The sequence below is a fragment of the Streptomyces sp. NPDC034084 genome (assembly GCF_055575535.1).
In genome coordinates, this window is record NZ_JBVISK010000006.1 from 418,918 (window position 1) to 471,485 (window position 52,568).

Consider the following 52,568-nt stretch of genomic DNA (forward strand, 5'->3'; position numbering starts at 1 on the left):
CGCTTCTGTGGCGAGCGAGGGGACTGGGGGGCCTCTTTCCTTTTTGGGGGGGGGGGAGAGGAGGGGGGGGGTTGGGGGCGGCGGCGTCCCCCCCCCCCGCCCCGGGGGGAGAGGGATCAGACGGTCGCGGAGTACTGGCTGTCCTTCATGAGGAAGGTCGCCAGCGGCTTGCCGTCGCCCTTCGACATGGCGGTGAAGGTGACGCCCAGCTGGGCCGCCGCCTTGCGGGCCAGCTTGATGTCGTCGGTGGCGGTGACCTGGCCGCGCGGGATGATGAAGCGGTACTTCACCGTGGTCGTGCCACCGGCCTTGACGTCGGTGAACTCCAGGCCGAGGGCGCGCACGTCCGCGAACGGACGCTCGGCGATCTCGTAGCGGTAGGTGTCGACCGCCGGGGTCGGCTCCGCCTTCACCGCGTCACCGCCCATGAAGAACGGCAGCGTGTCCTCGTTGAACTGGAGCAGCGAGAACTTCAGGGACAGGTCACGGCTCGAGTAGATGTAGTGGACCGGGGAGACCGACTGCCACGAGTCGATGGCCTCCAGCTTGTCCTTCTTCGAGAACGTGACGCCGTCGCCGGAGGTGAAGCCGAGGTCCTTCCAGCCCGCGCCGGACCAGTCGGTGGCGGAGTCCGTGCCGAAGGTGGCGGGGAGGGAGGTGCCGGCGTCGGCGACGTAGAGCTTGCCGATGCCTGCGACGCGGATCTCGGCGGAGTTGTTTCCTGCCATGGTGGGTTTCTCCTTGTTGAGAGGGGTGCGAGAGGGCGCCGCCCCCGGAGCGTTGTCCGGGTACGGCAAAGGCCCCGCCGGACGGCGAGGCCTGGTCTGTGGGGACGTCGGGACGACGTCGGGTGGAGCGCCTAGAAGACGTCCAGCGAGAGCTGGATGACGCTGAGGTAGCGGTTGGCGCCCCGGTAGAGGTAGTCGGGCATCCAGCGCGGCCCGTCCTGCTCCTCGACGTCGCTGACGAAGGTGGCGCCGAGCTGCTTGCCGAGGGTGGCCAGCAGGGCCCTCCGGGCGGCGTTGGCGAGGACGTGGGCCGCGTTCTTGGTCGGCCCGTACACCTCGAACTCGATCAGCGGCTTGTCGACGTGCAGGTCGCCGATCCAGGCGCCGCCGCGGCGGTTCACCAGGACGGCGTTCTGCGTGCCGTCGAAACCGGCCGGCGCCTGGACGGCGACCGTGACGCCGGCCAGCGCCGGGTCGGCCTTGAGGACGTCGACGACCAGCTTCTCGACGTCCGGGAACGCACTCGGGGGAGTGGTCATGACGGTTCTCCTCGGGAGGAAGGGGGAGGCGGGACGGGCGGTGCGGGGGCCGTCCGGGGCGCTCGACGCGGCGGAGGGGCGGGGGCGCGAGCGCTCCCGGACGGCGGACGGCGGAGACTGCGGCCCGTCTCGCGGGCACAGCTCCGCCGCTGCACCAACTGTGACAGGGAGCGTGCGCGCACGCAACTAATTCGGGATCCGATCTGCCGCGCACGGCCCGGCGGGGCCCCCGGATAGGTTGACGACCCCGCCCGACCGAGGAGCCGCCCCGTGCCCGCCCGCCCCCGCCTGCTCTACGTCACCGACCTCGCCTACCCGGCCCGGGGCCGGCGCTACGGCGACGAGGACGTCCACCTCGCCGCCCGGCTCCGCGCCTCCTTCGACCTGGCGCTCTGTCACCCGCTCGACGCCGCCGCCCTCATGGACGGCTTCGACGCCGTCGTCGTCCGCAACAGCGGCCCGGTCCTCGGCTACCAGGAGGAGTACGAGGCCTTCCGCGAGCGCGCCCGCGCCCTCGGGGCCCGCGTCTACAACCCCCTGCACGGCCGCGGCGACATGGCCGGCAAGGGCTACCTCCTCGACCTCACCGCCGCCGGGTACCCCGTCATCCCCACCGTCGACCGGGCCGAGGACCTGCACCGCCTGCCCGCGGCCGAGCGGTACGCGGTCAAGCCCAGGGCCGGCGCCGACTCCATCGGCCTGCGGTTCCTCCCGTACGAGGACCTCCCCGGCCTCACCTACGGCGAGGTCCTCGTCCAGCCGCGCGTCGACTTCCGCTACGAGGTCTCCTTCTACTTCGTCGACGACCTCTTCCAGTACGCCCTGTACGCCCCCGACCCCGAGCGCCGCTGGGACCTGGAGCCGTACGAACCCACCGCCGACGACCTCGCCTTCGCGCGCCGCCTCATCGACTGGAACACCCTCGACCACGGCATCCAGCGCGTCGACGCCTGCCGCGCCCCCGACGGCGGGCTGCTCCTCGTCGAGCTGGAGGACCTCAATCCGTACCTCTCCCTCGTCCGCGTCCCCGAGGAGACCCGGGAGCGCTTCGCCGCCGCCCTGACCGACTCCCTCCACCGCTTCCTGGAGGCGTGAACCCAGCGGCACGACGAAGCGCCCCGAGTCCGGAGAACGGACTCGGGGCGCTTCGGTGACGGGCGGTCAGGCGGTCAGGCGGACGGTCAGGCGGTCAGGCGGTACGCGGGCGGCGGCGGGCCACTCGTTCCGCCGCGAAGACGTCCTCCAGGCGGAAGAGCTGCGCCCGGCCCGCCCGGCCCGCGGCCCGCAGATGGCCCAGCTGGACCCACTTGCGGATCGTGGCGGGCGCCACCCCCGCCTCCTCGGCGGCCAGCGGGCCGGGGACCAGCGTGGGCAGGGCGGGCGAGCTCAGCATGAGGTCTCCTTCGGGTCGTCCATCGCGGCCTCGATCTCGTCGGTACGGGTCCCCGACGCCGCCGAGAGCTCCTCCCACCGGTCCTCCGGCCACAGGTGCCGGTATGCCGGGTCGTCCTGGCAGCCGCAGACCTCGTCCGTGCAGACGCAGGCCGGGTTCACGCACAGCACCGCGCGCCGGTCGGGGAAGGCCCGCAGCGAGACCGAGTCGCACCAGGGGCAGCGCCCCGAGACCCGCACGATCGTCTCCGCGTCGCCGAGCGTCCTGGCGCAGCGCCGGGCCATCCTGCGGATCTCGTCCCGTACGTGCCGGGCCAGATCCGGGTGGGCCGCGACCTGGTCGAGCAGCCCCACGAGACGCCGGAGCCGGTCGATCACCCCGGCGCGCGGCGGGCGGGGCAGCGCGAGCCGGGCGCACACCGCCTCCTCCAGCTCCACCACCCCGTCGGTGATGTCGCGGATGGCGTCGGAGACGTGCAGCCGGATCGGGGCGGCCCCGTGGCCCGGCACGACGAGCCCGTGCCGCTGCTGGAGCAGCAGCGCCTCGCGGCGCTCCTCGCGGATCAGCTCGTCGCGGCCGGCGGGGGAGGGGGCGGGCGCGGTCCCGGCGGGCCCCCGGCGGCCGGGCGCGAGCTCCTCGGCGAGCTCGGGGAACTGCCGTACGAGGGAGGCGGTCCAGAGGGCGATGTCCCGGAGCACGGGCGCGGTGTCGGTGGGGTCAGCCACGGCGGCCGCCTCCCGCCGCCGCGAGCGCCTTCGCCACGCGCAGGGCGTCCGCCGGGCGGCCGTTGCGCCAGAGGCGGCCCGCGCAGACGCCGTCGAAGTAGCTCTCGGCCGGGGCCACCGCCGTCTCGCACTCGCTCCGCACGGGGCAGGAGGCGCAGGCCCGGAGAGCCGGGGCCGCCTCCTTGGCGCGGCGGGCGAAGACGACGGACGGGGAGAGGCCGGCGCACGCGGCGGAGGCCTGCCAGGGGGTCGGGTCGGGATGGAACAAGAGGTTCTCCACGGTCCGGGGCCCACCGGGGCCGTCCATGGGGCCGGTGGGGCGCCTGGGGCTCAGGGGGCCGACGAGTGCGGCGGCGAGCCAGACTTACACGTTGCGTGCGAGCGCGCAACAAAAATCCGGGAGGGTGGGCCGATCCCTTCACCGATTCGACACGATTGCGCGCCCGAAAGCACGTAATTCTGTGCGCGCAAGCACGCTAAGGTATGGGATCCGGAGGGTGGGGAGCGAGCGAGGAGCTGTACACATGAGCATTCAGGGGCTCGACGAATTCGCAGGCTGGGTCGAAGGCCTGATGAGACAGCGCGGTTACGACATCGACAGCCCGCGTGGAGGCGGCAAGTCCCGGATCGCGGACGAGGCCGGCGTCCACCGCGCCGCCGTCACGCGCCTGCTGCAGAGGCAGAGCATGCCCGACCTGGAGACCATGCGCCGGATCGCCCCGCTGCTCGGCGTCTCCGTCCGCGACATGCTCATCAGGTCCGGGCGCGTGACCCCCGAGGAGCTCCCCATGGCGGCGGACCTTCTGCCGCCGAGCGACTGGCAGCCCTCGATGGAGGACTTCGCCCGCTGGCTGGGAGTGCCCGACGAGCGGATGGGCGTCTTCGTCAAGGTCGTGAACCAGTTCCTGGAGCCCGACACCGACGAGGCGGGCACCGGCGAGACCGCCGAGCCCCGCCGCACCGCCCGGGACTGACCGGGGCCGGCCGCCGCCCACCCCGGGACCGCCCGGGGCCGACCGGGACCGGCCGCCGCCCACCCCGGCCCGACCGGGGCCGGCCGGGGGTCGGCGGGGACCCACCGCCGCCCGTCCCGGCCCCGGCCGGGACCGACCGCGCCCGACCGCCGTCCGCCCCGCTCCCGGCCCGCTCCGGCGGGGGCCGGGGGCGGCTGGGCATTTGTTTTGACCGGAGTCCATGCGGTAGGTACGCTCATGCCTTGTGCCTGGGGTGTGCCTGGGCTCCCGTGCGTGTCCTCAACCGCACGGCGAGTCATTTACCGGCCACCGTGATCCGCGCTTTTTCCGCCCCTGGCGGAGGTCCGCGCGATTCGACACACCCGACCGCGTGGGTCGGTGAATGTTCCAGGTTAGTTTTACCGACGGCACACAGAAACCGGAGAAGTAGTGCCTACGATCCAGCAGCTGGTCCGTAAGGGCCGGCAGGACAAGGTCGAGAAGAACAAGACGCCCGCACTCGAGGGTTCCCCTCAGCGTCGCGGCGTCTGCACGCGTGTGTTCACGACCACCCCGAAGAAGCCGAACTCGGCCCTCCGTAAGGTCGCGCGTGTGCGTCTGACCTCGGGCATCGAGGTCACGGCCTACATCCCGGGTGAGGGTCACAACCTGCAGGAGCACTCGATCGTGCTCGTGCGCGGTGGCCGTGTGAAGGACCTGCCGGGTGTTCGTTACAAGATCATCCGCGGTTCCCTCGACACGCAGGGCGTCAAGAACCGTAAGCAGGCTCGCAGCCGCTACGGCGCCAAGAAGGAGAAGTAAGAATGCCTCGTAAGGGCCCCGCCCCGAAGCGCCCGGTCATCATCGACCCGGTCTACAGCTCTCCTCTTGTCACCTCGCTGATCAACAAGATCCTGCTGGACGGCAAGCGTTCCACCGCCGAGCGCATCGTGTACGGCGCCATGGAGGGTCTTCGTGAGAAGACCGGCCAGGACCCGGTCATCACGCTGAAGCGCGCTCTCGAGAACGTCAAGCCGGCCCTCGAGGTCAAGTCCCGCCGTGTCGGTGGCGCCACCTACCAGGTGCCGATCGAGGTCAAGCCGGGCCGCGCGTCCACGCTCGCCCTCCGCTGGCTCGTCGGTTACTCCCGCGCCCGTCGCGAGAAGACCATGACCGAGCGCCTCATGAACGAGCTCCTCGACGCCTCCAACGGCCTCGGTGCTGCCGTCAAGAAGCGCGAAGACACGCACAAGATGGCCGAGTCCAACAAGGCCTTCGCGCACTACCGCTGGTAGTCGCAACCCACATCGAGACCGAGAGAAGACTGAAGCCTTATGGCTACCACTTCGCTTGACCTGGCCAAGGTGCGCAACATCGGCATCATGGCCCACATCGACGCGGGCAAGACGACCACCACCGAGCGGATCCTGTTCTACACCGGCGTTTCCTACAAGATCGGTGAAGTCCACGACGGCGCTGCCACGATGGACTGGATGGAGCAGGAGCAGGAGCGCGGCATCACGATCACGTCCGCCGCGACGACCTGCCACTGGCCGCTCGAGAATGTCGATCACACGATCAACATCATCGACACGCCGGGCCACGTCGACTTCACCGTCGAGGTGGAGCGTTCGCTGCGCGTGCTCGACGGTGCTGTCACCGTGTTCGACGGTGTGGCCGGTGTCGAGCCCCAGTCCGAGACTGTCTGGCGACAGGCGGACCGCTACGGCGTGCCGCGTATCTGCTTCGTCAACAAGCTCGACCGTACGGGCGCCGAGTTCCTCCGCTGCGTCGACATGATCGTGGACCGCCTCGGCGCCGTCCCGATCGTCATGCAGCTCCCGATCGGCGCCGAGATGGACTTCCAGGGCGTCATCGACCTGGTCCGCATGAAGGCGCTTGTCTGGTCCGCCGAGGCCAGCAAGGGCGAGATGTACGACGTCGTCGACATCCCGGCGGACAAGCTCGAGCAGGCCGAGGAGTACCGCGCCAAGCTCGTCGAGACCGTCGCGGAGAACGACGAGGAGCTCATGGAGCTCTTCCTCGAGGGCGTCGAGCCCACCGAGGAGCAGCTCTACGCTGCCGTCCGCCGCATCACGATCTCCTCCGGCAAGGGTGGCGGCGAGAAGACGGTCACCCCCGTCTTCTGCGGCACCGCGTTCAAGAACAAGGGCGTTCAGCCCCTGCTCGACGCGGTCGTGCGCTACCTCCCCTCGCCCCTGGACGTCGAGGCCATCGAGGGCCACGACGTCAAGGACCCCGAGGTCGTCGTCAAGCGCAAGCCGTCCGACGAGGAGCCGCTGTCGGCTCTCGCGTTCAAGATCGCGAGCGACCCGCACCTCGGTAAGCTCACCTTCGTCCGGATCTACTCCGGTCGCCTGGAGGCCGGCACCGCGGTGCTGAACTCCGTCAAGGGCAAGAAGGAGCGCATCGGCAAGATCTACCGCATGCACGCGAACAAGCGTGAGGAGATCGACTCGGTGGGCGCCGGCGACATCGTCGCCGTCATGGGCCTCAAGCAGACCACCACCGGTGAGACGCTGTGCGACGAGAAGAACCCGGTCATCCTGGAGTCCATGGACTTCCCGGCGCCGGTCATTCAGGTCGCCATCGAGCCCAAGTCCAAGGGTGACCAGGAGAAGCTGGGTGTCGCCATCCAGCGTCTCGCGGAGGAGGACCCCTCCTTCCAGGTCCACTCGGACGAGGAGACCGGCCAGACCATCATCGGTGGTATGGGCGAGCTTCACCTCGACATCCTCGTCGACCGTATGCGTCGTGAGTTCAAGGTCGAGGCGAACGTCGGCAAGCCGCAGGTCGCGTACCGTGAGACGATCCGCAAGGCCGTCGAGCGCGTGGACTTCACCCACAAGAAGCAGACCGGTGGTACCGGTCAGTTCGCCAAGGTGCAGATCGCGATCGAGCCCATCGAGGGTGGCGACGCCTCCTACGAGTTCGTGAACAAGGTCACCGGTGGCCGCATCCCGAAGGAGTACATCCCTTCGGTCGACGCCGGTGCGCAGGAGGCCATGCAGTTCGGCATCCTGGCGGGCTACGAGATGACTGGCGTCCGCGTCATCCTTCTCGACGGTGCCTACCACGAGGTCGACTCCTCCGAGCTCGCGTTCAAGATCGCCGGCTCGCAGGCCTTCAAGGAGGCCGCGCGCAAGGCTTCTCCCGTCATTCTCGAGCCCATGATGGCCGTTGAGGTCGTCACGCCCGAGGACTACATGGGTGAGGTCATCGGCGACATCAACTCCCGCCGTGGCCAGATTCAGGCCATGGAGGAGCGCAGCGGCGCTCGCGTCGTGAAGGGCCTCGTGCCCCTCTCGGAGATGTTCGGCTACGTCGGAGACCTCCGCAGCAAGACTTCGGGTCGCGCAAGCTACTCGATGCAGTTCGACTCCTACGCCGAGGTTCCGCGGAACGTCGCCGAGGAGATCATCGCGAAGGCCAAGGGCGAGTAACTCTCCCGAGTTCACGCTTTAGGCTTGACACCAGTCACCGGGGCTCAGCCCCCCGCAACCCGAGGGATCGGGGCCCCGGTTACTGGCATCCCAGCAAAGATCACCTGGCGCCGATGAGCAAGGCGTACAGAACCACTCTCCAGGAGGACCCCCGTGGCGAAGGCGAAGTTCGAGCGGACTAAGCCGCACGTCAACATCGGCACCATCGGTCACATCGACCACGGTAAGACGACCCTCACGGCCGCCATTACCAAGGTGCTGCACGACGCGTACCCGGACCTGAACGAGGCCTCGGCCTTCGACCAGATCGACAAGGCTCCCGAGGAGCGCCAGCGCGGTATCACCATCTCGATCGCGCACGTCGAGTACCAGACGGAGTCGCGTCACTACGCGCACGTCGACTGCCCCGGTCACGCCGACTACATCAAGAACATGATCACGGGTGCGGCGCAGATGGACGGCGCCATCCTCGTGGTCGCCGCCACCGACGGCCCGATGCCGCAGACCAAGGAGCACGTGCTCCTGGCCCGCCAGGTCGGCGTTCCGTACATCGTCGTCGCCCTGAACAAGGCCGACATGGTGGACGACGAGGAGATCCTGGAGCTCGTCGAGCTCGAGGTTCGTGAGCTCCTCTCCGAGTACGAGTTCCCGGGCGACGACCTGCCGGTCGTCCGTGTCTCGGCGCTCAAGGCCCTCGAGGGCGACAAGGAGTGGGCGGACAAGCTCCTCGGCCTGATGAAGGCTGTCGACGAGTCCATCCCGCAGCCCGAGCGTGACGTCGACAAGCCGTTCCTGATGCCGATCGAGGACGTCTTTACGATCACCGGTCGTGGCACCGTCGTCACCGGTCGTATCGAGCGTGGTGTCCTCAAGGTCAACGAGACCGTCGACATCATCGGCATCAAGACCGAGAAGACCACCACCACGGTCACCGGCATCGAGATGTTCCGCAAGCTGCTCGACGAGGGCCAGGCCGGTGAGAACGTCGGTCTGCTCCTCCGTGGCATCAAGCGCGAGGATGTCGAGCGCGGCCAGGTCATCATCAAGCCGGGCTCGGTCACGCCGCACACGAAGTTCGAGGCCCAGGCCTACATCCTGTCGAAGGACGAGGGTGGCCGTCACACCCCGTTCTTCAACAACTACCGCCCGCAGTTCTACTTCCGTACCACGGACGTGACCGGCGTCGTGACCCTCCCCGAGGGCACCGAGATGGTCATGCCGGGCGACAACACCTCCATGTCCGTCGAGCTGATCCAGCCCGTCGCCATGGAGGAGGGCCTCAAGTTCGCCATCCGTGAGGGTGGCCGGACCGTCGGCGCCGGCCAGGTCGTCAAGATCACTGCCTGATCTTGAACTGACCTGGTAGCTCGTACGAGCTGCTGAGCAGTAAGGGAAGGCCCCGCACCGAAAGGTGCGGGGCCTTCTCGCGTACCCGGCCTTCCTACGGTCGCCAGCTCCACGGGTGGCCGTCCGGGCCCAGGGCCACCACGGTGGCCCCCCGTGCTTCCAGGTGGAGCGCCGCCGCCACCGCCGGCCGCTGCCGGGTACGGAGCCGACCGCCGGCCCTGAGCGCCACCCGGCCCTCCTCGTCCCTGCCGAGCAGCACGGTCCCGAGTGCCGCCGACCGCGCGGCGACCACGTCCCCGTACCCGTCGAGACCGGCGTCGCCGTCCGGGCCGGTCAGCCGCGCGGACGCCGGCGCCCGGTGGTACAGCGCGCCGCCCGCGCTCGCCACCGTGGACCCGGAGAGCGGCAGTCGAGCCCGCTGGGGGACCCCGTCCACCCAGTGCCGTACGGACTCCCGCCCCGCCGCGTACACATGCACCCGGCCGGCCGCGTCCACCGAGACCGCCAGACCGTCCTGGACCTCCGCGCCGCCGGGGAGCGGCCGCCACGGGGACCAGGAGCCGTCCACCGCGCGGACCCGCGTCGAGACGCCCTTGTCCGCGTTCCGTACGAAGAGGTGGACCCGGCCGTCGGGGGCCGCGGCCGCCACCGGCGCACCGATCCGCCGCCCCCGGTCGTCCCCGCGCTCCGGGCTCCCCAGGCCCCGCCAGGCCAGGAAGCCGCCGCCGGGGAAGCGCTGCTCCAGGAGCACCACCTCGCGCCGGTTCGCCCCGCCGTGCCCGTCGAGCGCGGCGAACCGCACCCCGAGGAGCAGCACCCGGCCGTCACCGAGCACCGCCGAGCCGAGCGCCGGCGCGAGCGGGCCGCCTCCCAGGTCCACCGGCTCGCCCCAGACGCCGGGCGCGGACTCCCGCCAGCGGACCGCTCGCAGTCCGAGCACCCCGTACGCGGCGAGCCGGCCGTCCGGCTCCCCGGCGAGCACCGGGCCCGCGCCCGGCCAGCGGTGGTGCGTGGAGCGCACCCAGCCCTTGCGATTGGTCAGCGGCCGGTCGCCACCGACGCCGTAGTCGCCGCAGCCCGAGGGGTTCCCGCACGCCCAGGAGGGGCTCCCGCCGTACGGGACGAGCCGGGCCGCCTTCTCCTCCAGGACCGTGGGCGGGAGGTTCTTGGGCCAGTGGCGGTTGTAGTAGCCGCGGAAGGCGGTGGTCGTGAAGGCGGGTATCGGTTCGCCGTCCCGGACCGCGTCCGCGACCCAGCGGCACAGGGCGGCCCAGGTGAAGGAGGCGACCGCCGTGTGGTCCCCGTGGTCCGAGTAGCCCGGCTGCTCGGAGTCCCGCCGGCGGGCGGCCTCGTCGCCGAGCTGGATGTCGGGGTCCGGGTCCAGGGTGTGCACGACCGTGGGCCGGTGGCGGCGGAGCAGCCCGGTGAGGACGGCGACCAGCTGGTCGTAGTCGTAGGTGTCGGCGCGGGTGACGGGGGAGCCGGCCGGCAGATGGGTCCGCAGCTCCAGGGCCCGGTCGTCCCAGAGCGCGGGCACGGCCATGTAGCGGCGGTGGGTGTGCATCGGCAGGTTGAGGAAGACCAGTTCGATCCGGCGGCCGCCGTGCGCGAGGGTGTTCACCTCCGCCCGCCTGCCGCCGGGGAGGGCGAGCGCCTCCCGCCGCCACGGCGTGAACGCCGGAAGGCCGAGCGCCACCGCGTACGACTGGCGCAGGCCCTGGTGGCGGGCGGAGGAGTAGGCCGCGCGGTCCGGGGGAGTCTCGGGCATCCCCGCGATCCGGTTCCGTCCGGTGTGCTCGCCCGCCGTCACGTACACGGAGACCAGCGGGACGCCCGCGTCGAGCAGCCGCTGCGTGTCCGGGTTCATGAAGTACAGGTCGTCGTCCGGGTGCGCGCAGAACTGCATGAGCAGCGCCCGCCGGGCCCGCCCGGAGGCGATCGGCCTGCCCGGCGCCGGATCGGCGGTCGGCGCGGTCCTGCGCGGCTCCGGTACGGAACACCCGGCGGCGGCCGAGACGACCGCGAGGGCGGCGGCGAGAACCGTCCGACGGCGGGGTGGAGTGTGCACGACAGGCCCTTCGCTCAATCGGTCCCCTGGAAGACGGATGTGCGAGCGAACGGGTTGTGCCGCGGCGGCCCGCGGGAAAAGATCATCGGAAAAAATCTCCGACATCGTGCGCACGGATGTCGAGAGGACGGTCCCGGCTCCGACCGAGGGGTGACAGCACGCCACCGGGGCGGGCGGGACGGGGAGGACACCCGAGATGAAGTACGTCGCGATGATCTACGGCAACCAGGCCAAGTGGGACTCCTTCCCGGCCGAGGCGTGGCCCGAGGCGATCGCCCGCCAGGAGGCCTTCAACCGGAGGTACCGGGAGAGCGGCGAGCTGATCGGCGCGTACGGCCTGGCGGACGCGGCCGCCGCCCAGCTCGTACGGCGCGAGGGCGGGGCGCCCGCGGTCACCGACGGCCCGTACCTGGAGACCAAGGAGTACCTCGCCAGCTTCTACCTGCTCGATTGCGACAGCCTGGAGAGGGCCCAGGAGATCGCCGCGGACATGCCCTTCGCGGACGTCGACCCCGTCGAGCTCTGGCCGGTCCTGCACGAGTCCGCGGCGGACGTGTGACCGGCACGCACGAGATCGAGGACCTGCTGCGCGCGTACACGCCGCAGGTCCTCGGCGCGCTCGTCCGCCGGTACGGCACCTTCGACCTGTGCGAGGACGCCGTCCAGGAGGCCCTGATCGCCGCCGCCCGGCAGTGGCCCGAGGAGGGGGTCCCGGAGAACGCGCGGGGCTGGCTGCTGACCGTCGCCACCCGCAGGTTCGTCGACCTGGTCCGCAGCGAGGCCGCCCGCCGGCGGCGCGAGGACGCCGTCGCGCTCGCCACCCCGGACGCCGAGCTCCTCGCGCGCGCCGCCGACGACTCCCCGGACACCGACCGGGACGACTCCCTGTCCCTGCTCTTCCTCTGCTGCCGTCCGGAACTGTCGCCGCCCAGCCGGATCGCGCTCACCCTGCGCGCCGTCGGCGGCCTCACCACCGCACAGATCGCCGCCGCCTTCCTCGTGCCCGAGGCGACGATGGCGCAGCGGATCAGCCGGGCCAAGCAGACGATCAAGGCAGGCGGATGGTCGCTCGCGCTGCCCGAGGGCGAGGACCGCACCGCCCGCCTCGCCGAGGTGCGGCAGGTGCTCTACCTCGTCTTCAACGAGGGCTACACGGCCAGCGGCGGCGAGGCGCTCACCGCGCCCGAGCTGTCCACGGAGGCGATCCGGCTCGCCCGGATGCTGCACCGCCTCGTCCCCGAGGACACGGAGACGGCGGGCCTGCTCGCGCTGATGCTGCTCACCGACGCCCGGCGCCCGGCCCGCACGGGCCCGCGCGGGGAACTCGTACCGCTCGCGGAACAGGACCGGGGGAGCTGGGACGCGGGGCTGATCGCCGAGGGGGTCGAGCTGATCAGCCGCGCCCTGCCGCGGGGCCGGGTCGGCCCGTACCAGCTCCAGGCGGCGATCGCGGCCGTGCACGACGAGGCCCCGTCCGCGGAGGCCACGGACTGGCCGCAGATCCTCGCCCTGTACGAGCTCCTGGAGAGCGCCGGGCCGAATCCGATGGTCACCCTCAACCGCGCGGTCGCCCTCGCCATGGTCCGGGGCCCCCGGGCCGGCCTCGAGCTTCTGGACGGTCTCGCGGCGGACAAGCGGCTCGCCCGGCACCACCGGCTCCTGGCGACCCGCGCGCATCTGCTCGAACTCCTCGGCGACGAGGAGGGGGCGGCAGCGGCCTACCGCGAGGCGGCACGGCGCACCACGAGCGCTCCCGAGCGGCGCCATCTGACCGAGCGGGCACGGCGTTTGGGATGAGCGGAAGAGGGGCGCGTGCGTCAGGTCGTGCGCCCCGGCGCATGTCCATACGTGACGTGGGGTACAGTCTTGGACCCCGATTGGCGGCCGGAAGGCCCCGTGTGGCAGACTGTCCTGGTTGCTCGGTTGAGTGCCGATGCTGCGCGCCTCCCGTCGGGAGGACCGGAAGCGAGTCCCACAGTACTCGTCGCTCCTTCTCAGGAGCGGACGTACGGGAATCTTCTGGGAAGCGTCAGCGGGGTGCCGGCCAGGCGCCCGGTGGGTGTTCGGCCCCCGGCCAGCGGTCATGGTGACCGCGCCCCCTTGGTTGGGAAATCCCTGTGGGATTTCTGCGTAGAGGGAGCGCGACACGCCCGACCGCGTGGGTCGGAGCAGGACAGCGCTTCCCAGGAAGCACAGCGTGCCGGGTTCCAGAGCGTTTACGAGACAAAGGACTACTAGTAGCCATGGCGGGACAGAAGATCCGCATCCGGCTCAAGGCCTACGACCACGAGGTCATCGACTCCTCGGCGAAGAAGATCGTCGAGACGGTGACGCGCACTGGTGCGTCGGTCGCGGGCCCGGTGCCGCTGCCCACTGAGAAGAACGTGTACTGCGTCATCAAGTCGCCGCACAAGTACAAGGACTCGCGCGAGCACTTCGAGATGCGCACGCACAAGCGCCTCATCGACATCCTCGACCCCACGCCGAAGACGGTTGACTCGCTCATGCGCCTCGACCTGCCGGCGGGCGTCGACATCGAGATCAAGCTCTGAGGTGACGCGCGAGATGGCTAAGAACATCAAGGGCATCCTGGGCGAGAAGCTCGGCATGACGCAGGTCTGGGACGAGAACAACCGGGTCGTCCCGGTGACCGTCGTCAAGGCCGGCCCGAATGTCGTGACCCAGGTCCGTACGAACGACGTCGACGGCTACGAGTCGGTCCAGATCGCCTTCGGCGAGATCGACCCGCGCAAGGTGAACAAGCCCCTCAAGGGTCACTTCGCCAAGGCCGACGTCACCCCGCGCCGCCACCTGGTGGAGCTCCGCACCGCTGACGCCTCCGAGTACACGCTCGGCCAGGAGATCACCGCCGAGGTCTTCGAGGCCGGCGTGAAGGTCGACGTCACCGGTAAGAGCAAGGGCAAGGGCTTCGCCGGTGTGATGAAGCGCCACAACTTCCGTGGTGGCAAGGCCTCGCACGGTGCCCACCGCGTGCACCGCAAGCCCGGTTCGATCGGTGGCTGCGCCACCCCGGGCCGTGTCTTCAAGGGCATGCGCATGGCCGGTCGCATGGGCAACGAGCGTGTGACCACCCAGAACCTGACCGTCCACGCCGTTGACGCCGAGAAGGGTCTGCTGCTCATCAAGGGCGCCGTCCCCGGCCCCAACGGTGGCCTCGTCCTGGTCCGCACCGCGGCCAAGGGGGTTTGAGGAACCGATGAGCACCATTGACATCCTTTCGCCGGCAGGCGACAAGGCCGGGACCGTCGAGCTCCCCGAGGAGATCTTCGGCGCCAAGGTCAGCGTCCCGCTGATCCACCAGGTCGTCGTCGCGCAGCTGGCCGCGGCCCGTCAGGGCACGCACAAGACCAAGACCCGTGGCGAAGTCCGCGGTGGTGGCAAGAAGCCTTACCGCCAGAAGGGCACCGGCCGCGCCCGTCAGGGTTCGACCCGCGCCCCGCAGTTCGCCGGTGGTGGCGTCGTGCACGGTCCCGTGCCGCGTGACTACTCGCAGCGGACCCCGAAGAAGATGAAGGCCGCCGCCCTCCGCGGTGCCCTCTCGGACCGGGCCAACCACTCCCGCATCCACGTCGTCACCGGCGTGGTCGAGGGTGAGGTCTCCACCAAGGCCGCCAAGACGCTGTTCGGCAAGATCTCGGAGCGCAAGAACCTGCTCCTGGTCGCCGAGCGCTCCGACGAGGCCGCGTGGCTGTCCGCTCGTAACCTGCCCCAGGTGCACATCCTGGAGCCGGGCCAGCTCAACACGTACGACGTGATCGTCTCCGACGACGTGGTCTTCACCCAGGCCGCCCTCGAGTCCTTCGTGTCTGGCCCCCAGACCGCTGAGACCGAAGGGAGCGACGCCTGATGACTGAGGCCGTCGTCACCAGCAAGACCTTCTCGGACCCGCGCGACATTCTCGTCAAGCCGGTCGTCTCGGAGAAGAGCTACGCACTGCTGGACGAGAACAAGTACACGTTCATCGTCGCGCCTGGCTCCAACAAGACCCAGATCAAGCAGGCCGTCGAGGCGGTCTTCTCGGTCAAGGTCACCGGGGTCAACACGATCAACCGCCAGGGCAAGCGCAAGCGGACCAAGGCCGGTTTCGGCAAGCGCAAGGACACCAAGCGCGCCATCGTGACCCTTGCCGAGGGCAACCGTATCGACATCTTCGGCGGTCCGACCGCCTAACGGCGGTCTGGATCGTCCGGAATCGGACGAGGACTGAGAAATGGGAATCCGCAAGTACAAGCCGACTACGCCGGGCCGTCGTGGCTCCTCCGTAGCCGACTTCGTCGAGATCACGCGGTCCACGCCGGAGAAGTCGCTGGTTCGCCCTCTGCACAGCAAGGGCGGCCGTAACAACACCGGCCGGATCACCGTGCGTCACCAGGGTGGTGGCCACAAGCGCGCCTACCGCGTGATCGACTTCCGTCGTCACGACAAGGACGGCGTGCCGGCCAAGGTCGCTCACATCGAGTACGACCCCAACCGCACCGCCCGCATCGCGCTGCTCCACTACCTGGACGGCGAGAAGCGTTACATCATCGCCCCCAAGGGTCTGACGCAGGGTGACCGCGTCGAGAACGGCCCCGGCGCGGACATCAAGCCCGGCAACAACCTGGCGCTCCGCAACATCCCGGTCGGTACCACGATCCACGCGATCGAGCTCCGTCCCGGTGGCGGCGCCAAGTTCGCGCGCTCCGCTGGTGCCTCCGTGCAGCTGCTGGCGAAGGAGGGCACGATGGCCCACCTTCGTATGCCGTCCGGTGAGATCCGTCTCGTCGACGCCCGCTGCCGCGCCACCATCGGCGAGGTCGGCAACGCCGAGCAGTCGAACATCAACTGGGGCAAGGCCGGCCGCAAGCGCTGGCTGGGCGTTCGCCCGACCGTCCGCGGTGTGGCGATGAACCCGGTCGACCACCCGCACGGTGGTGGTGAGGGCAAGACCTCCGGTGGTCGCCACCCGGTCTCCCCGTGGGGTCAGAAGGAGGGTCGTACTCGCTCGCCGAAGAAGGCTTCGAGCAAGTACATCGTCCGCCGCCGCAAGACGAACAAGAAGCGCTAGGAGCGGGTTTAGATGCCGCGTAGTCTCAAGAAGGGACCCTTCGTTGACGGCCACCTCGTAAAGAAGGTGGACGCACAGAACGAAGCCGGTACCAAGAACGTCATCAAGACCTGGTCCCGTCGCTCGATGATCATCCCGGCCATGCTCGGCCACACGATCGCGGTGCACAACGGCAAGACCCACATTCCGGTGTTTGTCACCGAGTCGATGGTCGGCCACAAGCTCGGTGAGTTCTCGCCGACGCGCACCTTCCGGGGTCACGTGAAGGACGACCGGAAGTCGAAGCGCCGCTAACGCGGGGTGGAATGACCATGACAGACACTGGAAGGACAACCATGGAAGCCAGGGCCCAGGCGCGGTACATCCGCGTCACGCCCATGAAGGCCCGCCGCGTGGTGGACCTTATCCGTGGCATGGACGCCACGGAGGCTCAGGCGGTCCTGCGTTTCGCCCCGCAGGCCGCGAGCGTGCCGGTTGGCAAGGTGCTGGACAGCGCCATCGCCAACGCTGCACACAACTACGACCACACCGACGCCTCTTCGCTGGTCATCAGCGAGGCGTACGTGGATGAGGGCCCGACCCTGAAGCGGTTCCGTCCGCGTGCTCAGGGCCGTGCCTACCGGATCCGTAAGCGGACCAGCCACATCACCGTGGTCGTCAGCAGCAAGGAAGGAACCCGGTAATGGGCCAGAAGGTTAACCCGCATGGGTTCCGGCTCGGCATCACCACGGACTTCAAGTCCCGCTGGTACGCCGACAAGCTGTACAAGGACTACGTCAAGGAAGACGTCGCCATCCGTCGGATGATGACGTCCGGCATGGAGCGCGCCGGCATCTCGAAGGTTGAGATCGAGCGCACCCGTGACCGCGTGCGTGTGGACATCCACACCGCCCGTCCCGGCATCGTCATCGGCCGCCGTGGCGCCGAGGCCGACCGCATCCGCGGCGACCTCGAGAAGCTCACGGGCAAGCAGGTCCAGCTGAACATCCTCGAGGTCAAGAACCCCGAGATGGACGCTCAGCTGGTCGCTCAGGCCGTCGCCGAGCAGCTCTCCTCCCGCGTCTCCTTCCGTCGCGCCATGCGTAAGAGCATGCAGGGCACGATGAAGGCCGGCGCCAAGGGCATCAAGATCCAGTGCGGCGGTCGTCTCGGCGGCGCCGAGATGTCCCGCTCGGAGTTCTACCGCGAGGGCCGTGTGCCCCTGCACACGCTCCGCGCGAACGTCGACTACGGCTTCTTCGAGGCCAAGACGACCTTCGGCCGCATCGGCGTGAAGGTCTGGATCTACAAGGGCGACGTCAAGAACATCGCCGAGGTCCGCGCCGAGAACGCCGCGGCCCGTGCGGGCAACCGCCCGGCCCGTGGCGCGGGTGGCGCTGGCGACCGCCCCGCCGGCCGTGGTGGCCGTGGTGGCGAGCGTGGCGGCCGCGGCCGCAAGCCGCAGCAGCAGTCCGCGCCGGCTGCCGAGGCCCCCAAGGCCGACGCTCCCGCCGCCGCTGCCGCTCCGGCTGAGAGCACCGGAACGGAGGCCTGACCGACATGCTGATCCCCCGTAGGGTCAAGCACCGCAAGCAGCACCACCCCAAGCGCTCCGGCGCGAGCAAGGGTGGTACGCAGGTCGCGTTCGGCGAGTACGGCATTCAGGCCCTCACGCCGGCGTACGTGACCAACCGCCAGATCGAGGCGGCTCGTATCGCGATGACCCGCCACATCAAGCGTGGCGGCAAGGTCTGGATCAACATCTACCCGGACCGCCCGCTGACGAAGAAGCCCGCCGAGACCCGCATGGGTTCCGGTAAGGGTTCTCCGGAGTGGTGGATCGCGAACGTCAAGCCGGGTCGGGTGATGTTCGAACTGTCCTACCCGAACGAGAAGATCGCGCGCGAGGCCCTGACCCGTGCGGCCCACAAGCTGCCGATGAAGTGCAAGATCGTGAAGCGCGAAGCAGGTGAGCTGTGATGTCGGCCGGTACCAAGGCGTCCGAGCTGCGCGAGCTGGGCAACGAGGAGCTTCTCAACAAGCTCCGCGAGGCCAAGGAAGAGCTGTTCAACCTCCGCTTCCAGGCGGCGACGGGCCAGCTCGAGAACCACGGTCGGCTCAAGTCCGTCCGTAAGGACATCGCCCGGATCTACACCCTGATGCGTGAGCGAGAGCTGGGCATCGAGACGGTGGAGAACGCCTGATGAGCGAGAGCAACGTGACTGAGCAGAAGACCGAGCGCAACGCTCGCAAGGTCCGCGAGGGCCTGGTCGTCAGCGACAAGATGGACAAGACCGTCGTCGTCGCTGTCGAGGACCGCGTCAAGCACGCGCTGTACGGCAAGGTCATCCGCCGTACGAACAAGCTCAAGGCTCACGACGAGCAGAACGCCGCCGGCATCGGTGACCGCGTCCTCCTGATGGAGACCCGGAAGCTGTCCGCCACGAAGCACTGGCGCGTCGTCGAGATCCTCGAGAAGGCCAAGTAATTCTTGAAGGGGTAACCCTTCAAGTTCGTTCCGCCAGGCTCGGTGGGGTTGCGCTGATCGCTCAGCGCAACCCCACCGGGAACCGGCAGACAATCAGGAGATAGACGTGATCCAGCAGGAGTCGCGACTGCGTGTCGCCGACAACACTGGTGCCAAGGAGATCCTTTGCATCCGTGTTCTCGGTGGCTCGGGTCGCCGCTACGCGGGCATCGGTGACGTCATCGTCGCCACCGTCAAGGATGCGATCCCCGGTGGCAACGTGAAGAAGGGTGACGTCGTCAAGGCGGTCATCGTTCGCACCGTCAAGGAGCGCCGCCGCCAGGACGGCTCGTACATCCGCTTCGACGAGAACGCCGCTGTCATTCTCAAGAACGACGGCGACCCTCGTGGCACCCGTATCTTCGGCCCGGTCGGCCGTGAGCTGCGCGAGAAGAAGTTCATGAAGATCATCTCGCTCGCGCCGGAGGTGCTGTAAGCATGAAGATCAAGAAGGGCGACCTGGTCCAGGTCATCACCGGTAAGGACAAGGGCAAGCAGGGCAAGGTCATCACGGCCTTCCCCCGCGAGAACCGCGTCCTCGTCGAGGGTGTCAACCGGGTCAAGAAGCACACCAAGGCCGGCCCGTCGCAGGCCGGTGGCATCGTCACGACCGAGGCTCCGGTCCACGTCTCCAACGTCCAGCTGGTCGTGGAGAAGGACGGCAAGAAGGTCGTCACGCGTGTCGGTTACCGCTTCGACGACGAGGGCAACAAGATCCGCGTTGCCAAGCGGACGGGTGAGGACATCTGATGGCTACCACCACTCCGCGTCTCAAGACGAAGTACCGCGAGGAGATCGCGGGCAAGCTGCGTGAGGAGTTCTCGTACGAGAACGTCATGCAGGTTCCCGGCCTCGTGAAGATCGTGGTCAACATGGGTGTCGGCGACGCCGCCCGCGACTCGAAGCTGATCGATGGCGCGATCCGCGACCTCACCACGATCACCGGTCAGAAGCCGGCCGTCACCAAGGCCCGCAAGTCCATCGCGCAGTTCAAGCTCCGCGAGGGTCAGCCGATCGGTGCGCACGTCACCCTCCGTGGCGACCGCATGTGGGAGTTCCTGGACCGCACCCTGTCGCTCGCGCTCCCGCGCATCCGCGACTTCCGCGGCCTGTCCCCCAAGCAGTTCGACGGCCGTGGCAACTACACCTTCGGTCTCACGGAGCAGGTCATGTTCCACGAGATCGACCAGGACAAGATCGACCGTGTCCGGGGTATGGACATCACCGTGGTGACCACGGCGACCAACGACGACGAGGGCCGTGCCCTTCTGCGTCACCTCGGCTTCCCCTTCAAGGAGGCGTAAGCGAGATGGCGAAGAAGGCTCTCATCGCGAAGGCTGCCCGCAAGCCCAAGTTCGGCGTGCGCGGCTACACGCGCTGCCAGCGCTGTGGTCGTCCCCACTCCGTGTACCGCAAGTTCGGCCTGTGCCGCGTGTGCCTTCGTGAGATGGCTCACCGTGGCGAGCTGCCGGGCGTGACCAAGAGCTCCTGGTAATCCCTTAGTTGGGATGACCGGAGTCTCTCGGTAAGCACTGGGTTGGCGGGTGCCCATCCCTCCATGGCTTAGGCTAGGAGGGTTGGGCGTCCGCCGCCCGTACGACTTACTACGCCGTAGGTCCCCGCGCCGCACCCGTCCCGCCCCTGTGTGGGGAGAGGGATGGCGCACTGGAAACCCCGGCGAGAGAGGCCGAAGGCCAATTCATGACCATGACTGATCCGATCGCGGACATGCTGACTCGTCTGCGTAACGCGAACTCGGCATACCACGACTCCGTGACGATGCCGCACAGCAAGATCAAGTCTCACATCGCGGAAATCCTCCAGCAGGAGGGCTTCATCACGGGCTGGAAGGTCGAGGACGCCGAGGTCGGCAAGAACCTCGTCCTCGAGCTCAAGTTCGGTCCGAACCGTGAGCGCTCCATCGCGGGCATCAAGCGGATCTCGAAGCCCGGTCTCCGGGTTTACGCGAAGTCCACCAACCTGCCGAAGGTCCTCGGCGGCCTGGGCGTGGCGATCATCTCCACGTCCCACGGTCTCCTGACCGGCCAGCAGGCAGGCAAGAAGGGCGTAGGTGGGGAAGTCCTCGCCTACGTCTGGTAGTCGGGAACGGAGGAATAGCTAATGTCGCGTATTGGCAAGCTGCCTATCCAGGTTCCCGCCGGCGTGGACGTCACCATCGATGGCCGCACGGTCACGGTGAAGGGTTCCAAGGGCACCCTGAGCCACACCGTCGCCGCGCCGATCGAGATCGTTAAGGGCGAGGATGGCGTGCTCAACGTCAACCGTCCGAACGACGAGCGTCAGAACAAGGCCCTCCACGGCCTGTCCCGCACGCTGGTGGCCAACATGATCACCGGTGTGACCCAGGGTTACGTCAAGGCGCTCGAGATCAGCGGTGTCGGTTACCGCGTGGCCGCGAAGGGCTCCGCTCTGGAGTTCCAGCTCGGCTACAGCCACCCGATCCTGGTCGAGGCGCCCGACGGCATCTCGTTCAAGGTCGAGTCGCCGACCAAGTTCTCGGTCGAGGGCATCGACAAGCAGAAGGTCGGCGAGGTCGCCGCCAACATCCGCAAGCTTCGCAAGCCCGACCCCTACAAGGCCAAGGGCGTGAAGTATGCGGGCGAGGTCATCCGCCGCAAGGTCGGAAAGGCTGGTAAGTAAGCCATGGCATACGGTGTGAAGATCGCCAAGGGCGACGCCTACAAGGGCGCTGCCAAGAAGCGCCGCCACATCCGCATCCGCAAGAACGTGTCGGGTACGGCGGAGCGTCCGCGCCTCGTCGTGACGCGTTCCAACCGCGGTATCACCGCTCAGGTCATCGACGACCTCAAGGGTCACACCCTTGCGTCCGCGTCGACCCTGGACGCGTCGATCCGTGGCGGCGAGGGTGACAAGTCGGCGCAGGCCAAGCAGGTCGGCGCCCTGGTCGCCGAGCGCGCCAAGGCCGCCGGCGTCGAGGCTGTCGTGTTCGACCGTGGTGGCAACAGGTACGCCGGGCGCATTGCCGCTCTGGCTGACGCCGCCCGCGAAGCCGGGCTGAAGTTCTAAGCCCCGGTTCCGGGACTAACGGACGTAACAGAGAGAGGTAAATCCAATGGCTGGACCCCAGCGCCGCGGAAGCGGTGCCGGTGGCGGCGAGCGGCGGGACCGGAAGGGCCGCGACGGTGGCGCTGCCGCCGAGAAGACCGCGTACGTTGAGCGCGTTGTCGCGATCAACCGCGTCGCCAAGGTTGTCAAGGGTGGTCGCCGCTTCAGCTTCACCGCGCTGGTCGTGGTGGGCGACGGTGACGGCACCGTAGGTGTCGGTTACGGCAAGGCCAAGGAAGTTCCCGCGGCCATCGCCAAGGGTGTCGAGGAAGCCAAGAAGAACTTCTTCAAGGTTCCGCGCATCCAGGGCACCATCCCTCACCCGATCACGGGCGAGCGTGCCGCGGGCGTCGTGCTCCTGAAGCCGGCTTCCCCCGGTACCGGTGTTATCGCCGGTGGCCCGGTGCGCGCCGTTCTGGAGTGCGCCGGCGTTCACGACATCCTGTCGAAGTCGCTCGGCTCGTCCAACGCGATCAACATCGTGCACGCGACCGTGGCGGCCCTCAAGGGCCTGCAGCGTCCCGAGGAGATCGCGGCTCGCCGTGGTCTGCCCCTCGAGGACGTCGCCCCCGCGGCTCTGCTCCGTGCGCGTGCTGGGGCGGGTGCGTAATGGCTCGCCTCAAGGTCACGCAGACGAAGTCGTACATCGGCAGCAAGCAGAACCACCGCGACACCCTGCGCTCGCTCGGCCTCAAGAAGGTCAACGACGTGGTTGTCAAGGAGGATCGTCCCGAGTTCCGCGGCATGGTGCACACCGTCCGCCACCTCGTGACGGTCGAGGAGGTTGACTGACATGGCGGAGAACAACCCGCTGAAGGCCCACAACCTCCGTCCCGCCCCCGGCGCCAAGACCGCGAAGACCCGTGTCGGTCGTGGTGAGGCGTCGAAGGGTAAGACGGCCGGTCGTGGTACGAAGGGTACGAAGGCCCGCTACCAGGTTCCGCAGCGCTTCGAGGGCGGGCAGATGCCCCTCCACATGCGTCTGCCGAAGCTGAAGGGCTTCAAGAACCCCTTCCGCACCGAGTACCAGGTCGTGAACCTGGACAAGCTCACCGCGCTCTACCCGCAGGGTGGCGAGGTCACGGTGGCCGACCTGGTCGCCAAGGGTGCCGTTCGCAAGAACCAGCTCGTCAAGGTGCTCGGCACCGGCGAGGTCTCCGTGGCGCTGCAGGTGACGGTCGACGCCGTCTCCGGCTCCGCCAAGGAGAAGATCGCCGCCGCCGGCGGCACCGTCACCGAGCTCGTCTAAGACGACTCGATGGCATGAACATCCAATCGGGGATGCCTCCCAAAAGGGGCATCCCCGATTGGTCGTTCCTAGGGGGGCATGGTCGCCGGTAAGGTGGCGTGCACTGTCTAGACTCCGTGCGGTATGCCCGCACGGGATTGATGACCGATACCCAATCGTCGAACCTCAAGACCGTCACCCTTGACGCATAGCGCGGGGGTCGCAGGAGGCACCGTGCTCACCGCGTTCGCCCGGGCGTTCAAGACGCCCGACCTGCGCAAGAAGCTGCTCTTCACGCTCGCCATCATCGTGCTGTACCGCCTCGGGGCCCACATCCCGGTCCCCGGCGTCAGCTACGAGGCCGTCCAGCAGTGTGTCAAGCAGGCCAGCGAGGGCAACAACAGCCTGTTCGGCCTGGTCAACATGTTCAGTGGCGGGGCGCTGCTGCAGATCACCATCTTCGCGCTCGGCATCATGCCGTACATCACGGCGAGCATCATCCTGCAGCTGCTGACCGTCGTGATCCCCCGCCTCGAAGCCCTCAAGAAGGAGGGTCAGTCCGGTACTGCCAAGATCACGCAGTACACCCGGTACCTGACCGTGGCGCTCGCCATCCTCCAGGGCACCGGCCTCGTCGCGACCGCCAAGAGCGGTGCGCTCTTCAGCGGCTGCATCGTCGCCGACCAGGTCGTGCCCGACCAGTCGATCTTCACCATCGCCACCATGGTCATCACGATGACCGCGGGCACCTGCATCGTCATGTGGCTCGGCGAGCTGATCACGGACCGCGGCATCGGCAACGGCATGTCGATCCTGATGTTCATCTCGATCGCCGCCGGCTTCCCGGGTGCCCTGTGGGCCATCAAGAAGAGCGGCAAGCTCGCCCAGGGCTGGATCGAGTTCGGCGTCGTCATCCTCATCGGCTTCGTGATGGTGGCCCTCGTGGTCTTCGTCGAGCAGGCCCAGCGGCGCATCCCGGTCCAGTACGCGAAGCGCATGATCGGCCGGCGTTCCTACGGCGGAACGTCCACTTACATCCCGTTGAAGGTGAACCAGGCGGGTGTGATTCCTGTCATCTTCGCCTCGTCGCTGCTCTACATCCCGGCCTTGATCGCGCAGTTCTCGAACTCCACCGCCGGGTGGAAGACCTGGATCGAAGCCCACTTCGTCAAGGGTGACCACCCCTACTACATCGCCGCGTACTTCCTTCTGATCGTGTTCTTCGCCTTCTTCTACGTGGCGATCTCGTTCAACCCCGAGGAAGTCGCGGACAACATGAAGAAGTATGGTGGCTTCATCCCGGGTATCCGGGCTGGTCGACCTACTGCCGAGTACCTGAGCTACGTGCTCAACCGGATCACTTGGCCGGGCTCGCTGTATCTGGGTCTGATCGCTCTTGTGCCGACGATGGCGTTGGCAGGCTTCGGTGGCGCCAATGCCAACTTCCCCTTCGGTGGGACGAGCATCCTCATCATCGTGGGTGTGGGGCTGGAGACCGTGAAGCAGATCGAGAGCCAGCTCCAGCAGCGCAATTACGAAGGGTTCCTCCGCTGATGCGAATCGTCCTCGTCGGACCGCCCGGGGCCGGCAAGGGTACGCAGGCCGCGTTCCTTGCCAGGAACCTGGACATCCCGCACATCTCCACGGGTGACCTGTTCCGCGCCAACATCTCTCAGGGCACGGAGCTGGGGCTCAAGGCCAAGGCGTTCATGGACGCCGGCGACCTGGTGCCCGACGAGGTGACCATCGGGATGGCCAAGGACCGGATGGAGCAGCCGGACGCCGCCAACGGCTTCCTGCTCGACGGTTTCCCCCGGAACGTGGCGCAGGCCGAGGCCCTGGACGTCGTCCTGAAGGCCGAGGACATGCAGCTGGACGCGGTCCTGGACCTCGAGGTCCCCGAGGACGAGGTCGTGAAGCGGATCGCGGGCCGCCGCATCTGCCGTAACGACAGCGCTCACGTCTTCCACGTGACGTACACCCCGCCGAAGACCGCGGGCGTCTGCGACGTCTGCGGCGGCGAGCTCTACCAGCGCGACGACGACTCCGAGGACACGGTCCGCCGGCGCCTGGAGGTCTACCACACGCAGACCGAGCCGATCATCGACTACTACCGGGCGCAGAACCTGGTCGTGACGATCTCGGCGCTCGGCAAGGTGGACGAGGTCACCGCGAAGGCGATGGCCGCGCTCAAGAAGTAACCCCTGGTTCGTTCGATACGGCCGCGGTGCCCCTCGGGGGCGCCGCGGCCGTATCGTTGTTCTGTTCCCCCGTACTCGATGGAAAGGCCGCGGCCACGATGGTGCAGATCAAGACCCCGGAGCAGATCGCGAAGATGCGCGAGGCGGGGCTGGTCGTCGCGGCCATCCACGCGGCGACGCGTGAGGCGGCCGTGCCGGGCGCCACGACGAAGGACCTGGACGAGGTCGCGCGGAAGGTCATCGCCGACCACGGGGCGAAGTCGAACTTCCTCGGGTACGGCGGCTTCCCCGCGACGATCTGCACCTCGGTGAACGAGGTCGTCGTCCACGGCATCCCCGACGACAAGACCGTCCTCAAGGACGGCGACATCATCTCCATCGACGCCGGCGCGATCGTGGACGGCTGGCACGGTGACGCGGCCTACACGGCGTTCGTGGGCACCGGGCACGCGCCCGAGCTCGTGGAGCTGTCCCGGGTGACCGAGGAGTCGATGTGGGCCGGGATCGCGGCCATGAAGCTCGGCAACCGTCTGGTGGACATCTCGAAGGCGATCGAGACGTACATCAAGCGGCAGCCGCGGCCGGCGGTCGGCGACCACAGCCTCGGCCGGTACGGGATCATCGAGGACTACGGCGGCCACGGCATCGGCACCGAGATGCACATGGACCCGCACCTCCTGAACTACGTCTCCCGCAAGCGCGGCAAGGGCCCGAAGCTGGTCCCGGGCCTCTGCCTGGCGATCGAGCCGATGGTCTCCCTGGGCACCCCCCAGACGGAGGTCCTGAAGGACGACTGGACGGTCATCACGACGGACGGCACGTGGTCCTCCCACTGGGAGCACTCCATCGCCCTCACGGAGGAGGGCCCCCTGGTCCTCACCGCCGTGGACGGCGGCAAGGCGAAGCTGGCGGAGCTGGGCGTCACGGCGGCCCCGGATCCGCTGGCGTAGGGATCTTCCCGCGTGGGCAGACTTCTGGATTCGTCTTTTCCTGAGGCCTGACGTAGACTGATGCGTCGGCTCTCGTGTACCCGTGTGTCCGCACTCGGGGTCGAGAGTCGATCAAGGTAGCCGATTCGAAAGGCGAAGCGTGGCCAAGAAGCAAGGTGCCATCGAAATCGAGGGCACCGTGATCGAGTCCCTCCCGAACGCCATGTTCAAGGTGGAGCTCCAGAACGGTCACAAGGTCCTCGCGCACATCTCCGGCAAGATGCGGATGCACTACATCCGAATCCTTCCGGACGACCGGGTCGTCGTGGAGCTTTCTCCGTACGACCTGACGCGTGGCCGGATCGTCTACCGGTACAAGTAGATCTTGCCCGCACCCGCCTTCCCCGCGGGTGGTGGCACTGACCCGGAGAACCTCACATCCCATGAAGGTCAAGCCGAGCGTCAAGAAGATCTGCGACAAGTGCAAGGTGATCCGCCGTCACGGCCGGGTCATGGTCATCTGCGACAACCTGCGCCACAAGCAGCGCCAGGGCTGACGCACGCCGACCGACCTGCAATTTCGCAGTTCTTCGCGCGACGCAACACGTACATAGCAGAGCCCGTCGGGCCGTGTTCCACGGTTGACGGCACCTCCGGCGGGGGCCGGGGACCCGACCTGTACCTCATACGGCAGCCGGGAACGGTTCTGCAGCAGACCCCCGAGAACACAGGAGCCATTGAATGGCACGCGTTTCCGGTGTTGACATCCCGCGCGAAAAGCGTGTGGTGGTCGCACTCACCTACGTCTTCGGCATCGGGCGTACCCGGTCCGAGGAGATCCTCGCCGCGACCGGCGTGAACCCGTCCACCCGTGTCCGCGACCTTGCCGAGGAAGACCTCGTCAAGATCCGCGAGTACGTGGACGCCAACCTCCAGACCGAGGGTGACCTCCGCCGCGAGATCGCCGCCGACATCCGCCGCAAGGTCGAGATCGGCTGCTACCAGGGCCTGCGCCACCGTCGTGGCCTGCCCGTCCGCGGCCAGCGCACCAGCACGAACGCTCGTACCCGCAAGGGCCCGCGTCGCGCCATCGCCGGCAAGAAGAAGCCGGGCAAGAAGTAGTCCTCAGCGGACGCTTGACCAAGCGGTCTTCGCTGTAGGACCGACCACCTCCCGTAGGAGTTATAGATGCCCCCCAAGGGTCGTCAGGGTGCCGCCAAGAAGGTGCGCCGCAAGGAAAAGAAGAACGTCGCTCACGGCCACGCGCACATCAAGAGCACGTTCAACAACACGATCGTCTCGATCACGGACCCCTCGGGCAACGTGATCTCCTGGGCCTCCGCCGGCCACGTCGGCTTCAAGGGCTCGCGCAAGTCCACCCCGTTCGCCGCGCAGATGGCCGCCGAGTCGGCCGCTCGCCGCGCGCAGGAGCACGGCATGCGCAAGGTCGACGTCTTCGTCAAGGGTCCGGGCTCCGGCCGCGAGACCGCGATCCGCTCCCTCCAGGCCACCGGCCTCGAGGTGGGTTCGATCCAGGACGTCACCCCCACGCCGCACAACGGCTGCCGTCCCCCCAAGCGCCGCCGCGTCTGACGCACGGCTGCTTGACCAGGGATTCTCGGGCGGTGCGTCCCCTTCGGGGGCGTGCCGCCCGTACCCTTGTAGCTGGTACACCACCGGGTTCCGCCCGGTGGCCGTCGGGCGTCAAATAGTGGGCGTCCACGACTGAAGGAATCACAGACATGCTGATCGCTCAGCGTCCGTCGCTGACCGAAGAGGTCGTCGACGAGTTCCGCTCCCGGTTCGTCATCGAGCCGCTGGAGCCGGGCTTCGGCTACACCCTCGGCAACTCCCTCCGCCGTACCCTCCTCTCCTCGATCCCGGGTGCCGCTGTCACCAGCATCCGCATCGACGGTGTCCTGCACGAGTTCACCACCGTGCCGGGCGTCAAGGAGGACGTCACCGACCTCATCCTCAACATCAAGCAGCTGGTCGTCTCCTCGGAGCACGACGAGCCGGTCGTGATGTACCTGCGCAAGCAGGGCCCGGGTCTGGTCACCGCCGCCGACATCGCGCCCCCGGCCGGTGTCGAGGTCCACAACCCCGACCTCGTCCTCGCCACGCTCAACGGCAAGGGCAAGCTGGAGATGGAGCTGACCGTCGAGCGCGGTCGCGGCTACGTCTCCGCCGTCCAGAACAAGCAGGTGGGCCAGGAGATCGGCCGTATCCCGGTCGACTCCATCTACTCGCCGGTTCTGAAGGTCACGTACAAGGTCGAGGCCACGCGTGTCGAGCAGCGCACCGACTTCGACAAGCTGATCGTCGACGTCGAGACCAAGCAGGCCATGCGCCCGCGTGACGCCATGGCGTCCGCCGGCAAGACCCTGGTCGAGCTGTTCGGTCTCGCCCGTGAGCTCAACATCGACGCCGAGGGCATCGACATGGGCCCGTCCCCCACGGACGCCGCCCTCGCCGCCGACCTCGCGCTGCCGATCGAGGAGCTCGAGCTCACCGTTCGCTCGTACAACTGCCTCAAGCGTGAGGGCATCCACTCCGTGGGTGAGCTCGTCGCCCGCTCCGAGGCCGACCTGCTCGACATCCGCAACTTCGGTGCGAAGTCGATCGACGAGGTCAAGGCGAAGCTGGCCGGTATGGGCCTCGCGCTCAAGGACAGCCCGCCCGGATTCGACCCGACCGCCGCCGCTGACGCCTTCGGCGCCGACGACGACGCGGACGCCGGTTTCGTCGAGACCGAGCAGTACTAAGAGCTCGGGCCTGAGGGTCCGTACTCGGGTGCGGGAGCGCTGTGCCTTGTCGCGCAGTTCCCCGCACCTCTCCGGGAGCGCCCCTTCGGGGCTGCTCCCGGATCTCCGACGGGTATCCGCCCGCTCGGACACTGACATCGGTACCTCATACGGCCGGTGCAGATCACAAGGAGAAACACCATGCCGCGTCCCGCGAAGGGTGCCCGCCTCGGCGGTTCCGCCGCGCACGAGAAGCTGCTCCTCGCCAACCTGGCGAAGTCGCTCTTCGAGCACGGCCGCATCACCACGACCGAGGCCAAGGCCCGTCGCCTGCGTCCGGTCGCCGAGCGCCTGATCACCAAGGCGAAGAAGGGCGACATCCACAACCGTCGCCTGGTGCTGCAGACGATCACCGACAAGGGCATCGTCCACACCCTCTTCACCGAGATCGCCCCGCGTTACTCGGAGCGTCCGGGTGGCTACACCCGTATCACCAAGATCGGCAACCGTCGTGGCGACAACGCCCCGATGGCCGTGATCGAGCTGGTCGAGGGCGAGATCGCCAAGAAGGCGACCGTCGCCGAGGCCGAGGCCGCCACCAAGCGCGCCGTCAAGGAGGCCGACGAGGCCCCCGCCGCCGAGGCGACCGAGGACGAGGCGAAGGACGCGTAAGCGTTCTGTCCACGTTTCTCGTGAGCGGGCCCGTACCCCCTGGGGTGCGGGCCCGCTCACGTGTGTTTGAGAGGATCTCCGCGTGAGCGATGACGTGCAGGACGGTTTCGTACGGGTTCGGCTGGACCTTTCGTACGACGGCAAGGACTTCTCCGGGTGGGCCAAGCAGGCCCAGGGGCAGCGGACCGTACAGGGAGAGATCGAGGACGCCCTGCGGACCGTGACCCGGTCCAAGGAGACGTACGAGCTGACCGTCGCCGGCCGGACCGACGCCGGGGTGCACGCGCGCGGCCAGGTCGCCCATGTCGACCTGCCCGTGGAGCTGTGGGCCGAGCACCGGGACAAGCTGCTCCGGCGGCTCGCCGGGCGGCTCTCCCACGATGTGCGGGTGTGGCGCGTGGAAGAGGCCCCCGCGGGCTTCAACGCGCGGTTCTCCGCCGTCTGGCGCCGCTACGCCTACCGCGTCACCGACAACCCCGGCGGCGTCGACCCGCTGCTGCGCGGGCACGTGCTCTGGCACGACTGGGCCCTCGACATGGACGCCATGAACGAGGCCGCCACCGCGCTCGTCGGCGAGCACGACTTCGCCGCGTACTGCAAGAAGCGCGAGGGGGCCACCACCATCCGCACCCTCCAGGTGCTGCGCTGGGAACGGCGCGAGGACGGGATCCTCGAGGCGACCGTGAAGGCGGACGCCTTCTGCCACAACATGGTCCGCTCGCTCGTCGGCGCCCTGCTCTTCGTCGGCGACGGCCACCGGCCGGTCGACTGGCCCGGCAAGGTGCTCGCCGCCGGCGTCCGGGACTCGGCCGTCCACGTCGTGCGGCCGCACGGCCTCACCCTCGAAGAGGTCGGCTACCCGGAGGACGCGCTGCTCGCCGCCCGCAGCAAGGAGGCCCGCAACAAGCGGTCACTCCCCGGAGGCGGCGGCTGCTGCTGACGCCTGGGCACGGCCCCGGGCGTAGATCTGGTTGAAGGCGAAGGTGCCGAGGTCGTCGCTGGCCTGGAAGACGGGCTTGTCGGCCGTGGTGACCTTCCTGCCGCTGGTGAAGCCGCCCTGGGTGAAGTACGCGTACCGGCCGATCGCGTTCGAGCGGCGCAGGCAGACCGTCGCGTGGCAGAAATCACCCACGCCCGCGCCCGTCAGGGGCGCGATGCCGCCGGTGGCCTGGTCCTTCGCCTTCTGGGCCGCCGCCTCGGAAGGGAAGACGGCCACGCCGACGGTGATCGCCACGCCGTCCCGCACGTAGGTGGCGCGGAGCACGCGTTGGCAGCCGTTGCGCTTCAGGACCGGGCCGAGGCCGCCCTGGGTGACGGCCGCGCAGTTGACGGTGGCGGAGGTCGCGCCCTTCTTGTACGCGCGGCCGTTCATGCTCAGCTTCTTGCCCGGGAAGAGGCCCTCGGCGCTGAGCGGCGCCTTGTCCTTCTTCGGGTCCGAGATGTAGTCCTTCGGGTTCGGCGGGGGCGGCGGCGCCACCGACGAGAAGGTCGGCTCGGGCGTCGGCGTGCCGGTGGGGGAGACCGTGCCGGTGGGGACCGGGCTGTTCTTGGCCTCGTCGTTCTTCTTGTTGGTGCTCACGACGGCGGTCGCGACGATCGCTCCCACGGCCACCGTCGCCAGGGCCCCGCCGGCGATCAGCAGCAGCCGCTTGCGGCGGCCCCGCGAGGCCGAGGCCTCGGCCAGGGCGCCCCAGTCGGGCGTGTCACCGCCGCCCTGCGCGCCCGGGAACGGGTCGGGCGGCGCCGGCAGCTGCGGCTGCGGGTACCCGTAGCCGTGCTGCTGCCCCTGCGCCTGCTGCTGTCCGTACCCGGGCTGCTGTCCGTACCCCTGCTGCCCCTGCTGCCCGCCCTGCTGCGGCTCCTGCGGCCACTGCGGTCCCCCAAAGCTCATGCCGCGCATCCTAAACCGGTTGGGCCGGGCCGACGCGGGCGGCGACAATGCATCCCATGGGACATGTCGAGGCCGCGCATCTGGAGTACTACCTTCCGGACGGGAGGGTCCTGCTCGGGGACGCCTCCTTCCGGGTGGGGGAGGGCGCCGTCGTCGCCCTCGTCGGGGCCAACGGCGCCGGCAAGACCACGCTGCTCCGGATGATCGCCGGGGAGCTCCAGCCGCACGGCGGCACGGTCACCGTCAGCGGCGGCCTCGGCGTGATGCCGCAGTTCGTCGGCTCCGTACGGGACGAGTCCACCGTCCGCGACCTGCTGGTATCGGTGGCCCAGCCCCGGATCCGGGAGGCCGCGAAGGCGGTCGACGAGGCCGAGCACCTGATCATGACGGTCGACGACGAGGCCGCGCAGATGAAGTACGCGCAGGCCCTCAGCGACTGGGCCGAGGTGCAGGGGTACGAGGCGGAGACCCTCTGGGACATCTGCACGATGGCCGCGCTGGGCGTCCCGTACGAGAAGGCGCAGTTCCGCGAGGTCCGGACGCTCTCCGGCGGCGAGCAGAAGCGACTGGTCCTGGAGTCGCTGCTGCGCGGCCCCGACGAGGTGCTGCTCCTCGACGAGCCGGACAACTACCTCGACGTGCCCGGCAAGCGGTGGCTGGAGGAGCGGCTGCGGGAGACCCGCAAGACCGTGCTCTTCATCTCCCACGACCGGGAGCTGCTCTCCCGGGGCGCCCAGAAGATCATCGCGGTCGAGCCCGGCCCGGCCGGCTCCGACGTCTGGGTGCACGGCGGCGGCTTCGACACCTTCCACGAGGCGCGGCGGGAGCGGTTCGCCCGCTTCGAGGAGCTGAAGCGGCGCTGGGACGAGAAGCACGCGCAGCTGAAGAAGCTGGTGGTCAACCTGCGGCAGGCGGCCGCGGTCAGCCACGAGATGGCCTCCCGGTACGCCGCCGCGCAGACCCGGCTGAAGAAGTTCGAGGAGGCGGGGCCGCCGCCGGAGCCGCCGCGCGAGCAGGACATCCGGATGCGGCTGCGCGGAGGGCGGACCGGAGTGCGGGCCGTGACCTGCGAGAACCTCGAGCTGACCGGGCTGATGAAGCCGTTCTCGCTGGAGATCTTCTACGGGGAGCGGGTCGCCGTCCTCGGCTCGAACGGGTCCGGGAAGTCGCACTTCCTGCGCCTGCTCGCGGGGGACCCGTCCGTCGCCCACACGGGTGCGTGGAAGCTGGGCGCGCGGGTCGTGCCGGGGCACTTCGCGCAGACCCACGCGCACCCGGAGCTGGCCGGGCGGCCGCTCGTCGACATCCTGTGGACCGAGCACGCCAAGGACCGGGGCGGGGCGATGTCGGTGCTGCGGCGGTACGAGCTGGAGCGGCAGGGGGACCAGCCGTTCGACAAGCTGTCGGGCGGGCAGCAGGCGCGGTTCCAGATCCTGCTCCTCGAGCTGGCGGGGACGACGGCGCTGCTCCTCGACGAGCCGACGGACAACCTGGACCTGGAGTCCGCGGAGGCGCTGCAGGAGGGGCTCGAGTCGTACGACGGAACGGTGCTGGCCGTCACGCACGACCGGTGGTTCGCGAAGTCGTTCGACCGGTTCCTGGTCTTCGGGTCGGACGGGGTCGTACGGGAGACCAGCGAGCCGGTGTGGGACGAGCGGCGGGTCGAGCGGGCGCGGTGACGCCGGCCACGACCGGCGGACGGAGTCCGGCGCAGCCGGGCGAAGCCGGAGCGGCCCCCCGCGGCCGGGCCGTGCGAGGGCGGCGCGGGGGATCGGCCGAGCGACGGGTCGAGCGGGCGCGTGACCAGGCGTCTCACGGCGTTTTGACCCGCCGGGGGCGGCGCGGGTACTGTTGCGGTTTGTTATGCGTATCGGCTTCGTCGTTCTCACGCGAAGGGCCCTTACGCAGGTTCCCTGGAGCAGTTACCAGTGGCTCGCATACGGGCGGTGTTCCCGGCAGTGCAGGCCCCAGCTGCATGATCGCTTCAGGTGTGTCTGGACTCCATCCACTGAAGAAGCGAAGGCTACGAAGTGCGTACGTACAGCCCCAAGCCCGGCGATGTCACTCGCCAGTGGCACATCATCGACGCGCAGGACATCGTCCTGGGCCGTCTGGCGACCACGGCTGCGAACCTCCTGCGAGGCAAGCACAAGCCGATCTACGCCCCCCACATGGACATGGGCGACTTCGTCATCATCGTCAATGCCGACAAGGTGCACCTGTCCGGCAACAAGAAGACCCAGAAGATGGCCTACCGCCACTCCGGCTTCCCGGGTGGTCTGCGCTCCGTCCGTTACGACGAGCTGCTCGAGAAGAACCCCGAGAAGGCTGTCGAGAAGGCCATCAAGGGCATGATCCCCAAGAACACCCTGGGCCGTCAGATGCTCTCGAAGCTGAAGGTCTACGCGGGCCCGAACCACCCGCACGCTGCCCAGCAGCCTGTTCCGTTCGAGATCACCCAGGTCGCGCAGTAGTTCCGGCCACACCCCCTAAGAACGAAAGAAATCTGAGGAGAATCGTGGCCGAGACCACCCCCGAGACCCCCGTCGACGAGTTCGAGGGCGTTGAGGAATACACCACCGAGACCGAGCTCGTCGAGGGTGAGTACACCTCCGAGTCGCTCGCGTCCCGCTTCGGCGACCCGCAGCCGGCCGCCGGCCTGGGCCGTCGCAAGAACGCCATCGCCCGCGTCCGGATCGTCCCGGGCACCGGCAAGTGGAAGATCAACGGTCGCACCCTTGAGGACTACTTCCCCAACAAGGTGCACCAGCAGGAAGTCAACGAGCCCTTCAAGGTGCTCGAGCTCGACAACCGCTACGACGTCATCGCCCGCATCGCGGGTGGCGGTGTCTCCGGCCAGGCCGGTGCCCTGCGCCTCGGCGTGGCCCGTGCGCTGAACGAGGCGGACGTCGAGAACAACCGCCCGGCGCTGAAGAAGGCCGGCTTCCTCTCCCGTGACGACCGCGCGGTCGAGCGGAAGAAGGCCGGTCTCAAGAAGGCCCGTAAGGCTCCGCAGTACAGCAAGCGTTAATCGCCTGCTCGGTCTGCTTTCGTACGCCCCGGCGGCACTGCCCGTGCCGTCGGGGCGTACGTTTTTTCATAACCTCTTTCTCTATTCATGCTTGGGCACGTATTTCTCGGAGGACAGCTGTGGGACGACTCTTCGGCACGGACGGCGTGCGCGGTGTGGCCAACGCAGACCTGACGGCGGAGCTCGCGCTCGGTCTCTCGGTCGCGGCGGCGCACGTGCTCGCCGAGGCGGGCACCTTCGAGGGCCACCGGCCGACCGCGGTGGTCGGGCGTGACCCCCGCGCCTCCGGAGAGTTCCTCGAAGCGGCCGTCGTGGCCGGTCTCGCCAGCGCCGGCGTCGACGTGCTGCGCGTGGGCGTCCTGCCCACCCCGGCCGTCGCCCACCTCACCGGCGTCCTCGGCGCCGACCTCGGCGTGATGCTCTCCGCCAGCCACAACGCCATGCCCGACAACGGCATCAAGTTCTTCGCCCGCGGCGGCCACAAGCTCGCCGACGAGCTGGAGGACAGGATCGAGGCCGTGTACGAGGAGCACCGCACCGGCGCGCCCTGGCAGCGCCCGACCGGTGCCGGCGTCGGCCGTGTCCGCGACTACAACGAGGGCTTCGACACGTACGTGGCCCACCTCATCGCCGTCCTCCCCAACCGGCTCGACGGCCTCAAGATCGTCCTCGACGAGGCCCACGGCGCCGCCGCCCGCGTCTCGCCCGAGGCCTTCGCGCGCGCCGGGGCCGAGGTCGTCACCATCGGCGCCGAGCCGGACGGCCTCAACATCAACGACGGCTGCGGCTCCACCCACCTGGGACCGCTCCGCGCCGCCGTCGTCGAGCACGGGGCCGACCTGGGCATCGCCCACGACGGTGACGCCGACCGCTGCCTCGCGGTCGACGCCGCCGGCAACGAGGTCGACGGCGACCAGATCCTCGCCGTGCTCGCCCTCGCCATGCGCGAGGCAGGCACCCTGCGCGGCGACACCGTCGTCGCGACCGTCATGTCCAACCTGGGCTTCAAGCTCGCCATGGAGCGCGAGGGCCTCAACCTCGTCCAGACCGCGGTCGGCGACCGCTACGTCCTGGAGGCCATGAAGGAGCACGGCTTCGCGCTCGGCGGCGAGCAGTCGGGTCACGTCATCGTGCTCGACCACGCCACCACCGGTGACGGCACCCTCACCGGTCTGATGCTGGCCGCCCGGGTCGCCGCCACCGGCAAGTCACTCGCGGACCTCGCCGGCGTCATGGAGCGGCTGCCGCAGATCCTCATCAACGTCAAGGACGTCGACAAGTCCCGGGTCACCACCTCCGGCGAGCTCGCCGCGGCCGTCACCGAGGCCGAGCGCGAGCTCGGCTCCACCGGCCGCGTCCTGCTGCGCTCCTCCGGCACCGAGCCGCTGGTCCGCGTCATGGTCGAGGCCGCCGACATCGAGCAGGCGCGCGCGGTCGCGCAGCGCCTGGCGGACGTCGTGAAGTCCGCGCTGGGCTAGCCTTTCTGAGGCACCGTCATGCAGAGGTGAGGGCCCCCGCCGTTCTGGCGGGGGCCCTTGCCGTCTCCATGCGGCCCTCACCGTCTGCATGGGGCCTTCTCCGTCTCCGGGGGCCTTCTCCGGCTCCTCAGGTCTTCGGCTCGCGGCGCCAGCGGCCGCGCTGGGTGCGCCACAGCAGCTTCTGCGCGTACAGGGTGAGCACCCCGGCCAGCATGATGCCGCCGAGGTTGAGCAGCAGCTGCTGGACCGAGCCCCACATCTGGCCCACCTCGCCGTAGCTGAGGGCCACCGCCGCGTTCGCGCCCGCCGGGACCGTCGTCACCGAGATGGCCACGCCCACCAGCGCCCCGGACTTGGCGGAGGTCAGGGAGAGCATTCCGGCCACGCCCGCGAGCAGCGCCACCACGAACGAGAACGGGTCCGGCTGCCAGATGAAGCTGGTGTTGGGCCGGCCCGCGTCCAGCTGCGTCCGGCTGAACAGGTCGAGCGCGTCCATCCCCAGGCTGAACACCGTCGTCGCCGCGATCGCCGCCGCGAAGCCGACGAGCAGCGCGATCAGCGAGCGCGCCGCCAGCCTCGGGGCACGCCGCACGATCGCCGTACAGACACCGGCCAGCGGGCCGAACTCCGGGCCGACCGCCATGGCGCCCACGATCAGGATCGCGTTGTCCAGGACGACACCGCAGGCCGCGATCATCGTCGCCAGGATCATGAACGCGCTGTACGTGATCGAGAGCGTCGACTCCTCGTGCGTCGCCCCCGCGAGCTGCTCCCAGATCACCGCGTCGGCGGGCTCGCCCGGAGCCTCCTCCTCGGCCGCGTCCGCGCGGGTGGAGAGGGAGAGGTCGATGTTCTCGACGGCGATCGAGCCGTCCTGGTCGATCCTCAGCCCGCGCAGCTCGCGCAGCAGTTCGTCCCCCGCCTCGCGGGCCACGTCGCACAGCACCAGGTCGCCCGAGGGGTCGCGGGCCGCGCCGGGCAGCACCACCAGATGGGTGGTGCCGACCGTCGACTCGATCAGCTGGACCGCGGTGGAGGTGCGGTCGGGCGGGACGATCAACCGGAGATGCAGCATGGGGAGAGCGTACGGAGGTCAGAGCTTCCGCAGGCTCAGTCGCTGCACCTTGTGGTCGGAGCCCTTGCGGACGACGAGGGTCGCCCGGCCGCGGGTCGGGGCCACGTTCTCCAGGAGGTTCACCTTGTTGATGGTCCGCCACATCGTGCGGGCGTAGTCGAGGGCCTCCTCCTCGGAGACCTGCGTGTAGCGCTGGAAGTACGAGGACGGGTTCTGGAACGCGGTGTCGCGCAGCTTCCGGAAGCGGTTCAGGTACCAGCGCTCGATGTCCTCCGGCCGGGCGTCCACGTACACCGAGAAGTCGAAGTAGTCGGCGAGACCGACGCGGGTGCGGCCGTCCTTGCCGGGCAGGGCCGGCTGGAGGACGTTCAGCCCCTCCACGATGAGGATGTCCGGGCGGCGGACGACGAGCCGCTCGCCGGGCACCCGGTCGTAGATCAGGTGCGAGTAGACCGGGGCCGTGACCTCCTGCCTGCCCGCCTTGATGTCCGCGACGAAGCGGGTCAGCGCCCGGCGGTCGTACGACTCGGGGAAGCCCTTGCGGGACATCAGGCCGCGGGCCTTCAGCTCCTCCATCGGGTAGAGGAAGGCGTCCGTGGTCACCAGCTCCACGCGCGGGTGCTCCGGCCAGCGGGCGAGCAGCGCCTGCAGGAGCCGTGAGACCGTCGACTTGCCGACGGCCACCGAACCGGCGACCCCTATGACGAAGGGGGTGCCGCGCTGCTCGGCGTTCTCGCCGAGGAAGGTGTTCAGCGCGCCGCGGAGGCCGCTGGTGGCCTGGACGTACAGGTTGAGCAGTCGGGAGAGCGGGAGGTAGATGTCCCGCACCTCGTCGAGGTCGATGACGTCCCCGAGGCCGCGGAGCCGCTCGACCTCGTCGGCGGTCAGCGGGAGCGGCGTCTTGTCGCGCAGGGCGCTCCACTCGGCCCGGGTGAGGTCGACGTAGGGGGTCGCCTCGGACGGCCGGCGGTGCCCGGTCCCGTTCCGGGGGGCCCCGTGTCCGGCGCCCGCGGCGGGCCCGGCGCCGTTGCCGGGGTCTCCGTCGGGGCTTCGTGGCGGCGAAGTGATCACCCCGCCATTGTCGGGGGTCGGCGGCCTCCGTGGGCCGTGGGGTCGGTCACGCCGCAAAAGCCGTTGTCCGACCCCTGTCCTAGGGTGATCATGCTGATGCCGCGTGGGCTCCTTTTCTTACGCGGGGGGAGCCGTCGCGAGGCGGCACGATGAGAACAGAGAGCTGTCACCGATGCGTAGGTCCATCAGAAGCACCGCCGTCGCCACCACCGCCGTCTCCCTCGCGCTGCTCGTCACCGCTTGCGGCGGCGGCGGGAAGAGCGACGACCAGGGCAAGGCCGAGGAGACCGCGCCCAGCGCCTCCGCCACGAGCAGCGCGCCCCCCGCCGAGGCGCTGTCCGCCGCGGAGCTGGAGAAGCTGATCGTCGAGCAGGCCGACCTGCCGGGCTACCAGGTGAAGAAGCCGACGGGCGCGGACGTCGTCCCGCCCTCCGCGGTCTCCGCGGACAAGCCCGCATGCAAGCCGTTCGCGGACGCCATGTCGTACGTCGCCACCGGGAACCCTGCCGTGTCCGCGCAGCGCAGGGCCATCGAGGTGCCGAAGACCGACGGTGCGTCGGCGTCGCCCAAGGACGTGCTCGGGGCGCTGGGCGCGCCGGTGACGGGCGTGACCCTCGGCTCGTACGACGGGCGGGGCGCCCAGGAGGCGTTCGCCTCGTTGAAGAAGGCCGGCACCGAGTGCGCGGGTGGCTTCACGTTGATCGGCGGCGGCGAGAAGACGAAGATCATGAGGGTGGCGCCGGAGCCCGTGTCCGCCGGTGACGAGGCGCTCGCCTGGACGGTGACCACCGACGTGGACGGCGACCCGTTCGTCACCAAGCTGGTCGCCTTCCGCAAGGGCGGCACGCTGGCCTCCTTCTCCACCCTCAGCTTCGCCGGTCCGGTCACGTCGCTGCCGACGGCGATCATCGAGGCGCAGGACATGAAGCTCGGCTGACGGCAGGTACGGGCCGGGGCGGCGGGTGCTCCGGCGCGGGGCGCGGGCCGGGCGGCGGGTGCTCCGACGCGCGCCCGCCGAACCCCGCCGACTCCGGCCCTCCGGGCGTCATCCGCCCTAGGCTGCCCCCATGTGCGGAATCGTGGGATACGTCGGCGGGCAGTCGGCGCTTGATGTGGTGGTCGCGGGCCTCAAGCGGCTCGAATACCGGGGCTACGACTCGGCCGGTGTCGCGGTGCTCTCCGACGGGGGGATCGCCGCGGCCAAGAAGGCGGGCAAGCTCGTCAATCTGGAGAAGGAACTCGTCGAACGGCCGCTGGCCGGCGGCTCCGTCGGCATCGGGCACACCCGCTGGGCCACCCACGGCGGCCCCACGGACGCCAACGCGCACCCCCACCTGGACAACGCCGGCCGGGTCGCCGTCGTCCACAACGGCATCATCGAGAACTTCGCCGCCCTGCGGGACGAGCTCGCCGAGCGCGGCCACACGCTGCTCTCCGAGACCGACACCGAGGTCGTGGCCCACCTCCTCGCCGAGGAGTTCTCCTCCGCCGGGGACCTCGCGGAGGCCATGCGGCTCGTATGCCGCCGGCTCGACGGGGCGTTCACCCTGGTCGCCGTGCACGCCGACCAGCCGGACGTCGTCGTCGGCGCCCGCCGGAACTCGCCGCTCGTCGTCGGCGTCGGCGAGGGCGAGAACTTCCTCGCATCCGACGTGTCCGCGTTCATCGCGCACACCCGCTCCGCGATCGAGCTCGGCCAGGACCAGGTCGTCGAGCTGACCAGGGACGGGGTCACCGTCACCGACTTCGACGGGGTGGCCGCCGACGTCCGGGCCTACCACGTCGACTGGGACGCCTCCGCCGCGGAGAAGGGCGGCTACGCCTCCTTCATGCTCAAGGAGATCGCCGAGCAGCCCAAGGCGGTCGCCGACACCCTCCTCGGGCGGATCGACGGGGCCGGCCGGCTCACCCTCGACGAGGTGCGCATCCCCGACGCCGTGCTCCGCGAGGCCGACAAGGTCGTCATCATCGCGTGCGGCACGGCCTTCCACGCCGGGCTCATCGCCAAGTACGCCATCGAGCACTGGACCCGGATCCCGTGCGAGGTCGAGCTCGCCAGCGAGTTCCGCTACCGCGACCCCATCCTCAACCAGCGCACCCTGGTCATCGCCATCTCCCAGTCCGGCGAGACCATGGACACCCTCATGGCGCTCCGGCACGCCCGGGAGCAGGGCGCGAAGGTCCTCGCCGTCTGCAACACGAACGGCTCGACCATCCCGCGGGAGTCCGACGCCGTGCTGTACACGCACGCCGGGCCCGAGGTCGCGGTCGCCTCGACCAAGGCCTTCCTGACGCAGCTCGTCGCCTGCTACCTGCTCGCCCTCTACCTCGGGCAGGTGCGCGGCACCAAGTGGGGCGACGAGATCCACGCCGTCGTCCGCGAGCTCGCCCGGATCGGCGACGAGGTCGAGCGGGTGCTGGAGACGATGGAACCGGTACGGGCTCTCGCCAGGTCGCTGGCCGACAAGGACACCGTGCTGTTCCTGGGGCGCCACGTCGGCTATCCGGTGGCCCTGGAGGGGGCGCTGAAGCTGAAGGAGCTGGCGTACATGCACGCCGAGGGCTTCGCGGCCGGCGAGCTCAAGCACGGGCCGATCGCGCTCGTCGAGGAGGGCCTGCCGGTCGTCGTCGTGGTGCCCTCGCCGCGCGGGCGGTCCGTCCTCCACGGCAAGATCGTCTCCAATATCCAGGAGATCCGGGCCCGGGGGGCGCTGACCATCGTCATCGCGGAGGAGGGCGACGAGGCCGTCGTCCCGTACGCCGACCACCTCGTCCGCATCCCCGCCACGCCTACGCTGCTCCAGCCGCTGGTCTCCACGGTGCCGCTCCAGGTCTTCGCCTGCGAGCTCGCCACCGCGCGGGGCAACGAGGTCGACCAGCCGCGGAACCTGGCCAAATCCGTGACCGTGGAGTGAGTGGGAAATGATCATTGGGGTGGGGATCGACGTGGCGGAGATCGACCGCTTCGCCGCGTCGATCGAGCGGACACCGGGGCTGCTCCAACGCCTCTTCGTCGAGCGCGAGGTGCTCCTGCCGAGCGGCGAGCGACGCGGGCCCGCCTCGCTCGCCGTGCGGTTCGCCGCCAAGGAGGCGCTCGCGAAGGCGCTCGGCGCGCCGGGCGGGCTGCACTGGACGGACGCCGAGGTGTACGTCGAGGGCACCGGCCAGCCGCGCCTGCGGGTGCGGGGGACGGTGGCGGCGCGAGCGGCGGAGCTGGGCGTGAAGCACTGGCACGTGTCGCTGAGCCATGACGCGGGGGTGGCGTCGGCGGTGGTGATCGCGGAGGGGTGAGGCACCGGTCCGCACGGCGGGCGCCGCGCCGTGGGGGGTGGTGCGGCAGACTGCCCGTATGCGTACCGCTTACCGCGTCGAGACCGTACGGGCCGCCGAGGCCGAGCTGATGGGCCGCCTCCCGCACGGCGCCCTCATGCAGCGCGCCGCCGCCGGACTCGCCGCCGCCTGCTGCTCGCTGCTCGGGAAGGGGCGGGTGTACGGGGCCAGGGTCGTCCTCCTCGTCGGCAGCGGCGACAACGGCGGCGACGCCCTGTACGCCGGGGCCCGGCTCGCCCGCCGGGGGGCCGGGGTCACGGCCGTGCTGCTCGGCGCCCGCGCCCACGAGGGCGGGCTCGCGGCGCTCACGGCCGCCGGAGGCCGGATCGCCGACGACCCGTTCGCCCCGCTCGCCGGCGCCGACCTCGTCCTCGACGGCATCACCGGCATCGGCGGACGCGGCGGTCTCCGGCCCGACGCCGTGCCCGTCGCCCGGGCCGCGCGCGGCTCCGACGCCGTCGTCGTCGCCGTCGACCTGCCGAGCGGCGTCGACGCCGACACCGGCGAGGTCCACGGGGAGGCGCTGCCGGCCGACGCGACCATCACCTTCGGGGCGTACAAACCGGGGCTCCTCGTCGACCCCGCGCGGGAGTACGCGGGAGCCCTGCGGCTCGTCGACATCGGCCTCGGCGCGGTGCTCCCGGGAGTGCCGGACCTGGAGGCCCTCCAGCACGACGACCTGGCGCGGCTGCTGCCCCTGCCGGGCGCCGAGAGCGACAAGTACCGGCGGGGCGTCGTCGGTGTCCTGGCGGGCTCCGTCCGCTACCCGGGTGCCGCCGTGCTCGCCGTGGCCGGCGCGCTGCGCGGTGGCGCGGGGGCGGTGCGGTACGTGGGCCACGCCGGCGACGCCGTGATCGCCGCGCACCCCGAGACCCTGGTGCACCCGGGGCCCGCCGCCAAGGCCGGACGGGTCCAGGCCTGGGTCGTCGGACCCGGTCTCGGGGAGGGGCCCGGCGCCGCCGTCTCCGTCACGGACGTCCTCGCCTCCGGCGTCCCCGTACTCGTCGACGCGGACGGCCTGCGGGGCCTCGCGCCGGACGCCGTCCGGTCCCGTACGGCTCCGACCCTGCTCACTCCGCACGCCGGCGAGGCGGCGGCGCTGCTCGGCGTCGCGCGGGAGGAGGTCGAGGCCGGGCGGCTCGCGGCGGTGCGCGAACTGGCGGGCCGCTTCGGGGCGACGGTCCTCCTGAAGGGCTCGACGACGGTGGTGTGCGGGCCGGACGGCGGGCCCGTACGGGTCAACCCGACCGGGACGTCCTGGCTGGCCACGGCCGGCAGCGGCGACGTCCTCTCCGGACTCGCGGGCTCCCTCCTGGCGGCCGGCCTCCCGGCCCTGGACGCGGCCTCCTGCGCGGCCTACCTCCACGGGCTCGCCGCGCGGCGGGCGTCCGAGGGCGGTGCGCCGGTGACGGCCACGGACGTGGCGGACTCCCTGCGGGGGGCGTGGCGGGACGTGACCGGGGGCGGCGCCTAGCCGAAAGGGCGGCGGCGCCCGTTCAGGCCGTACGAGCGTCCCGACCCCCACTCGGGCGAAAACCGTTGACCCAGCCGTGGGTTCCCGCGCGCTCCCGGGGCGCGGTGCGGCTTGTGTGGGTGGGGTGATCAGTGGGAGAAGCCGTACCGCGCCGTTCCTGTTCGCCCTCGCCGCCTCGCTCGCCCTGGGGCCCGTCGCCCTCGCCGCCCCGCCCGTCGGCGACCCCGACCCGCTCGTGCCCGGGGTCGTCGGGGGCGGCCGGGCCGAGTACCCGATGGACACGCCCGACCAGGTGCTGCCGCCCTTGCGGACGGAGGAGGACGTGCCCGTCCCCGAGCCGGGGAAGGAGGTCGACGAGCTGGTCGAGTACCTGCCCCGCAGCGCCGTCGGAACCGGAACCGCCTGCACCGCCCGGACGGGGACCCATCAGCGGCAGGTCGAGCGGCTGCTCGGACTGCGGGTCGACGGGAAGCAGTCCGTCGCCGACTGCCGGGCGATCCGCGCCTTCCAGGTGAAGGAGAAGATCAAGCCGGCCGTCGGGTACGCCGGGCCCGTCACCTGGGCCCGTGCCGAGCTGCTCGCCGCCCGGAAGAACCTCGACCCGGGCCGGCGCTGCCCCGTGAAGACGTACGCCGTCGCCTGCGTCGACCTCGACCGTCAGCTCATGTGGGTGCGGAAGGGGACGAAGGTGACGTACCCCGTGGTCAACATCCGTAGCGGGCGCCCTGGATACGCCACCCGCACCGGCTGGCACACCGTCTACTGGCGGCACAAGGACCACTGGTCGTCCATCTACGACACCCCCATGCCGTACGCCCAGTTCTTCAGCGGTGGCCAGGCCTTCCACGCCGTCTACGGGCAGCTCGCCACCCCCACCGGCAGCCGTGGCTGCGTCAATCTCGGCCACGGCAACGCCCGGAAACTCTGGGACGTCCTCCGTAAGGGTGACCGGGTCTACATCTGGGGGAAGCGGCCCGGCAGCTGACACCTGAGAGACTGGGCGCGATGACTGAGACACCTCCGCCCCCGAGGGCCCGCGCCGAGATCGACCTCGGCGCGCTGCGTGCGAACGTCCGCACGCTGCGCGCCCGTGTCGCCCCCCACGTCCGGATCATGGCCGTGGTCAAGGCCGACGCGTACGGACACGGCGCCCTGCGCTGTGCCCGCGCCGCGCTGGACGCGGGCGCGGACTGGCTCGGCACGGCCACCCCGCACGAGGCGCTCGCCCTGCGCGCCGCCGGGATCACGGACGTGCCCGTCCTGTGCTGGCTGTGGACCCCCGGAGACCCCTGGGACCAGGGCATCGAGGCCGGTCTCGACATGTCCGTGAGCGGGATGTGGGCCCTGGACGAGGTCGTCCGGGCCGCGCGGGCGGTCGGGCGGACCGCCAGGATCCAGCTCAAGGCCGACACCGGGCTCGGGCGCAACGGCTGCCAGCCCGCCGACTGGCCCGAGCTGGTCGGGGCCGCCCTGAAGGCGGAGGCCGACGGGTTCGTCAAGGTCACCGGCCTCTGGTCGCACCTCGCCTGCGCCGACGAGCCGCACCACCCCTCCATCGCGGCCCAGCTCGCCGTCTTCCGTTCGATGCTGGACCACGCCGAGCAGGCGGGTGTCCGGCCCGAGGTCCGGCACATCGCCAACTCGCCGGCCACCCTCACCCTGCCCGAGGCCCACTTCGACCTGGTCCGGCCCGGCATCGCGATGTACGGCGTGTCGCCGAGTCCCGAACTCGGCACCTCCGCCGAACTCGGCCTGCGGCCCGTCATGTCGCTCAAGGCGAGCGTCGCGCTCGTCAAGCACGTGCCCGCCGGGCACGGGGTGAGCTACGGCCACCACTACGTCACCGAGGGCGAGACCACCCTGGGCCTCGTCCCGCTGGGGTACGCGGACGGCGTTCCCCGGCACGCCTCCGGGCGCGGTCCTGTCCTCGTCGGCGACCGCGTCCGCACGGTCGCCGGGCGCGTCGCCATGGACCAGTTCGTGGTCGACCTCGGCGGGGACACCCCCGAGCCCGGCACCGAGGCCGTGCTCTTCGGCCCCGGCGACCGGGGTGAGCCGACGGCCGAGGACTGGGCGGTGGCCGCCGACACCATCGCGTACGAGATCGTCACCCGGATCGGGGCGCGCGTCCCGCGGGTCTACCTGGGGGAGTAACCCGCGATGGCGGAGTCGAGTGGCAGCAGCTGGCGGCGTGCCGGGTTCGCAGGCGCCGCGATAGGCGTCCTCGCCGCCGGAGCGGCCGCGGGTGTCGCCGTCGAGCGGCTCACCGTCGGCCGTTCCGTACGGCAGAAGGCACGGCTCGCCCTGGACGCCACCGGGCCGTACGGCGGTCTGCGCGGCACCCCCGGCCGGGCCCTCGCCGACGACGGGACCGTCCTCTACTACGAGGTCGACGAGGTGGGCGAGGCCGAGTCGGACCCCGCCTCCGCCGGTCGCCGCCGGCGGCTCTTCGGGCGGAAGGAACCCGCTCCCGTCACCGTCGTCTTCAGCCACGGCTACTGCCTCAACCAGGACTCCTGGCACTTCCAGCGGGCCGCCCTGCGCGGGCTCGTCCGTACCGTCCACTGGGACCAGCGCAGCCACGGCCGCTCCGGCCACAGCGGCCCCCAGGACGGGCCCGAGAGAGCGCCCGTCTCCATCGACCGGCTCGGGCGCGACCTCAAGGCCGTCCTCGACGTCGCCGCGCCCGAGGGCCCGCTCGTCCTCGTCGGACACTCCATGGGCGGCATGACGGTGATGGCGCTGGCCGAGCAGTACCCGGAGCTGATCCGCGACCGGGTCGTCGGCATCGCCCTCGTCGGCACCTCGGCGGGGAAGCTGGGAGAGGTGTCGTACGGGCTTCCGCCCGCCGGCGTCAACGCCGTCCGGCGGGTCCTGCCGGGCGTCCTGCGGGCGCTCGGCTCCCAGGCGGAGCTGGTCGAGCGCGGGCGGCGGGCGACCGCCGACCTCTTCGCCGGGCTGATCAAGAAGTACTCGTTCGCCTCGAAGGACGTGGACCCGGCGGTCGCCCGCTTCGCGGAGCGGATGATCGAGTCGACCCCGATCGACGTGGTCGCCGCCTTCTACCCGGCCTTCGCCGAGCACGACAAGGCCGCCGCCCTCGCCGCCTTCAGCGAGCTGCCGGTGCTGGCGCTCGCCGGGGACAACGACCTGGTCACGCCCAGCTCGCACACCGAGGCCATTGCAAGCCTCCTGCCCGACGCGGAGCTGGTCATCGTCCCGGACGCGGGTCATCTGGTGATGCTGGAGCACCCCGAGGCGGTCACCGACCGGCTGGCCGACCTGCTGGTGCGGGCCGGTGCCGTCCCGGCCGGGGAGCCCTTCCGTACGAGCTAGATTTGCGGGTATGGAAGCAGCGCACCCGCACCAGCCCGTCTCCGGCGCCACCCTCTCCGTCGATTCCCCGCAGCAGATGCAGGAGCTCGGCCGCCGGCTCGCGAAGGTCCTCCGTCCCGGCGATCTCGTCATGCTCACCGGCGAGCTCGGCGCCGGGAAGACCACCCTCACCCGCGGCCTCGGTGAGGGCCTCGGGGTGCGGGGCGCCGTCACCTCCCCGACCTTCGTCATCGCCCGCGTCCATCCCTCCCTGGTCGGCGGCCCGGCCCTGGTCCACGTCGACGCGTACCGCCTCGGCGGCGGGCTCGACGAGATGGAGGACCTCGACCTGGACGTCTCGCTGCCCGAGTCCGTGGTGGTCGTCGAGTGGGGCGACGGCAAGGTCGAGGAGCTGACCGACGACCGGCTGCACCTCCTCATCCACCGGGTCACCGGGGACACCGACGACGACCGGCGCACGGTCGTGCTGCGCGGGATCGGCGCGCGCTGGGCCGAGGAGGATCTCGAGCTGTTCTGACCGCCCGTAGGTTCCGACAACGTGTCGGGAAGGTGTTGCGTGGGTCGTACGAGCCGTGGTCACATGGAGGCACGAGCTGGTTAGGTGTACCTAACCTACGGGAGGCATGCATGGCGACGCCCGAACGCGCGGAACCCGGCCGGGACCACGTCCCGATGAGTGAGCTGCTCGCGTCCTGCGCGGCCGCCCGGACCCTCTCGACACCGCCGCCGGCCGAACCCGAGGACGAGGAACCCGTACGGGACGAAGCGGCCTAGCCCCGGACGTCCTAGGCGACGACGACGACCTTCGCGCCGATCACCGCGAACGACCACAGGGCGTCCCCGTCGGCCCGCTTCATCCGGATGCCGCCGGTCTTCCGCGCCGGGTCCGGGGACGGCGTCGAGCCGTCCACCGCCGCGCTGAAGCCGATCGCCACGTCCTGCGCCGTCGCGAACCGCACGACGTGCTCGATCTGCACCCCGTCCGAACCGCGCACGGAGCCCGAACGCGAGGTCACCCGGTACGCCCCGGGCACCGGGTCGACCGTGCTCGGCCAGACCGTGAACGTCCGGGTCGCCTTGTCCTTCCCGTCCACGATCCACACCCGGCGGTCGGTGAGCGAGTACACGACGCGCTCTCCGGTGCCCGAGTCCGCGGGGACGGCGAGGGGATTCCCGGAGGGCTGCTTCGGGCCGCCGCTCGGCGAGACCGACGGGGCGGCCGTGCCCGGCGTCCGCGGCTTCACCGACAGATCGGCCGGGGCGTTCGCCGAGGCCTGGTAGGCGAGGAAACAGACCGCGGCGACCGCCGCGGCCGTGAGCCCGGCCACGAATCCCGAGCTGCTCCTTGCCACCGTGCCCACCTCTCGTACGAACGTATCGAAGGGTGACGGTAGCAGCCGCCGCCCCGAGGTTCGGGGCAGCGTGCCCGGGAGCCGTAGGCTGTTCGCGTGCTGTTGCTCGCCATGGATACCGCCACCCCCGCCGTCACCGTCGCCCTCCACGACGGCGAGGCCGTCGTCGCCTCGTCGAGTCAGGTCGACGCCCGCCGCCACGGGGAGCTGCTGCTGCCCGCCGTCGACCGGGTCCTGAAGGAGGCCGGGCTGAAACTCGACGCGGTCACCGGGATCGTCGTCGGCGTCGGCCCCGGCCCGTACACCGGGCTCCGGGTCGGCCTCGTCACCGCCGCGGCCTTCTCGTCCGCGCTCGGCGTGCCGGTGCACGGCCTGTGCACCCTCGACGGCCTCGCGTACGCCTCCGGGATCGACGAGCCCTTCGCCGTCGCGACGGACGCGCGCCGCAAGGAGGTCTACTGGGCGCGGTACGAGGACTCCCGCACCCGCGTGGGCGACGCGGCCGTCGACCGGCCCGCCGACATCGCGGGGGCGCTCGCCGGGCTCCCCGTCGTCGGCGCGGGCGCCCGCCTCTACCCCGAGGCCTTCCCGGACGCCCGCGACCCCGAGCACCAGTCGGCCGCCGCGCTCGCCGGGCTCGCCGCCGAGCGGCTGGCCGCGGGTGAGGACCGCTTCCTCGACCCGCTGCCGATGTACCTGCGTCGGCCCGACGCGCAGGTGCCGAAGAACTACAAGGTGGTCACCCCCAAGTGACGACCGTGACGACCGTGCTCCGTGAGATGCGCTGGTGGGATCTGGAGCCGGTGCTCGCGCTCGAAGCCGGGCTCTTCCCCGAGGACGCCTGGTCGGCGGGGATGTTCTGGTCGGAGCTCGCGCACGCGCGGGGGCCGGGTGCGACCCGGCACTACGTGGTGGCCGAGGACGGCTCCGGCCGCCTCGTCGGATACGCGGGTCTCGCCGCCGCCGGCGGCCTCGGCGACGTCCAGACCATCGCCGTCGCCCGTGACCAGTGGGGCACGGGCCTCGGCGCCCGGCTCCTCACCGACCTCCTCCAGGCCGCGACCGCCTTCGAGTGCGAGGAGGTCCTCCTCGAGGTGCGCGTGGACAACACCCGGGCCCAGAAGCTCTACGCACGCTTCGGCTTCGAGCCCATCGGCTTCCGCCGCGGCTACTACCAGCCCGGCAACGTGGACGCGCTCGTGATGCGACACATCGTTCAAGGAACAGAGACTGATTCAGATGGCTGCTGACGAACCGCTCGTACTCGGCATCGAGACCTCCTGCGACGAGACCGGCGTCGGCATCGTCCACGGGACCACCCTGCTCGCCGACGCCGTCGCCTCCAGCGTCGACACCCACGCCCGCTTCGGCGGCGTCGTGCCCGAGATCGCCTCCCGCGCCCACCTGGAGGCCATGGTCCCGACGATCGAGCGCGCCCTGAAGACGGCCGGGATCTCCGCGAAGGACCTCGACGGCATCGCCGTCACCGCCGGGCCCGGCCTCGCGGGCGCACTGCTCGTCGGCGTCTCCGCCGCCAAGGCGTACGCCTACGCGCTCGGCAAGCCGCTCTACGGCGTCAACCACCTCGCCTCGCACATCTGCGTCGACCAGCTGGAGCACGGCAAGCTGCCCGAGCCGACGATGGCCCTGCTGGTCTCCGGCGGGCACTCCTCGCTGCTGCTCTCCTCCGACATCACCTCCGACGTCCGCCCCATGGGCGCGACCATCGACGACGCGGCCGGCGAGGCCTTCGACAAGATCGCCCGCGTCCTCGACCTCGGCTTCCCCGGCGGACCGGTCATCGACCGGCTCGCCAAGGAGGGCGACCCGGCGGCGATCGCCTTCCCGCGCGGCCTCAGCGGCTCCCGGGATCCCGCGTACGACTTCTCCTTCTCCGGCCTCAAGACCGCCGTGGCCCGCTGGATCGAGGCCAAGCGGGCGGCCGGCGAGGACGTGCCCGTACGGGACGTCGCCGCGTCCTTCCAGGAGGCGGTCGTCGACGTGCTCACCCGCAAGGCCGTCCGGGCCTGCAAGGACGAGGGCGTCGACCACCTGATGATCGGCGGCGGCGTCGCCGCCAACTCGCGGCTGCGGGCCCTCGCCGAGGAGCGCTGCGAGCGCGCCGGCATCCGGCTGCGGGTGCCCCGGCCGGGGCTGTGCACGGACAACGGCGCGATGGTCGCCGCCCTCGGCTCCGAGATGGTCGCCCGCAACCGGCCGGCCTCCGACCTGGAACTGTCGGCGGACTCGTCCCTGCCGGTGACGGACCCGCACGTGCCCGGTGCGGCGCACGACCACGACCATGTGCACGAGGTCAGCAAGGAGAACCTGTACTCGTGAGGGTCACCCTGATGTGGGAGGCGCGGGCCGCCCAGGGCCGGGGTGCCGAGCTCCTGGAGTGGGCGCGGGCGCAGGTCCTCGCCCGCGAGCCGGTCCGGCGGGAGCTCTTCCGGGCCCCGCAGGACCGGGTCCTCGTCCTCACCTGGTGGGAGGCGGAGACCTTCGACGCCGATCTGCCCGAACTGCCGGAGCCGGACGCGGAGCTGATCACCCGTCCGGTCCACCGCTGGCGCTTCGAATCGATCGAATAGGCGATACGCGACCGAAAGTCGAGCAACCTTTCGATCGCTGGGGGCATCCCACAGCGCGTGAAGAAGACGATCGCGCTGTGGGCGGCCCTGACCGCCGTCGCCCTCCTGGTGACCGGCTGCACGGTGGACGAGCCCGCCGCCGCCGCTCCCACCCCGACGGTGTCCCCCTCAACCGGGGAGGCCGGGCGCAAGGCCCCCGGGGCTCCCCGGGCGCCCGCTGCCGCCGCGTACCGGACATGGGGCCTGAAGCCCTTCGCCGCCCCGCCCGCCCCGCCCGCCGTCAAGCCGGTGGTCCGCGCGGCCGGCGGGCCGGTACCCGTCATCAGCGAGATCCCCACCCGCGAGAAGATCGTCTTCATCACGATCGACGACGGTGCCGAGAAGGACCCCGACTTCGTCCGGATGACGAAGGACCTCAAGGTCCCCTTCACGATGTTCCTCACGGACGCGGCCATCCGCGCCGACTACCCGTACTTCGCGCCGCTGATCGCCCAGGGCCACGGCCTCGCCAACCACACCCTCACCCACCCCGACCTGCGCACCCTCGGTCCCGAGGCCCAGCGCCGGGAGATCTGCGGGCAGCAGACGAAGCTGAAGCAGCGGTACGGCACCACTCCGCGCCTCTTCCGCCCGCCGTACGGCAACTGGAACGAGGCCACGCGCACGGCGGCGGGGGAGTGCGGGATCGACGCGATCGTGCTGTGGCGCGAGTCCATGCAGATCAAGAACATGCAGTACCAGCGCGGCGACCGGAAACTGCACCCCGGCGACATCATCCTGGCCCACTTCCGGGGCCCGTCCGAGCTCAAGGGCCGCACGATGACCGAGATGACGGCGACGCTGCTGCGGAAGATCCAGGAGCAGGGCTTCACCGTGGCACGCCTGGAGGACTACGTCTGAGAAAGATGTCCGGGTGCCGTGTCGATGCGGACGGATCCCGTTCGACGTATGTGTGGACGGCGGGGAACGGCCCCGCCCACCCCACACCGAGGAGTCGTCATGCCCCGCTTCCTGTCCCTCGTCCGCATCGAGGAGAACACCATCGACATGGAGAGCGCCGACCCCGGCTTCGAGCAGCGGATGGGCGCGCTCTTCGAGGAGATCACCAAGGCCGGCGCCATGGTGGACACGGCAGGGCTCCGGCCGACCGCCGAGGCCACCCGGATCACCTGGTCGGACGGTGAGCTGTCGTTCACCGACGGCCCGTTCACCGAGACCAAGGAGGTCGTCGGCGGTTACGCGATGCTCCAGTGCAAGGACATGGCCGAGGCCGTCGAGTGGGGGAAGCGGTTCCTGGCCGTCCACCCGCCGCACTGGAAGGTCGGCCTGGAGGTCCGCGAGGTCGAGGAGATGCCGGAGGGCTGACCCGCGCTGTGCTGTCATGTGAACCGTGACAGCCACGGTGGAGAGCACGCTCGAGACGGTCTTCCGGATGGAGTCGGCGCGGATCGTCGCCACCGTCGCGCGGATCGTCCGGGACGTCGGCATCGCCGAGGAGATCGCCCAGGACGCGCTCGTCTCCGCCCTGGAGCAGTGGCCGCGCTCGGGGGTCCCGGACCGTCCGGCCGCCTGGCTGACGGCCGCCGCCAAGCACCGCGCCGTCGACCTCGTCCGGCGGCGCGAGACGTACGCGCGCAAGCTCGCCGAGGTGGGCCGGACGCTCTCGGAGGAGTCGTACGACCCCGAGCCGTCCGGTCCGGGCGACATCGACGACGACGTGCTCCGGCTCGTCTTCACCACCTGCCACCCGGTGCTCTCCGCCGACGCCCGCGCGGCGCTGACCCTGCGGCTCGTCGGCGGCCTGCGGACGGACGAGATCGCCCGCGCCTTCCTCGTGGCGGAGGCGACGGTCGCGGCGCGGATCACCCGGGCCAAGCGGACGCTCGCGAAGGCGGGCGTGGAGTTTGAGGTGCCGTACGGGGAGGAACGGGCCGCGCGGCTCGGCTCCGTCCTGGAGGTCGTCTACCTGATCTTCAACGAGGGGTACGCGGCCACGGCCGGCGACGACCTGCTGCGCCCCGGGCTGTGCGAGGACGCGCTGCGCCTGGCCCGGGGCCTGGCCGCCCTGATGCCGGGGGAGAGCGAGGTGCACGGCCTCGCCGCCCTGCTCGAACTCCAGGCGTCCCGGACGGCGGCCCGCACCGGCCCCGACGGGCGGCCGGTGCTCCTCACCGACCAGAACAGGAGCCGCTGGAACCGGCTGCTCGTCCGGCGCGGCTTCGCCGCCCTGGAGCGGGCGGGGGACGGGCGCTCCTACGGGCCGTACGCCCTCCAGGCCGCGATCGCC

General features: G+C 70.3%; 69 protein-coding genes (1 of these 69 running past the window's edge). 59 read left to right on the top strand and 10 right to left on the bottom strand.

The features are described 5' to 3' along the window. Positions 1 to 116: 116 nt before the first annotated feature. Together ACZ51I_RS23675 and ACZ51I_RS23680 are read right to left on the bottom strand one after the other, a co-directional pair. Positions 117 to 728, bottom strand: a complete 612-nt coding sequence (locus ACZ51I_RS23675) for a phage tail tube protein (protein WP_468879176.1) — start codon at positions 726 to 728, stop codon at positions 117 to 119. A gap of 131 nt (positions 729 to 859) precedes the next feature. After that, on the bottom strand, positions 860 to 1,267 hold the full coding sequence (locus tag ACZ51I_RS23680) for a hypothetical protein (RefSeq protein ID WP_468879179.1): 408 nt from the start codon (positions 1,265 to 1,267) through the stop codon (positions 860 to 862). A 270-nt stretch (positions 1,268 to 1,537) separates the two neighbouring features. Here ACZ51I_RS23680 and ACZ51I_RS23685 point away from each other — a divergent pair, with 270 nt between their 5' ends. Beyond that, positions 1,538 to 2,362: an ATP-grasp domain-containing protein gene (locus ACZ51I_RS23685; protein ID WP_468879181.1), complete on the top strand. Its 825-nt coding sequence runs from the start codon at positions 1,538 to 1,540 to the stop codon at positions 2,360 to 2,362. 94 nt (positions 2,363 to 2,456) lie between these two features. Here ACZ51I_RS23685 and ACZ51I_RS23690 read toward each other — a convergent pair whose 3' ends face one another. Genes ACZ51I_RS23690 through ACZ51I_RS23700 form a run of 3 tightly spaced genes read right to left on the bottom strand, consistent with a single transcriptional unit; the run spans position 2,457 to position 3,653 of the window. Next, complete coding sequence (locus tag ACZ51I_RS23690; RefSeq protein ID WP_468879183.1) at positions 2,457 to 2,660, bottom strand: MerR family transcriptional regulator; 204 nt, start codon at positions 2,658 to 2,660, stop codon at positions 2,457 to 2,459. Then, on the bottom strand, positions 2,654 to 3,385 hold the full coding sequence (locus ACZ51I_RS23695; protein ID WP_468879186.1) for a hypothetical protein: 732 nt from the start codon (positions 3,383 to 3,385) through the stop codon (positions 2,654 to 2,656). The genes ACZ51I_RS23690 and ACZ51I_RS23695 overlap by 7 nt, the downstream gene beginning before the upstream one ends. After that, positions 3,378 to 3,653 carry a WhiB family transcriptional regulator gene (locus ACZ51I_RS23700; RefSeq protein ID WP_468879188.1) on the bottom strand — a complete coding sequence of 92 codons (276 nt, stop codon included), beginning with the start codon at positions 3,651 to 3,653 and terminating at the stop codon, positions 3,378 to 3,380. Before ACZ51I_RS23700 ends, ACZ51I_RS23695 begins: the two co-directional genes overlap by 8 nt. 256 nt (positions 3,654 to 3,909) lie before the next feature. Here ACZ51I_RS23700 and ACZ51I_RS23705 point away from each other — a divergent pair, with 256 nt between their 5' ends. The 5 genes from ACZ51I_RS23705 (at position 3,910) to tuf (ending at position 9,149) form a co-directional block, all read left to right on the top strand. After that, positions 3,910 to 4,359, top strand: a complete 450-nt coding sequence (locus ACZ51I_RS23705; RefSeq protein WP_468879191.1) for a helix-turn-helix domain-containing protein — start codon at positions 3,910 to 3,912, stop codon at positions 4,357 to 4,359. A gap of 429 nt (positions 4,360 to 4,788) precedes the next feature. After that, the gene (rpsL, locus tag ACZ51I_RS23710; protein ID WP_003948652.1) at positions 4,789 to 5,160 is read left to right on the top strand and encodes a 30S ribosomal protein S12; all 372 of its coding nucleotides are present in this window, start codon (positions 4,789 to 4,791) and stop codon (positions 5,158 to 5,160) included. A gap of 2 nt (positions 5,161 to 5,162) precedes the next feature. After that, on the top strand, positions 5,163 to 5,633 hold the full coding sequence (gene rpsG, locus ACZ51I_RS23715; RefSeq protein WP_015035567.1) for a 30S ribosomal protein S7: 471 nt from the start codon (positions 5,163 to 5,165) through the stop codon (positions 5,631 to 5,633). 39 nt (positions 5,634 to 5,672) lie between these two features. Continuing rightward, complete coding sequence (gene fusA / locus ACZ51I_RS23720) at positions 5,673 to 7,802, top strand: elongation factor G (RefSeq protein ID WP_468879193.1); 2,130 nt, start codon at positions 5,673 to 5,675, stop codon at positions 7,800 to 7,802. Between the two features lie 153 nt (positions 7,803 to 7,955). Beyond that, positions 7,956 to 9,149, top strand: coding sequence for an elongation factor Tu (gene tuf, locus ACZ51I_RS23725; protein WP_468879196.1), 1,194 nt, complete (start codon positions 7,956 to 7,958; stop codon positions 9,147 to 9,149). A gap of 94 nt (positions 9,150 to 9,243) precedes the next feature. Here tuf and ACZ51I_RS23730 read toward each other — a convergent pair whose 3' ends face one another. Further along, complete coding sequence (locus ACZ51I_RS23730; RefSeq protein ID WP_468879198.1) at positions 9,244 to 11,217, bottom strand: PIG-L family deacetylase; 1,974 nt, start codon at positions 11,215 to 11,217, stop codon at positions 9,244 to 9,246. A 196-nt stretch (positions 11,218 to 11,413) separates the two neighbouring features. On the opposite strand from ACZ51I_RS23730, the gene ACZ51I_RS23735 reads away from it, so the two are divergent. The 33 genes from ACZ51I_RS23735 to truA all read left to right on the top strand — a co-directional run bounded on the left by ACZ51I_RS23735 (position 11,414) and on the right by truA (position 30,592). Next, positions 11,414 to 11,776, top strand: coding sequence for a YciI family protein (locus tag ACZ51I_RS23735; RefSeq protein ID WP_030687822.1), 363 nt, complete (start codon positions 11,414 to 11,416; stop codon positions 11,774 to 11,776). Beyond that, on the top strand, positions 11,773 to 13,014 hold the full coding sequence (locus ACZ51I_RS23740; protein WP_468879201.1) for an RNA polymerase sigma factor: 1,242 nt from the start codon (positions 11,773 to 11,775) through the stop codon (positions 13,012 to 13,014). Before ACZ51I_RS23735 ends, ACZ51I_RS23740 begins: the two co-directional genes overlap by 4 nt. A 446-nt stretch (positions 13,015 to 13,460) precedes the next feature. Next, the gene (rpsJ, locus tag ACZ51I_RS23745) at positions 13,461 to 13,769 is read left to right on the top strand and encodes a 30S ribosomal protein S10 (protein ID WP_003948644.1); all 309 of its coding nucleotides are present in this window, start codon (positions 13,461 to 13,463) and stop codon (positions 13,767 to 13,769) included. Between the two features lie 13 nt (positions 13,770 to 13,782). After that, a complete protein-coding gene (rplC, locus tag ACZ51I_RS23750) occupies positions 13,783 to 14,427 on the top strand; it encodes a 50S ribosomal protein L3 (RefSeq protein ID WP_361847362.1) in 645 nt (214 codons plus the stop codon). Positions 14,428 to 14,434: 7 nt separating this feature from the next. Further along, a complete protein-coding gene (rplD, locus tag ACZ51I_RS23755; protein WP_468879204.1) occupies positions 14,435 to 15,085 on the top strand; it encodes a 50S ribosomal protein L4 in 651 nt (216 codons plus the stop codon). Next, a complete protein-coding gene (rplW, locus tag ACZ51I_RS23760) occupies positions 15,085 to 15,408 on the top strand; it encodes a 50S ribosomal protein L23 (RefSeq protein ID WP_024755407.1) in 324 nt (107 codons plus the stop codon). Before rplD ends, rplW begins: the two co-directional genes overlap by 1 nt. A 40-nt stretch (positions 15,409 to 15,448) precedes the next feature. Then, complete coding sequence (gene rplB, locus ACZ51I_RS23765; protein WP_017239576.1) at positions 15,449 to 16,285, top strand: 50S ribosomal protein L2; 837 nt, start codon at positions 15,449 to 15,451, stop codon at positions 16,283 to 16,285. Between the two features lie 12 nt (positions 16,286 to 16,297). Further along, positions 16,298 to 16,579, top strand: a complete 282-nt coding sequence (gene rpsS, locus ACZ51I_RS23770; RefSeq protein WP_015035577.1) for a 30S ribosomal protein S19 — start codon at positions 16,298 to 16,300, stop codon at positions 16,577 to 16,579. A gap of 41 nt (positions 16,580 to 16,620) precedes the next feature. Beyond that, positions 16,621 to 16,968, top strand: coding sequence for a 50S ribosomal protein L22 (gene rplV / locus ACZ51I_RS23775; RefSeq protein ID WP_004571827.1), 348 nt, complete (start codon positions 16,621 to 16,623; stop codon positions 16,966 to 16,968). Beyond that, the gene (rpsC, locus tag ACZ51I_RS23780; RefSeq protein ID WP_030214015.1) at positions 16,968 to 17,819 is read left to right on the top strand and encodes a 30S ribosomal protein S3; all 852 of its coding nucleotides are present in this window, start codon (positions 16,968 to 16,970) and stop codon (positions 17,817 to 17,819) included. The genes rplV and rpsC overlap by 1 nt, the downstream gene beginning before the upstream one ends. Positions 17,820 to 17,824: 5 nt before the next feature. After that, positions 17,825 to 18,244, top strand: a complete 420-nt coding sequence (rplP, locus tag ACZ51I_RS23785) for a 50S ribosomal protein L16 (RefSeq protein WP_017239579.1) — start codon at positions 17,825 to 17,827, stop codon at positions 18,242 to 18,244. Next, positions 18,244 to 18,468: a 50S ribosomal protein L29 gene (rpmC, locus tag ACZ51I_RS23790; protein ID WP_017239580.1), complete on the top strand. Its 225-nt coding sequence runs from the start codon at positions 18,244 to 18,246 to the stop codon at positions 18,466 to 18,468. Before rplP ends, rpmC begins: the two co-directional genes overlap by 1 nt. Further along, on the top strand, positions 18,468 to 18,752 hold the full coding sequence (rpsQ, locus tag ACZ51I_RS23795; protein WP_468879210.1) for a 30S ribosomal protein S17: 285 nt from the start codon (positions 18,468 to 18,470) through the stop codon (positions 18,750 to 18,752). The genes rpmC and rpsQ overlap by 1 nt, the downstream gene beginning before the upstream one ends. Before the next feature lie 106 nt (positions 18,753 to 18,858). Continuing rightward, on the top strand, positions 18,859 to 19,227 hold the full coding sequence (rplN, locus tag ACZ51I_RS23800) for a 50S ribosomal protein L14 (protein WP_003956455.1): 369 nt from the start codon (positions 18,859 to 18,861) through the stop codon (positions 19,225 to 19,227). A 2-nt stretch (positions 19,228 to 19,229) separates the two neighbouring features. Beyond that, positions 19,230 to 19,541, top strand: a complete 312-nt coding sequence (gene rplX / locus ACZ51I_RS23805) for a 50S ribosomal protein L24 (RefSeq protein WP_015035583.1) — start codon at positions 19,230 to 19,232, stop codon at positions 19,539 to 19,541. After that, positions 19,538 to 20,095 carry a 50S ribosomal protein L5 gene (rplE, locus tag ACZ51I_RS23810; protein ID WP_086024646.1) on the top strand — a complete coding sequence of 186 codons (558 nt, stop codon included), beginning with the start codon at positions 19,538 to 19,540 and terminating at the stop codon, positions 20,093 to 20,095. The genes rplX and rplE overlap by 4 nt, the downstream gene beginning before the upstream one ends. A gap of 5 nt (positions 20,096 to 20,100) precedes the next feature. Continuing rightward, the gene (locus ACZ51I_RS23815; protein ID WP_003948630.1) at positions 20,101 to 20,286 is read left to right on the top strand and encodes a type Z 30S ribosomal protein S14; all 186 of its coding nucleotides are present in this window, start codon (positions 20,101 to 20,103) and stop codon (positions 20,284 to 20,286) included. Positions 20,287 to 20,492: 206 nt separating this feature from the next. Further along, entirely contained in the window at positions 20,493 to 20,891 is a 399-nt protein-coding gene (gene rpsH / locus ACZ51I_RS23820) for a 30S ribosomal protein S8 (protein ID WP_015035585.1), read from the top strand. 21 nt (positions 20,892 to 20,912) lie between these two features. Beyond that, positions 20,913 to 21,452: a 50S ribosomal protein L6 gene (gene rplF / locus ACZ51I_RS23825; RefSeq protein WP_468879215.1), complete on the top strand. Its 540-nt coding sequence runs from the start codon at positions 20,913 to 20,915 to the stop codon at positions 21,450 to 21,452. Positions 21,453 to 21,455: 3 nt separating this feature from the next. After that, positions 21,456 to 21,839, top strand: coding sequence for a 50S ribosomal protein L18 (gene rplR, locus ACZ51I_RS23830; RefSeq protein WP_030687809.1), 384 nt, complete (start codon positions 21,456 to 21,458; stop codon positions 21,837 to 21,839). Positions 21,840 to 21,885: 46 nt separating this feature from the next. Further along, entirely contained in the window at positions 21,886 to 22,488 is a 603-nt protein-coding gene (gene rpsE / locus ACZ51I_RS23835; RefSeq protein WP_030214033.1) for a 30S ribosomal protein S5, read from the top strand. Continuing rightward, on the top strand, positions 22,488 to 22,670 hold the full coding sequence (gene rpmD, locus ACZ51I_RS23840; protein ID WP_015035589.1) for a 50S ribosomal protein L30: 183 nt from the start codon (positions 22,488 to 22,490) through the stop codon (positions 22,668 to 22,670). The genes rpsE and rpmD overlap by 1 nt, the downstream gene beginning before the upstream one ends. A 1-nt stretch (position 22,671) precedes the next feature. After that, the gene (gene rplO, locus ACZ51I_RS23845) at positions 22,672 to 23,127 is read left to right on the top strand and encodes a 50S ribosomal protein L15 (RefSeq protein WP_468879219.1); all 456 of its coding nucleotides are present in this window, start codon (positions 22,672 to 22,674) and stop codon (positions 23,125 to 23,127) included. Positions 23,128 to 23,340: 213 nt separating this feature from the next. After that, positions 23,341 to 24,660: a preprotein translocase subunit SecY gene (gene secY, locus ACZ51I_RS23850; RefSeq protein WP_366036424.1), complete on the top strand. Its 1,320-nt coding sequence runs from the start codon at positions 23,341 to 23,343 to the stop codon at positions 24,658 to 24,660. Further along, entirely contained in the window at positions 24,660 to 25,307 is a 648-nt protein-coding gene (locus ACZ51I_RS23855; RefSeq protein WP_468879221.1) for an adenylate kinase, read from the top strand. Before secY ends, ACZ51I_RS23855 begins: the two co-directional genes overlap by 1 nt. A gap of 98 nt (positions 25,308 to 25,405) precedes the next feature. Next, a complete protein-coding gene (gene map, locus ACZ51I_RS23860; protein WP_190101706.1) occupies positions 25,406 to 26,257 on the top strand; it encodes a type I methionyl aminopeptidase in 852 nt (283 codons plus the stop codon). A 139-nt stretch (positions 26,258 to 26,396) separates the two neighbouring features. Next, the gene (gene infA, locus ACZ51I_RS23865; protein WP_003956442.1) at positions 26,397 to 26,618 is read left to right on the top strand and encodes a translation initiation factor IF-1; all 222 of its coding nucleotides are present in this window, start codon (positions 26,397 to 26,399) and stop codon (positions 26,616 to 26,618) included. A gap of 61 nt (positions 26,619 to 26,679) precedes the next feature. Then, positions 26,680 to 26,793, top strand: a complete 114-nt coding sequence (gene rpmJ, locus ACZ51I_RS23870) for a 50S ribosomal protein L36 (protein ID WP_003956441.1) — start codon at positions 26,680 to 26,682, stop codon at positions 26,791 to 26,793. A 184-nt stretch (positions 26,794 to 26,977) separates the two neighbouring features. Continuing rightward, positions 26,978 to 27,358 carry a 30S ribosomal protein S13 gene (rpsM, locus tag ACZ51I_RS23875; protein WP_015035595.1) on the top strand — a complete coding sequence of 127 codons (381 nt, stop codon included), beginning with the start codon at positions 26,978 to 26,980 and terminating at the stop codon, positions 27,356 to 27,358. Between the two features lie 66 nt (positions 27,359 to 27,424). Then, complete coding sequence (rpsK, locus tag ACZ51I_RS23880) at positions 27,425 to 27,829, top strand: 30S ribosomal protein S11 (protein WP_003956432.1); 405 nt, start codon at positions 27,425 to 27,427, stop codon at positions 27,827 to 27,829. A gap of 149 nt (positions 27,830 to 27,978) precedes the next feature. Further along, positions 27,979 to 29,001: a DNA-directed RNA polymerase subunit alpha gene (locus ACZ51I_RS23885; protein ID WP_003966937.1), complete on the top strand. Its 1,023-nt coding sequence runs from the start codon at positions 27,979 to 27,981 to the stop codon at positions 28,999 to 29,001. Between the two features lie 180 nt (positions 29,002 to 29,181). Further along, positions 29,182 to 29,652 carry a 50S ribosomal protein L17 gene (gene rplQ, locus ACZ51I_RS23890; protein WP_030759335.1) on the top strand — a complete coding sequence of 157 codons (471 nt, stop codon included), beginning with the start codon at positions 29,182 to 29,184 and terminating at the stop codon, positions 29,650 to 29,652. An 82-nt stretch (positions 29,653 to 29,734) separates the two neighbouring features. Beyond that, on the top strand, positions 29,735 to 30,592 hold the full coding sequence (gene truA / locus ACZ51I_RS23895) for a tRNA pseudouridine(38-40) synthase TruA (RefSeq protein ID WP_468879224.1): 858 nt from the start codon (positions 29,735 to 29,737) through the stop codon (positions 30,590 to 30,592). Here the strand turns inward: truA and ACZ51I_RS23900 are convergent. Next, complete coding sequence (locus ACZ51I_RS23900) at positions 30,563 to 31,543, bottom strand: hypothetical protein (protein ID WP_468879226.1); 981 nt, start codon at positions 31,541 to 31,543, stop codon at positions 30,563 to 30,565. The genes truA and ACZ51I_RS23900 overlap by 30 nt on opposite strands. A gap of 56 nt (positions 31,544 to 31,599) precedes the next feature. Here ACZ51I_RS23900 and ACZ51I_RS23905 point away from each other — a divergent pair, with 56 nt between their 5' ends. From ACZ51I_RS23905 to glmM, 4 genes are all read left to right on the top strand, one after another. After that, positions 31,600 to 33,222: an ABC-F family ATP-binding cassette domain-containing protein gene (locus ACZ51I_RS23905; protein WP_468879228.1), complete on the top strand. Its 1,623-nt coding sequence runs from the start codon at positions 31,600 to 31,602 to the stop codon at positions 33,220 to 33,222. Between the two features lie 351 nt (positions 33,223 to 33,573). Beyond that, complete coding sequence (rplM, locus tag ACZ51I_RS23910; RefSeq protein WP_468879231.1) at positions 33,574 to 34,017, top strand: 50S ribosomal protein L13; 444 nt, start codon at positions 33,574 to 33,576, stop codon at positions 34,015 to 34,017. 44 nt (positions 34,018 to 34,061) lie between these two features. Then, positions 34,062 to 34,574: a 30S ribosomal protein S9 gene (rpsI, locus tag ACZ51I_RS23915; RefSeq protein WP_015035601.1), complete on the top strand. Its 513-nt coding sequence runs from the start codon at positions 34,062 to 34,064 to the stop codon at positions 34,572 to 34,574. A gap of 119 nt (positions 34,575 to 34,693) precedes the next feature. Further along, positions 34,694 to 36,052 carry a phosphoglucosamine mutase gene (gene glmM, locus ACZ51I_RS23920; protein WP_468879233.1) on the top strand — a complete coding sequence of 453 codons (1,359 nt, stop codon included), beginning with the start codon at positions 34,694 to 34,696 and terminating at the stop codon, positions 36,050 to 36,052. A gap of 127 nt (positions 36,053 to 36,179) precedes the next feature. Here glmM and ACZ51I_RS23925 read toward each other — a convergent pair whose 3' ends face one another. Next, entirely contained in the window at positions 36,180 to 37,127 is a 948-nt protein-coding gene (locus ACZ51I_RS23925) for a DUF389 domain-containing protein (RefSeq protein ID WP_468879234.1), read from the bottom strand. Positions 37,128 to 37,145: 18 nt separating this feature from the next. Beyond that, positions 37,146 to 38,198 (bottom strand): type I pantothenate kinase, encoded by a 1,053-nt coding sequence (gene coaA / locus ACZ51I_RS23930; protein ID WP_468879236.1) that lies wholly within the window; start codon positions 38,196 to 38,198, stop codon positions 37,146 to 37,148. Between the two features lie 172 nt (positions 38,199 to 38,370). Between coaA and ACZ51I_RS23935 the strand changes: the two genes are divergently transcribed. The 9 genes from ACZ51I_RS23935 (at position 38,371) to ACZ51I_RS23975 (ending at position 47,112) form a co-directional block, all read left to right on the top strand. Further along, the gene (locus ACZ51I_RS23935; protein ID WP_468879238.1) at positions 38,371 to 39,135 is read left to right on the top strand and encodes a hypothetical protein; all 765 of its coding nucleotides are present in this window, start codon (positions 38,371 to 38,373) and stop codon (positions 39,133 to 39,135) included. A 130-nt stretch (positions 39,136 to 39,265) separates the two neighbouring features. Continuing rightward, positions 39,266 to 41,113, top strand: coding sequence for a glutamine--fructose-6-phosphate transaminase (isomerizing) (glmS, locus tag ACZ51I_RS23940; protein WP_468879240.1), 1,848 nt, complete (start codon positions 39,266 to 39,268; stop codon positions 41,111 to 41,113). A 7-nt stretch (positions 41,114 to 41,120) separates the two neighbouring features. Further along, on the top strand, positions 41,121 to 41,489 hold the full coding sequence (locus ACZ51I_RS23945) for a holo-ACP synthase (protein ID WP_468879243.1): 369 nt from the start codon (positions 41,121 to 41,123) through the stop codon (positions 41,487 to 41,489). Positions 41,490 to 41,547: 58 nt separating this feature from the next. After that, positions 41,548 to 43,002, top strand: coding sequence for an NAD(P)H-hydrate dehydratase (locus ACZ51I_RS23950; protein WP_468879244.1), 1,455 nt, complete (start codon positions 41,548 to 41,550; stop codon positions 43,000 to 43,002). A 124-nt stretch (positions 43,003 to 43,126) separates the two neighbouring features. After that, positions 43,127 to 43,987, top strand: coding sequence for a L,D-transpeptidase (locus ACZ51I_RS23955; protein ID WP_468879247.1), 861 nt, complete (start codon positions 43,127 to 43,129; stop codon positions 43,985 to 43,987). 20 nt (positions 43,988 to 44,007) lie between these two features. Next, complete coding sequence (alr, locus tag ACZ51I_RS23960; protein WP_468879249.1) at positions 44,008 to 45,156, top strand: alanine racemase; 1,149 nt, start codon at positions 44,008 to 44,010, stop codon at positions 45,154 to 45,156. A gap of 6 nt (positions 45,157 to 45,162) precedes the next feature. After that, positions 45,163 to 46,338 (top strand): alpha/beta fold hydrolase, encoded by a 1,176-nt coding sequence (locus ACZ51I_RS23965; RefSeq protein WP_468879252.1) that lies wholly within the window; start codon positions 45,163 to 45,165, stop codon positions 46,336 to 46,338. 10 nt (positions 46,339 to 46,348) lie between these two features. Continuing rightward, positions 46,349 to 46,855, top strand: a complete 507-nt coding sequence (gene tsaE / locus ACZ51I_RS23970; RefSeq protein ID WP_468879254.1) for a tRNA (adenosine(37)-N6)-threonylcarbamoyltransferase complex ATPase subunit type 1 TsaE — start codon at positions 46,349 to 46,351, stop codon at positions 46,853 to 46,855. 110 nt (positions 46,856 to 46,965) lie between these two features. After that, positions 46,966 to 47,112 (top strand): hypothetical protein, encoded by a 147-nt coding sequence (locus ACZ51I_RS23975; RefSeq protein ID WP_468879256.1) that lies wholly within the window; start codon positions 46,966 to 46,968, stop codon positions 47,110 to 47,112. Between the two features lie 11 nt (positions 47,113 to 47,123). On the opposite strand, the gene ACZ51I_RS23980 is transcribed toward ACZ51I_RS23975, so the two are convergent. Further along, positions 47,124 to 47,690, bottom strand: a complete 567-nt coding sequence (locus tag ACZ51I_RS23980) for a hypothetical protein (RefSeq protein WP_468879259.1) — start codon at positions 47,688 to 47,690, stop codon at positions 47,124 to 47,126. A gap of 96 nt (positions 47,691 to 47,786) precedes the next feature. On the opposite strand from ACZ51I_RS23980, the gene tsaB reads away from it, so the two are divergent. From tsaB to ACZ51I_RS24015, 7 genes are all read left to right on the top strand, one after another. Then, positions 47,787 to 48,443, top strand: coding sequence for a tRNA (adenosine(37)-N6)-threonylcarbamoyltransferase complex dimerization subunit type 1 TsaB (gene tsaB, locus ACZ51I_RS23985; protein WP_468879261.1), 657 nt, complete (start codon positions 47,787 to 47,789; stop codon positions 48,441 to 48,443). A 26-nt stretch (positions 48,444 to 48,469) separates the two neighbouring features. Then, positions 48,470 to 48,940, top strand: a complete 471-nt coding sequence (gene rimI / locus ACZ51I_RS23990; RefSeq protein WP_468879645.1) for a ribosomal protein S18-alanine N-acetyltransferase — start codon at positions 48,470 to 48,472, stop codon at positions 48,938 to 48,940. Continuing rightward, positions 48,930 to 50,030: a tRNA (adenosine(37)-N6)-threonylcarbamoyltransferase complex transferase subunit TsaD gene (tsaD, locus tag ACZ51I_RS23995; protein ID WP_468879263.1), complete on the top strand. Its 1,101-nt coding sequence runs from the start codon at positions 48,930 to 48,932 to the stop codon at positions 50,028 to 50,030. Before rimI ends, tsaD begins: the two co-directional genes overlap by 11 nt. A gap of 11 nt (positions 50,031 to 50,041) precedes the next feature. Then, positions 50,042 to 50,281: a hypothetical protein gene (locus ACZ51I_RS24000; protein ID WP_468879647.1), complete on the top strand. Its 240-nt coding sequence runs from the start codon at positions 50,042 to 50,044 to the stop codon at positions 50,279 to 50,281. Positions 50,282 to 50,338: 57 nt separating this feature from the next. Next, the gene (locus ACZ51I_RS24005) at positions 50,339 to 51,181 is read left to right on the top strand and encodes a polysaccharide deacetylase family protein (protein ID WP_468879265.1); all 843 of its coding nucleotides are present in this window, start codon (positions 50,339 to 50,341) and stop codon (positions 51,179 to 51,181) included. Positions 51,182 to 51,280: 99 nt separating this feature from the next. Further along, entirely contained in the window at positions 51,281 to 51,646 is a 366-nt protein-coding gene (locus ACZ51I_RS24010; RefSeq protein ID WP_468879267.1) for a YciI family protein, read from the top strand. A gap of 67 nt (positions 51,647 to 51,713) precedes the next feature. Further along, positions 51,714 to 52,568, top strand: partial view of an RNA polymerase sigma factor gene (locus tag ACZ51I_RS24015; protein WP_468879650.1) — the 5' portion only. 360 nt of this gene lie beyond the right edge of the window; only the first 855 of its 1,215 coding nucleotides appear in the window; it begins with the start codon at positions 51,714 to 51,716; its stop codon lies beyond the right edge, outside the window.

Excerpts from the sequence above, each read along its gene's own strand:
- ACZ51I_RS23675 (WP_468879176.1), bottom strand. The coding sequence starts at position 728 with ATGGCAGGAAACAACTCCGCCGAGATCCGCGTCGCAGGCATCGGCAAG.
- ACZ51I_RS23680 (WP_468879179.1), bottom strand. The coding sequence starts at position 1,267 with ATGACCACTCCCCCGAGTGCGTTCCCGGACGTCGAGAAGCTGGTCGTC.
- ACZ51I_RS23690 (WP_468879183.1), bottom strand. The coding sequence starts at position 2,660 with ATGCTGAGCTCGCCCGCCCTGCCCACGCTGGTCCCCGGCCCGCTGGCC.
- ACZ51I_RS23705 (WP_468879191.1), top strand. The coding sequence starts at position 3,910 with ATGAGCATTCAGGGGCTCGACGAATTCGCAGGCTGGGTCGAAGGCCTG.
- rpsG (WP_015035567.1), top strand. The coding sequence starts at position 5,163 with ATGCCTCGTAAGGGCCCCGCCCCGAAGCGCCCGGTCATCATCGACCCG.
- fusA (WP_468879193.1), top strand. The coding sequence starts at position 5,673 with ATGGCTACCACTTCGCTTGACCTGGCCAAGGTGCGCAACATCGGCATC.
- ACZ51I_RS23735 (WP_030687822.1), top strand. The coding sequence starts at position 11,414 with ATGAAGTACGTCGCGATGATCTACGGCAACCAGGCCAAGTGGGACTCC.
- rpsJ (WP_003948644.1), top strand. The coding sequence starts at position 13,461 with ATGGCGGGACAGAAGATCCGCATCCGGCTCAAGGCCTACGACCACGAG.
- rplC (WP_361847362.1), top strand. The coding sequence starts at position 13,783 with ATGGCTAAGAACATCAAGGGCATCCTGGGCGAGAAGCTCGGCATGACG.
- rplD (WP_468879204.1), top strand. The coding sequence starts at position 14,435 with ATGAGCACCATTGACATCCTTTCGCCGGCAGGCGACAAGGCCGGGACC.
- rplW (WP_024755407.1), top strand. The coding sequence starts at position 15,085 with ATGACTGAGGCCGTCGTCACCAGCAAGACCTTCTCGGACCCGCGCGAC.
- rplB (WP_017239576.1), top strand. The coding sequence starts at position 15,449 with ATGGGAATCCGCAAGTACAAGCCGACTACGCCGGGCCGTCGTGGCTCC.
- rpsS (WP_015035577.1), top strand. The coding sequence starts at position 16,298 with ATGCCGCGTAGTCTCAAGAAGGGACCCTTCGTTGACGGCCACCTCGTA.
- rplV (WP_004571827.1), top strand. The coding sequence starts at position 16,621 with ATGGAAGCCAGGGCCCAGGCGCGGTACATCCGCGTCACGCCCATGAAG.
- rpsC (WP_030214015.1), top strand. The coding sequence starts at position 16,968 with ATGGGCCAGAAGGTTAACCCGCATGGGTTCCGGCTCGGCATCACCACG.
- rplP (WP_017239579.1), top strand. The coding sequence starts at position 17,825 with ATGCTGATCCCCCGTAGGGTCAAGCACCGCAAGCAGCACCACCCCAAG.
- rpmC (WP_017239580.1), top strand. The coding sequence starts at position 18,244 with ATGTCGGCCGGTACCAAGGCGTCCGAGCTGCGCGAGCTGGGCAACGAG.
- rpsQ (WP_468879210.1), top strand. The coding sequence starts at position 18,468 with ATGAGCGAGAGCAACGTGACTGAGCAGAAGACCGAGCGCAACGCTCGC.
- rplX (WP_015035583.1), top strand. The coding sequence starts at position 19,230 with ATGAAGATCAAGAAGGGCGACCTGGTCCAGGTCATCACCGGTAAGGAC.
- ACZ51I_RS23815 (WP_003948630.1), top strand. The coding sequence starts at position 20,101 with ATGGCGAAGAAGGCTCTCATCGCGAAGGCTGCCCGCAAGCCCAAGTTC.
- rpsH (WP_015035585.1), top strand. The coding sequence starts at position 20,493 with ATGACCATGACTGATCCGATCGCGGACATGCTGACTCGTCTGCGTAAC.
- rplF (WP_468879215.1), top strand. The coding sequence starts at position 20,913 with ATGTCGCGTATTGGCAAGCTGCCTATCCAGGTTCCCGCCGGCGTGGAC.
- rplR (WP_030687809.1), top strand. The coding sequence starts at position 21,456 with ATGGCATACGGTGTGAAGATCGCCAAGGGCGACGCCTACAAGGGCGCT.
- rpsE (WP_030214033.1), top strand. The coding sequence starts at position 21,886 with ATGGCTGGACCCCAGCGCCGCGGAAGCGGTGCCGGTGGCGGCGAGCGG.
- rpmD (WP_015035589.1), top strand. The coding sequence starts at position 22,488 with ATGGCTCGCCTCAAGGTCACGCAGACGAAGTCGTACATCGGCAGCAAG.
- rplO (WP_468879219.1), top strand. The coding sequence starts at position 22,672 with ATGGCGGAGAACAACCCGCTGAAGGCCCACAACCTCCGTCCCGCCCCC.
- ACZ51I_RS23855 (WP_468879221.1), top strand. The coding sequence starts at position 24,660 with ATGCGAATCGTCCTCGTCGGACCGCCCGGGGCCGGCAAGGGTACGCAG.
- map (WP_190101706.1), top strand. The coding sequence starts at position 25,406 with ATGGTGCAGATCAAGACCCCGGAGCAGATCGCGAAGATGCGCGAGGCG.
- rpmJ (WP_003956441.1), top strand. The coding sequence starts at position 26,680 with ATGAAGGTCAAGCCGAGCGTCAAGAAGATCTGCGACAAGTGCAAGGTG.
- rpsM (WP_015035595.1), top strand. The coding sequence starts at position 26,978 with ATGGCACGCGTTTCCGGTGTTGACATCCCGCGCGAAAAGCGTGTGGTG.
- rpsK (WP_003956432.1), top strand. The coding sequence starts at position 27,425 with ATGCCCCCCAAGGGTCGTCAGGGTGCCGCCAAGAAGGTGCGCCGCAAG.
- ACZ51I_RS23885 (WP_003966937.1), top strand. The coding sequence starts at position 27,979 with ATGCTGATCGCTCAGCGTCCGTCGCTGACCGAAGAGGTCGTCGACGAG.
- rplQ (WP_030759335.1), top strand. The coding sequence starts at position 29,182 with ATGCCGCGTCCCGCGAAGGGTGCCCGCCTCGGCGGTTCCGCCGCGCAC.
- ACZ51I_RS23900 (WP_468879226.1), bottom strand. The coding sequence starts at position 31,543 with ATGAGCTTTGGGGGACCGCAGTGGCCGCAGGAGCCGCAGCAGGGCGGG.
- ACZ51I_RS23905 (WP_468879228.1), top strand. The coding sequence starts at position 31,600 with ATGGGACATGTCGAGGCCGCGCATCTGGAGTACTACCTTCCGGACGGG.
- ACZ51I_RS23925 (WP_468879234.1), bottom strand. The coding sequence starts at position 37,127 with ATGCTGCATCTCCGGTTGATCGTCCCGCCCGACCGCACCTCCACCGCG.
- ACZ51I_RS23935 (WP_468879238.1), top strand. The coding sequence starts at position 38,371 with ATGCGTAGGTCCATCAGAAGCACCGCCGTCGCCACCACCGCCGTCTCC.
- glmS (WP_468879240.1), top strand. The coding sequence starts at position 39,266 with ATGTGCGGAATCGTGGGATACGTCGGCGGGCAGTCGGCGCTTGATGTG.
- ACZ51I_RS23945 (WP_468879243.1), top strand. The coding sequence starts at position 41,121 with ATGATCATTGGGGTGGGGATCGACGTGGCGGAGATCGACCGCTTCGCC.
- ACZ51I_RS23950 (WP_468879244.1), top strand. The coding sequence starts at position 41,548 with ATGCGTACCGCTTACCGCGTCGAGACCGTACGGGCCGCCGAGGCCGAG.
- alr (WP_468879249.1), top strand. The coding sequence starts at position 44,008 with ATGACTGAGACACCTCCGCCCCCGAGGGCCCGCGCCGAGATCGACCTC.
- ACZ51I_RS23965 (WP_468879252.1), top strand. The coding sequence starts at position 45,163 with ATGGCGGAGTCGAGTGGCAGCAGCTGGCGGCGTGCCGGGTTCGCAGGC.
- tsaE (WP_468879254.1), top strand. The coding sequence starts at position 46,349 with ATGGAAGCAGCGCACCCGCACCAGCCCGTCTCCGGCGCCACCCTCTCC.
- ACZ51I_RS23975 (WP_468879256.1), top strand. The coding sequence starts at position 46,966 with ATGGCGACGCCCGAACGCGCGGAACCCGGCCGGGACCACGTCCCGATG.
- rimI (WP_468879645.1), top strand. The coding sequence starts at position 48,470 with ATGCGCTGGTGGGATCTGGAGCCGGTGCTCGCGCTCGAAGCCGGGCTC.
- tsaD (WP_468879263.1), top strand. The coding sequence starts at position 48,930 with ATGGCTGCTGACGAACCGCTCGTACTCGGCATCGAGACCTCCTGCGAC.
- ACZ51I_RS24000 (WP_468879647.1), top strand. The coding sequence starts at position 50,042 with ATGTGGGAGGCGCGGGCCGCCCAGGGCCGGGGTGCCGAGCTCCTGGAG.
- ACZ51I_RS24010 (WP_468879267.1), top strand. The coding sequence starts at position 51,281 with ATGCCCCGCTTCCTGTCCCTCGTCCGCATCGAGGAGAACACCATCGAC.